General features: G+C 62.2%; 62 protein-coding genes (2 of these 62 running past the window's edge). 9 read left to right on the top strand and 53 right to left on the bottom strand.

Annotated features, from left to right (window positions below):
• Positions 1-205: the 5' portion of a hypothetical protein gene (locus tag PLO63_08925; GenBank protein HOI74256.1), read on the bottom strand. 95 nt of this gene lie to the left of the window's left edge; 205 of the gene's 300 nt are visible here — the first part of the coding sequence; its start codon is at positions 203-205; its stop codon lies off the left edge, out of view.
• Positions 206-236: 31 nt separating this feature from the next.
• Positions 237-1,124: a phosphodiester glycosidase family protein gene (locus PLO63_08920; GenBank protein HOI74255.1), complete on the bottom strand. Its 888-nt coding sequence runs from the start codon at positions 1,122-1,124 to the stop codon at positions 237-239.
• Positions 1,125-1,470: 346 nt separating this feature from the next.
• Here PLO63_08920 and PLO63_08915 point away from each other — a divergent pair, with 346 nt between their 5' ends.
• Positions 1,471-2,355 (top strand): patatin-like phospholipase family protein, encoded by an 885-nt coding sequence (locus PLO63_08915; protein ID HOI74254.1) that lies wholly within the window; start codon positions 1,471-1,473, stop codon positions 2,353-2,355.
• A 62-nt stretch (positions 2,356-2,417) separates the two neighbouring features.
• Here the strand turns inward: PLO63_08915 and PLO63_08910 are convergent, their stop codons facing one another.
• Together PLO63_08910 and PLO63_08905 are read right to left on the bottom strand one after the other, a co-directional pair.
• Complete coding sequence (locus tag PLO63_08910; protein ID HOI74253.1) at positions 2,418-2,912, bottom strand: hypothetical protein; 495 nt, start codon at positions 2,910-2,912, stop codon at positions 2,418-2,420.
• 42 nt (positions 2,913-2,954) lie between these two features.
• Entirely contained in the window at positions 2,955-5,237 is a 2,283-nt protein-coding gene (locus PLO63_08905; protein ID HOI74252.1) for a hypothetical protein, read from the bottom strand.
• A 481-nt stretch (positions 5,238-5,718) separates the two neighbouring features.
• Here PLO63_08905 and PLO63_08900 point away from each other — a divergent pair, with 481 nt between their 5' ends.
• A complete protein-coding gene (locus PLO63_08900; GenBank protein ID HOI74251.1) occupies positions 5,719-6,291 on the top strand; it encodes a hypothetical protein in 573 nt (190 codons plus the stop codon).
• A gap of 29 nt (positions 6,292-6,320) precedes the next feature.
• On the opposite strand, the gene PLO63_08895 is transcribed toward PLO63_08900, so the two are convergent.
• On the bottom strand, positions 6,321-6,890 hold the full coding sequence (locus tag PLO63_08895) for a GAF domain-containing protein (GenBank protein HOI74250.1): 570 nt from the start codon (positions 6,888-6,890) through the stop codon (positions 6,321-6,323).
• 343 nt (positions 6,891-7,233) lie between these two features.
• Between PLO63_08895 and PLO63_08890 the strand changes: the two genes are divergently transcribed.
• On the top strand, positions 7,234-8,358 hold the full coding sequence (locus tag PLO63_08890; GenBank protein ID HOI74249.1) for a hypothetical protein: 1,125 nt from the start codon (positions 7,234-7,236) through the stop codon (positions 8,356-8,358).
• Positions 8,359-8,402: 44 nt separating this feature from the next.
• Here PLO63_08890 and PLO63_08885 read toward each other — a convergent pair whose 3' ends face one another.
• Both PLO63_08885 and trxA read right to left on the bottom strand, forming a co-directional pair.
• A complete protein-coding gene (locus PLO63_08885; protein HOI74248.1) occupies positions 8,403-9,398 on the bottom strand; it encodes a bile acid:sodium symporter in 996 nt (331 codons plus the stop codon).
• Positions 9,399-9,520: 122 nt separating this feature from the next.
• The gene (trxA, locus tag PLO63_08880; GenBank protein HOI74247.1) at positions 9,521-9,856 is read right to left on the bottom strand and encodes a thioredoxin; all 336 of its coding nucleotides are present in this window, start codon (positions 9,854-9,856) and stop codon (positions 9,521-9,523) included.
• 137 nt (positions 9,857-9,993) lie between these two features.
• Here trxA and PLO63_08875 point away from each other — a divergent pair, with 137 nt between their 5' ends.
• The 3 genes from PLO63_08875 (at position 9,994) to PLO63_08865 (ending at position 12,821) form a co-directional block, all read left to right on the top strand.
• Entirely contained in the window at positions 9,994-10,665 is a 672-nt protein-coding gene (locus PLO63_08875; GenBank protein HOI74246.1) for a Crp/Fnr family transcriptional regulator, read from the top strand.
• 79 nt (positions 10,666-10,744) lie between these two features.
• On the top strand, positions 10,745-11,431 hold the full coding sequence (locus tag PLO63_08870; protein HOI74245.1) for an HD domain-containing phosphohydrolase: 687 nt from the start codon (positions 10,745-10,747) through the stop codon (positions 11,429-11,431).
• Positions 11,432-11,501: 70 nt separating this feature from the next.
• Positions 11,502-12,821 carry a YihY/virulence factor BrkB family protein gene (locus PLO63_08865; GenBank protein HOI74244.1) on the top strand — a complete coding sequence of 440 codons (1,320 nt, stop codon included), beginning with the start codon at positions 11,502-11,504 and terminating at the stop codon, positions 12,819-12,821.
• 97 nt (positions 12,822-12,918) lie between these two features.
• Here PLO63_08865 and PLO63_08860 read toward each other — a convergent pair whose 3' ends face one another.
• Entirely contained in the window at positions 12,919-13,767 is an 849-nt protein-coding gene (locus tag PLO63_08860; protein ID HOI74243.1) for a DUF2279 domain-containing protein, read from the bottom strand.
• 318 nt (positions 13,768-14,085) lie between these two features.
• Here PLO63_08860 and PLO63_08855 point away from each other — a divergent pair, with 318 nt between their 5' ends.
• Positions 14,086-14,676: a hypothetical protein gene (locus PLO63_08855; protein ID HOI74242.1), complete on the top strand. Its 591-nt coding sequence runs from the start codon at positions 14,086-14,088 to the stop codon at positions 14,674-14,676.
• Positions 14,677-14,888: 212 nt separating this feature from the next.
• On the opposite strand, the gene PLO63_08850 is transcribed toward PLO63_08855, so the two are convergent.
• The 4 genes from PLO63_08850 to PLO63_08835 all read right to left on the bottom strand — a co-directional run bounded on the left by PLO63_08850 (position 14,889) and on the right by PLO63_08835 (position 17,990).
• Complete coding sequence (locus tag PLO63_08850; protein HOI74241.1) at positions 14,889-15,158, bottom strand: hypothetical protein; 270 nt, start codon at positions 15,156-15,158, stop codon at positions 14,889-14,891.
• A 118-nt stretch (positions 15,159-15,276) separates the two neighbouring features.
• The gene (locus PLO63_08845; protein ID HOI74240.1) at positions 15,277-16,098 is read right to left on the bottom strand and encodes a lytic transglycosylase domain-containing protein; all 822 of its coding nucleotides are present in this window, start codon (positions 16,096-16,098) and stop codon (positions 15,277-15,279) included.
• Positions 16,099-16,278: 180 nt separating this feature from the next.
• Positions 16,279-17,760, bottom strand: a complete 1,482-nt coding sequence (locus PLO63_08840; protein ID HOI74239.1) for an HD domain-containing response regulator — start codon at positions 17,758-17,760, stop codon at positions 16,279-16,281.
• A 14-nt stretch (positions 17,761-17,774) separates the two neighbouring features.
• Complete coding sequence (locus tag PLO63_08835; GenBank protein ID HOI74238.1) at positions 17,775-17,990, bottom strand: hypothetical protein; 216 nt, start codon at positions 17,988-17,990, stop codon at positions 17,775-17,777.
• 159 nt (positions 17,991-18,149) lie between these two features.
• Between PLO63_08835 and PLO63_08830 the strand changes: the two genes are divergently transcribed.
• Together PLO63_08830 and PLO63_08825 are read left to right on the top strand one after the other, a co-directional pair.
• Positions 18,150-18,908 carry a tetratricopeptide repeat protein gene (locus PLO63_08830; protein HOI74237.1) on the top strand — a complete coding sequence of 253 codons (759 nt, stop codon included), beginning with the start codon at positions 18,150-18,152 and terminating at the stop codon, positions 18,906-18,908.
• Positions 18,905-21,844 carry a DUF115 domain-containing protein gene (locus PLO63_08825; GenBank protein ID HOI74236.1) on the top strand — a complete coding sequence of 980 codons (2,940 nt, stop codon included), beginning with the start codon at positions 18,905-18,907 and terminating at the stop codon, positions 21,842-21,844. Before PLO63_08830 ends, PLO63_08825 begins: the two co-directional genes overlap by 4 nt.
• Positions 21,845-21,920: 76 nt before the next feature.
• Here the strand turns inward: PLO63_08825 and flaF are convergent, their stop codons facing one another.
• The 41 genes from flaF to PLO63_08620 form a co-directional block, all read right to left on the bottom strand.
• Positions 21,921-22,322 carry a flagellar biosynthesis regulator FlaF gene (gene flaF, locus PLO63_08820; GenBank protein HOI74235.1) on the bottom strand — a complete coding sequence of 134 codons (402 nt, stop codon included), beginning with the start codon at positions 22,320-22,322 and terminating at the stop codon, positions 21,921-21,923.
• Positions 22,303-22,701: a flagellar biosynthesis repressor FlbT gene (locus tag PLO63_08815; GenBank protein HOI74234.1), complete on the bottom strand. Its 399-nt coding sequence runs from the start codon at positions 22,699-22,701 to the stop codon at positions 22,303-22,305. Before PLO63_08815 ends, flaF begins: the two co-directional genes overlap by 20 nt.
• 56 nt (positions 22,702-22,757) lie before the next feature.
• Positions 22,758-23,564, bottom strand: coding sequence for a hypothetical protein (locus PLO63_08810; protein ID HOI74233.1), 807 nt, complete (start codon positions 23,562-23,564; stop codon positions 22,758-22,760).
• Between the two features lie 390 nt (positions 23,565-23,954).
• A complete protein-coding gene (locus PLO63_08805) occupies positions 23,955-24,587 on the bottom strand; it encodes a hypothetical protein (protein HOI74232.1) in 633 nt (210 codons plus the stop codon).
• 160 nt (positions 24,588-24,747) lie between these two features.
• Positions 24,748-25,554: a hypothetical protein gene (locus PLO63_08800; GenBank protein ID HOI74231.1), complete on the bottom strand. Its 807-nt coding sequence runs from the start codon at positions 25,552-25,554 to the stop codon at positions 24,748-24,750.
• A 361-nt stretch (positions 25,555-25,915) separates the two neighbouring features.
• Positions 25,916-26,818 (bottom strand): flagellar hook-associated protein FlgL, encoded by a 903-nt coding sequence (flgL, locus tag PLO63_08795; GenBank protein ID HOI74230.1) that lies wholly within the window; start codon positions 26,816-26,818, stop codon positions 25,916-25,918.
• An 11-nt stretch (positions 26,819-26,829) separates the two neighbouring features.
• Positions 26,830-28,209, bottom strand: a complete 1,380-nt coding sequence (gene flgK / locus PLO63_08790; GenBank protein ID HOI74229.1) for a flagellar hook-associated protein FlgK — start codon at positions 28,207-28,209, stop codon at positions 26,830-26,832.
• A 3-nt stretch (positions 28,210-28,212) separates the two neighbouring features.
• Positions 28,213-28,755, bottom strand: a complete 543-nt coding sequence (locus PLO63_08785; protein HOI74228.1) for a flagellar protein FlgN — start codon at positions 28,753-28,755, stop codon at positions 28,213-28,215.
• 224 nt (positions 28,756-28,979) lie between these two features.
• The gene (gene flgM, locus PLO63_08780) at positions 28,980-29,288 is read right to left on the bottom strand and encodes a flagellar biosynthesis anti-sigma factor FlgM (GenBank protein ID HOI74227.1); all 309 of its coding nucleotides are present in this window, start codon (positions 29,286-29,288) and stop codon (positions 28,980-28,982) included.
• 76 nt (positions 29,289-29,364) lie between these two features.
• Positions 29,365-29,691 (bottom strand): rod-binding protein, encoded by a 327-nt coding sequence (locus PLO63_08775; GenBank protein HOI74226.1) that lies wholly within the window; start codon positions 29,689-29,691, stop codon positions 29,365-29,367.
• Between the two features lie 21 nt (positions 29,692-29,712).
• Positions 29,713-30,897: a flagellar basal body P-ring protein FlgI gene (locus PLO63_08770; protein HOI74225.1), complete on the bottom strand. Its 1,185-nt coding sequence runs from the start codon at positions 30,895-30,897 to the stop codon at positions 29,713-29,715.
• A gap of 13 nt (positions 30,898-30,910) precedes the next feature.
• Positions 30,911-31,636 (bottom strand): flagellar basal body L-ring protein FlgH, encoded by a 726-nt coding sequence (locus PLO63_08765; GenBank protein HOI74224.1) that lies wholly within the window; start codon positions 31,634-31,636, stop codon positions 30,911-30,913.
• A gap of 10 nt (positions 31,637-31,646) precedes the next feature.
• Positions 31,647-32,375 (bottom strand): flagellar basal body P-ring formation chaperone FlgA, encoded by a 729-nt coding sequence (gene flgA, locus PLO63_08760; protein ID HOI74223.1) that lies wholly within the window; start codon positions 32,373-32,375, stop codon positions 31,647-31,649.
• An 8-nt stretch (positions 32,376-32,383) separates the two neighbouring features.
• Positions 32,384-33,166, bottom strand: a complete 783-nt coding sequence (gene flgG, locus PLO63_08755) for a flagellar basal-body rod protein FlgG (GenBank protein HOI74222.1) — start codon at positions 33,164-33,166, stop codon at positions 32,384-32,386.
• 16 nt (positions 33,167-33,182) lie between these two features.
• Entirely contained in the window at positions 33,183-33,923 is a 741-nt protein-coding gene (locus PLO63_08750; protein HOI74221.1) for a flagellar hook basal-body protein, read from the bottom strand.
• Positions 33,924-34,018: 95 nt separating this feature from the next.
• Positions 34,019-34,318, bottom strand: coding sequence for an EscU/YscU/HrcU family type III secretion system export apparatus switch protein (locus PLO63_08745; protein ID HOI74220.1), 300 nt, complete (start codon positions 34,316-34,318; stop codon positions 34,019-34,021).
• Positions 34,319-34,383: 65 nt separating this feature from the next.
• Positions 34,384-35,547, bottom strand: coding sequence for a flagellar hook-length control protein FliK (locus PLO63_08740; protein ID HOI74219.1), 1,164 nt, complete (start codon positions 35,545-35,547; stop codon positions 34,384-34,386).
• A 30-nt stretch (positions 35,548-35,577) separates the two neighbouring features.
• Positions 35,578-36,042, bottom strand: coding sequence for a hypothetical protein (locus PLO63_08735; protein HOI74218.1), 465 nt, complete (start codon positions 36,040-36,042; stop codon positions 35,578-35,580).
• A 21-nt stretch (positions 36,043-36,063) separates the two neighbouring features.
• Positions 36,064-36,360 carry a hypothetical protein gene (locus PLO63_08730; GenBank protein HOI74217.1) on the bottom strand — a complete coding sequence of 99 codons (297 nt, stop codon included), beginning with the start codon at positions 36,358-36,360 and terminating at the stop codon, positions 36,064-36,066.
• 17 nt (positions 36,361-36,377) lie between these two features.
• On the bottom strand, positions 36,378-37,142 hold the full coding sequence (locus PLO63_08725) for a hypothetical protein (GenBank protein HOI74216.1): 765 nt from the start codon (positions 37,140-37,142) through the stop codon (positions 36,378-36,380).
• Positions 37,123-37,914, bottom strand: coding sequence for a HAMP domain-containing sensor histidine kinase (locus PLO63_08720; GenBank protein HOI74215.1), 792 nt, complete (start codon positions 37,912-37,914; stop codon positions 37,123-37,125). The genes PLO63_08725 and PLO63_08720 overlap by 20 nt, the downstream gene beginning before the upstream one ends.
• Before the next feature lie 45 nt (positions 37,915-37,959).
• Positions 37,960-38,535, bottom strand: coding sequence for a flagellar basal body-associated FliL family protein (locus PLO63_08715; GenBank protein HOI74214.1), 576 nt, complete (start codon positions 38,533-38,535; stop codon positions 37,960-37,962).
• A 28-nt stretch (positions 38,536-38,563) separates the two neighbouring features.
• On the bottom strand, positions 38,564-39,802 hold the full coding sequence (locus tag PLO63_08710; GenBank protein ID HOI74213.1) for a tetratricopeptide repeat protein: 1,239 nt from the start codon (positions 39,800-39,802) through the stop codon (positions 38,564-38,566).
• 1 nt (position 39,803) lies between these two features.
• A complete protein-coding gene (locus PLO63_08705) occupies positions 39,804-40,514 on the bottom strand; it encodes a FliA/WhiG family RNA polymerase sigma factor (protein HOI74212.1) in 711 nt (236 codons plus the stop codon).
• Entirely contained in the window at positions 40,507-41,430 is a 924-nt protein-coding gene (locus PLO63_08700) for a MinD/ParA family protein (protein ID HOI74211.1), read from the bottom strand. The genes PLO63_08705 and PLO63_08700 overlap by 8 nt, the downstream gene beginning before the upstream one ends.
• 11 nt (positions 41,431-41,441) lie before the next feature.
• Positions 41,442-42,602 carry a flagellar biosynthesis protein FlhF gene (gene flhF / locus PLO63_08695; protein HOI74210.1) on the bottom strand — a complete coding sequence of 387 codons (1,161 nt, stop codon included), beginning with the start codon at positions 42,600-42,602 and terminating at the stop codon, positions 41,442-41,444.
• Positions 42,589-44,694: a flagellar biosynthesis protein FlhA gene (flhA, locus tag PLO63_08690; protein HOI74209.1), complete on the bottom strand. Its 2,106-nt coding sequence runs from the start codon at positions 44,692-44,694 to the stop codon at positions 42,589-42,591. The genes flhF and flhA overlap by 14 nt, the downstream gene beginning before the upstream one ends.
• Before the next feature lie 15 nt (positions 44,695-44,709).
• Positions 44,710-45,780 (bottom strand): flagellar biosynthesis protein FlhB, encoded by a 1,071-nt coding sequence (flhB, locus tag PLO63_08685; protein HOI74208.1) that lies wholly within the window; start codon positions 45,778-45,780, stop codon positions 44,710-44,712.
• A 52-nt stretch (positions 45,781-45,832) separates the two neighbouring features.
• A complete protein-coding gene (fliR, locus tag PLO63_08680; GenBank protein ID HOI74207.1) occupies positions 45,833-46,612 on the bottom strand; it encodes a flagellar biosynthetic protein FliR in 780 nt (259 codons plus the stop codon).
• A 30-nt stretch (positions 46,613-46,642) separates the two neighbouring features.
• Complete coding sequence (gene fliQ, locus PLO63_08675; GenBank protein ID HOI74206.1) at positions 46,643-46,912, bottom strand: flagellar biosynthesis protein FliQ; 270 nt, start codon at positions 46,910-46,912, stop codon at positions 46,643-46,645.
• 79 nt (positions 46,913-46,991) lie between these two features.
• Positions 46,992-47,771, bottom strand: a complete 780-nt coding sequence (gene fliP, locus PLO63_08670; protein ID HOI74205.1) for a flagellar type III secretion system pore protein FliP — start codon at positions 47,769-47,771, stop codon at positions 46,992-46,994.
• Entirely contained in the window at positions 47,768-48,154 is a 387-nt protein-coding gene (fliO, locus tag PLO63_08665; GenBank protein ID HOI74204.1) for a flagellar biosynthetic protein FliO, read from the bottom strand. Before fliO ends, fliP begins: the two co-directional genes overlap by 4 nt.
• Positions 48,155-48,163: 9 nt before the next feature.
• On the bottom strand, positions 48,164-48,640 hold the full coding sequence (gene fliN / locus PLO63_08660; GenBank protein ID HOI74203.1) for a flagellar motor switch protein FliN: 477 nt from the start codon (positions 48,638-48,640) through the stop codon (positions 48,164-48,166).
• Positions 48,621-49,628, bottom strand: a complete 1,008-nt coding sequence (gene fliM / locus PLO63_08655) for a flagellar motor switch protein FliM (protein HOI74202.1) — start codon at positions 49,626-49,628, stop codon at positions 48,621-48,623. Before fliM ends, fliN begins: the two co-directional genes overlap by 20 nt.
• 85 nt (positions 49,629-49,713) lie before the next feature.
• Complete coding sequence (locus PLO63_08650; protein ID HOI74201.1) at positions 49,714-50,202, bottom strand: flagellar basal body-associated FliL family protein; 489 nt, start codon at positions 50,200-50,202, stop codon at positions 49,714-49,716.
• Between the two features lie 59 nt (positions 50,203-50,261).
• Entirely contained in the window at positions 50,262-50,978 is a 717-nt protein-coding gene (locus PLO63_08645; protein ID HOI74200.1) for a flagellar motor protein MotB, read from the bottom strand.
• Positions 50,975-51,667, bottom strand: a complete 693-nt coding sequence (locus PLO63_08640) for a flagellar motor protein MotB (protein ID HOI74199.1) — start codon at positions 51,665-51,667, stop codon at positions 50,975-50,977. The genes PLO63_08645 and PLO63_08640 overlap by 4 nt, the downstream gene beginning before the upstream one ends.
• Entirely contained in the window at positions 51,660-52,427 is a 768-nt protein-coding gene (locus tag PLO63_08635; GenBank protein ID HOI74198.1) for a MotA/TolQ/ExbB proton channel family protein, read from the bottom strand. The genes PLO63_08640 and PLO63_08635 overlap by 8 nt, the downstream gene beginning before the upstream one ends.
• Positions 52,428-52,663: 236 nt before the next feature.
• The gene (locus PLO63_08630) at positions 52,664-53,881 is read right to left on the bottom strand and encodes a flagellar hook protein FlgE (GenBank protein ID HOI74197.1); all 1,218 of its coding nucleotides are present in this window, start codon (positions 53,879-53,881) and stop codon (positions 52,664-52,666) included.
• Between the two features lie 48 nt (positions 53,882-53,929).
• Positions 53,930-54,319: a flagellar hook capping FlgD N-terminal domain-containing protein gene (locus PLO63_08625; GenBank protein HOI74196.1), complete on the bottom strand. Its 390-nt coding sequence runs from the start codon at positions 54,317-54,319 to the stop codon at positions 53,930-53,932.
• 33 nt (positions 54,320-54,352) lie between these two features.
• A protein-coding gene (locus PLO63_08620) for a flagellar hook-length control protein FliK (protein ID HOI74195.1) crosses the window boundary here: on the bottom strand, positions 54,353-55,469 show its 3' portion. It continues 731 nt past the right edge of the window; only the last 1,117 of its 1,848 coding nucleotides appear in the window; the start codon falls outside the window, past its right edge; it ends in the stop codon at positions 54,353-54,355.

Raw genomic sequence — 55,469 nt, 5'->3', positions numbered from 1 at the left:
CATCACCGTCCGCCTTCATGATCGGACCGGACACAGAAACGGACTCCTCTCCGGAGAAGCAGTCCCAGAATATCTCCTTCGTGTAGACGCCGCAGCGCACACAGAAAAAGTAGGATTCCGTGCACTCGTCTCCGAAGATGCTTCCGGAGATGGAAGCGATGCAGTCTTCCCGCGAGAATACCCTGTTGCACTGAATGCAGTTCATGCCCAGCGGGACGGATCGATGCCGCCGTCCGTCAGTCGCCCTGGACCCCGATCACATTCGGGATGGGCCACTGATGCATGTTGGTGTCGTTTTGAAGAAAACCGGTTTCGTAACTGCCGGCGAGGTTGACGGATATATCCCGGGTCCGGATCGACAGGCTGGCCAGGGGTCCGCCCTCCATGTGCATCATCCGGACAACCCCCAGGCCCAGCGAGTTCACCACCTGATTGAAATCCCTCATGGTCAGCGGCGACCGGCAGAACAGGAAAAGAACGCGCCCCTCCCCGTCCATGCCCGCGGCCGATTCACTCCACTGCCTGTCCGCCCGGTTCCAGACACTCACCCCGTTCCCCTTGATCAGGCGAAGGTTCTGAACCACGGCGTCGTAGTCATCCACGCGCCCGATCGCATCGGGCGTGTCGAGATCGACCATGACGGCCCCGGGGATTCCGGCCTTCCGGGGGCCGAAGGCAAGGGCGGTCTTGTACTTCCTGTTCCAGCGCCGGTTCTGGACGCGGGACCCGTTGCGGAGATACCCCACGTTGGTTACATAGTCCTTGTAGAACATCCCGGCGTTGATTGCCGCGACCAGCTTGAAATCCCTGCACCACTCCCCCGTCGAGCGACTCCTGCCTTCATGCTCCGAGGCAAGGACCAGCTTCAGTTTCGCCCGTGCGGGATCGATGCGGACCACATGGATTTTCACGCTTCCGATGTCCGGCAGCCGGTTCACGCTGAAGATGCCGTATTCGACGCCTCTGGCCAGGATTTTCCACGATTCCCGGGACTGGCCGGCCTCCGCGGCGGGAAGCAGGACCGAGACCCCCGCCAGAACAAGGAGAATGGCGACAAAACATCCCGGCCTCACACCCGTGAAGAAAACCCGAAGGCCCAGCTTCGGAACCGCCCGATCGTCCATGACCGCCACCACAAAGAAGAATCCTCCCGCCGGGGAAGGGTGATACGGTCTCCCCGGGAGAGGCTGTTGCCGCTTCCGTTGTAACGGATATTCAATACATCACCCCCGGGGAAAGCACAAGAACCCCGCTCCGGAAGGACGTCCAACAACAGACGTCGGTCCGAACGGACGGTTGAGGCAGGCGCCGGCGGACACCCGGAATCCGCTTCTTCTCCGCTCATACGGGCGCCGGAATCGCCTGGACTTCCCCATGCTGCTGCGCTAATTTCGGGGGAAACGGCAGTCCTTCCCGGATAGATCCCGGACAACCGGAAACCGGAACCGATTCCACTGGAGTGAAGCAAAGATGAAAACCGTATCTCTCGTACTTGGAAGCGGCGGCGCCCGTGGGCTGGCGCACATCGGCGTGATTCACCGGCTCGAGGAAAACGGGTTCGTGATTCGGTCCATCGCCGGCTCCTCCATCGGCGCGCTGATCGGCGGCATCCACGCAGCGGGAAACCTGGACGAATACGAGCAATGGGTCCGCGCCGTCACGAAAGTCGACATCGTCACCATGCTGGACCTTTCATGGGGCAAGAGCGGGCTGGTCAAGGGCGACAAGATCATCAACACCCTGGTCAAGCTCGTCGGCGAGAAACGGATCGAGGAACTCCCGATCCAATATACAGCCGTGGCCACCGACGTGAGGAATCAGAGGGAAATCTGGATAAAATCGGGAAAGCTTTTCGATGCGATCCGGGCCTCCATCTCGATCCCCCTTCTCTTCACTCCCTTCCGGAAGAGAGGGATCGACCTGATCGACGGAGGGGTCCTGAACCCGGTGCCGGTCGCCCCGACAATCGGCGACGAAACGGACATCACGATTGCCGTCAACCTGGCCGGCGCCGAGGAGAGTCCGGAAAACCCGGAAAGCGCGGATCCGTCACCGGCGGTCCACCCGTCGCCGCTGCACGAGAAGATCAACCGTTTCATCAACCGCCTGCAGCGATCCGCGGCAGCCAGCGGCCGGGACTGGGGTGCGTACGATATCGCCATGCAGGCGTTTGAAGCCATGCAGAGCAGCATCGCCCGGCAGAAGCTCGCGGCCTACCCGCCGGACATCGTCATCGAGATTCCCAGAAACGCATGCCAGACGCTGGAATTCGACCGGGCGGCGGAGATGATCGAGATGGGATATCAAAAGGCGGGAGAGTGCCTGGCTCAGGCAGGACGGATCCGGCGGATGTAGCCTTCCGCGGGGCTGTGCCGGAAGTATCCCGCCACAGCCGGGACCGATCCGACGGGCCGGCTTCACTCGGTTTTGTACATCTCCCGGAAGATCTGGGACTCGATGGCCTTGAAAATCTTCTTGTACTGGTCCGATCCAAGCAGCCGCCTCAACTGCCATCCCGTGGACGTCTTCTTCTCGGTGGTGACGGTGAGCGTCACTTCCGTCTCCTTCCAGTTGACCTGACGGGTGCGGGCGAGGCTCTTGGTTCTCCATTCCCCATCGTAGACGTAGTCCGACGTCACTTCGTGCGCTTCCGCGTTGATGGTGGCTTTCCCGAGGTTCTTTTCGTTGAAGACGCGGGCCAAAGCCTGCAGCACAAATCTCTCCTTGGCCTCGAAGGTGCGGGTGACCTGTTCCGGCTGGTCGGTGGGCTCGCCTTCCTCCATGCAGGACCAGAGGAACATACTGAATAAGGTGACAAGAAGAAGGACCAGGACCTGGAAACGGGGAGGACGGAATTTCTCAGCTTCCGGGCGAAAGGGACGATGAAGAACGCGAACCAGTTGAATTTTCATAAAGGCACCATAATTTCATCGAGGCGGCACGTCAAGCACGGACTAAAGGTGTTTTTTTATGAACTCGTAGATTTCCGGTTGGCTGCAGACCTCGTAGTATTTCCGGGACGTCTTTTCGATCACGTCAACGGTTTTCGGCTTGACCCGCAAGACCTCCGCTTCCCGGATAACGAGGCGCTGGGACCCTCCGGACAGAGTGGGGAACGTTCCAGTGTGGAGGGTCACCCTGCCACTGCCGTTCATCGGATATTCCAGCCTTTTCAGGCTGATCTCCTTTGACAGTTTGATAAACCCCTCGGGGCTCAACTCGATCCCGTTGACGTTGTAACGAAGGGAAAGGTCGTCCGCCGTGGCCTTGAGTTCTTCGTCGGGGATATCCTGGAACACGAACAGGTTGAAGAGCCGGTTCTCGTCCCGGAGCTGTTTGCGCAGGGTCTTGCTGCAGCTCGACAGCCGGTCCGCCAGATTGATGGCCGGAGAAATGATGATCCTGGAATCCCCATCGAACAGGAACGAGGGAGGGCTCTGATGAAAGCAGATCCCGATCCCCAGCTCGAGGACCGGCAGCTTGTGCTTCTGGCTCGTCACATTGTACTGCTGTACGATCTGCAGCAGCCGGACGGCGAGGCCGCAGGCGCGGGCCACGCTGTACCAGCCCTCGGGGGTGTCCTCGTGTTCGAAGAGCGACATGATGATCGCGTCCCCTTCGATGAATTCCTTGGCCCCGCCATAGTCGAACAGAATTTCGGAGATCGGGTCGAAGAAATTGAGGCTGAAATAGGACGCCGGGTTCAGCCCCCGTTCGATCATCGTGTAGGTGATGTCCACGGAGCCCCGGATATCCGCCTTCATGATGACGTGGTTGACGATCGGCCTTTCCCCCATGACCCGTTCACTGGGAAGCAGAAACTCGTACAGGGACCGGTTTTCCTTTGACAGCAGGAGTTTTTTGTCTTCCCGGATGAGGTGGACCGCGTCCATGATCCCCTTCAGGAGATGGTAATTGCGGAGATCCCGGTGATAACGGGAGAAGTCTTTCAAAAACTGGATGAGGTGCTGCTTCTTTTTCCGGGTCGAGCATCCCCGTATTTCACTGACCGCCTGGTAAACGGGATCCAGAAAATCCGCTTTCCTGTTCTTGAACTGCCGTGTGATGGGCTCCCCCGCGTCCGGCTCGATGAGGAATTCCCGCAGCTGATGGACACGCAGGGGAGGACAGTAGCGGCCATAGATGCCCTTGATTTCGTAAGCCGCCACGAGCCTCTTCATCACGGGCGACTCATCGAATCGTCGGTAGAACAGGTCCAGCAGGCTCTCCTGGACATGCAACCGGGCCTTGATCCCGTCAAGAACCTCCCGGGATTCCCTGCTCCTTTTCAGACGGTCGTACCGATCCTCGCTCTCGAAGCAGTTGAACAGCAGGTCGATGTTTTCCTCTTCCATCATCCATGCATCGAAGGCATGCCTCCCCGTCAGCAGCCTTTTTTCCACCTCTTTCAGCCCCGGTTCGTTTTCACCGGCGGTTTCCTCTCCTTCGGCGATCCCGCCGGCCAGGTCCGTCTGCTCCAGCAGGCCGTAAATCATATTCTTGATATTCGGATAATTGTCGGGATCTTCGGACCGCTGGCCGATGATCACATAGGCCTCGACCAGGAAGAGATCGTCCAGCGCGTTGTCCGTGTAAAGAATCGGATTGAGGAAGAGATCGTCCGGCAGGATGCGGTCGGAATGGAAATTCGATTCACGGAGCATCCGCAGGTTCTTTGCGCTGACGTCCGCCAGGATCCGGAACAGCTCGTCGCCCGCGCGAAGAAGGGTTCGCCTTTGGTTGTACTTCAATTCATTCAGCTTCTCCTTCATTTTGAACGATTCGAAGGAGTCGCGCTCCAGGGACAGTTCGCCGCTTCGGATGATGTCTTTGAAGTTGGCCAGGAAGACCTCATACTGGTTCCTGATTTCCTGCAGGAACAACTTGGCTAGAGAAACCTGCCCCAGATAGTCGATCTGCACTTCCGAGAGCGACTTGGCCCTGTTGATCCCGTCCAGGAGGACATCCGTGCAGAGATTCCTTAACGCATTGATTTCATTCTTCAGGGTCTCTCTCTGGTAATCCTTGAAATAGGTTTCCGTATCGCTGTGCTTGATCATTAAAAGAGAAACCACCCGCTTGACGGCGTTTTGAACCTGGGGGCTGATGTGAACGTCAATATGAATGTTGTCCACTCCGCGAACGAGGCGATCCAGGGAGAAGTCGATCAGATTCTGCTTGAAGGGGAGTTGCCGGATGCTCGGAAGTTTTGAGAAACGGTGGACGATGCTCAACATATCGATATCCTTCTGCACGTATCGCTATTTGCGGTGGCGGGAATGAAGCGGGAGAACAGGATCGGAAGCTCGGCAATCGTACGCATATTTGCGTCCACCTCTCTCGAATCATGGAAATTACAGGCTTTTGGGATTGCCTGTTCGATGCTTACGGAAAAACAGAGATCCTGTCAAGCACGGCACAACGCCGGGGGATCGCCCGGGTTACATCCTGCCGAATGGCTCATGTTCGGCCGGGGGGAAATAGGGGAGGTCCGCCTCCCGCCGCCGGCCTGTCCCGACTGAGATGTTCCTCAACGACGCGGGTGCCGAAGATTCAAAATCCGGCGGTTGCAGCCGGATGCCGGAAAATAATGGTTGCTGCTTGAGGAAGTTGCTGCGAAAAGGGAGAGAACCATGACATCGGTTTTCCCGGTCTGGAGTTTTCTCTCCACGGAATCCGGAGGCACGATGCCATGATCTCCTTTGATGGGGAGGCGTTATGAACACGGCCGCCGGGGGGAGCTCCCCCGACCTGCAGACCCTGCTGGACGAAGTTCCTTCCGACAGGCTGGTCGCCTGTGTGCCGACCCACGAATCCCTCATCCTGCACGACGGAGAAAGGGAACTCGGCCGCATACCCCTCGACGGAATCACCGAGGTCTCGCTCGCCGACGATTCAAAAGTCGAAAAAAGGTATCCCCTGGGCCGGTTCCTGTTTCTGGGACCGCTGGCGCTCCTGTTTCCCCGCAAAACCGTCCGCGAGTCCTACCGGCTCACCATTCAGTGGAAGGACCCCGATGGCGGCTACCACTTCACCCATATCCGGCTTCCGTCGCGCATCCTGGCCAACCACACGCTCGGCACAATCGAGCGCGCGCGGATCCCCGACGTGAGGGAAGAGCTGGCGGAGCGGGCCGCGAAGGCCAGGGAGCGGGCCGCTCAAACCAAGGAACAGGTCCCGCGCCCCGTCGAGACATCTCCGTTTGTCACCTGCCCGCACTGCACCATGGAGTTCAGGAGAACGGATCTCCCGCCGGGCGGCAGGTGCCCGGTGTGCGGGAATCCTCTCTGAACCCTTCCGCCGAAGTCCCGGGCCGCTCCCTACCATGCCCGGTCTTCGCCGATGTGGCTGAAGTACTCCCGCCGGAACGTCTCGTAGTCTTTCTTCAGGGTCCTGTAGAGCCTGCAGTTTTCGATGGCGATCGCCCCCAGGTTGGCGACGGCCCCGATGAAATAGATGTCGTCGATGGTGAACTGCCGGGGCTCCGCCGCATATACCCGGATTACGCCGACGATCTCATCCCGCAGCATCACCGGCACGGACAGGATCGACTCGATCCCCTCCTTCCGGGCCTCCTCGGGGTACTGGATCCGGTCGTCGTCCGATGCATGGAGGACATTCACCACCTTGCCCCCCAGGGCTTCCGAGAGACTCTTGTCCGCCAGCACGGGGCCTTTCGTCCGGTAGCCCTCGCTCAGCCCGTACGACGCCACATGGCTGAGCACCCTCCTGTTCTGCGACAGGAGCATCAGCGAGCACCCCTTGGCCGCAATCGTCCTGGCGACGTTCTCCACGATGGAATGGAGGATGTCCCGGATCTGGCGGGTGGAATTCAGGACGGCCGCCGCTTCGTACAGGCTCTGGTAGTAGCTCTCGATGCGCTTTTCCATTTCAGCACCTCCTTGTCCTGGAACGTTCCTTTCACGGACTCCATGATGCACCAATGTTTGCGAGGAATCCTTCACTGGTTGCCGCTTGCGAGTCTCGTTGAGGTGATGAACGGGTCCGATCGTTGCCGGTGTATCGAGCGTTTTTCGGAAGGTTATGGAAATAAACGCGGGGACATATGCAGCCTTTGCACAATCATAATGCCATTCTCGGCATTCGTCAATGCAATGGGAAACGACCGGTGGAGGCGGCCGATGCACCGTCCCGTTCCCACGATCGGCTTTCAATTCTTCCCGATGACGGGTAAAATGCCGGCCGGGCGATTTGCCCCCGGGAGGTGAGTCCGTGCGGAAACCGTTGCTGATGCTCGCCGTTGCGGCGGTTCTATCCATGTCTTTCGCGGGGGCATCCGCACCGGCTGCCGCGTCCGATTCCAGGAAAAGCGCAAGGCAGGCATCGTCCGTCAGGAACGTCCCCCGGACCGTCGCCTTCACCCGTGTTGCAGAGCCTCGGGAGCACGCCTTCACGATGCTGGTGCCGAGGGGATGGATCGTGGAGGGAGGGATCTTCCGCGTGGACCCGAATGTAGCCGGCGGAACCGGGAATTCCATCGAGGCCAAGTGCGACATCGCGGTCAAGAGCGATGCCGGCGGCACGGTCATGCTGCGGAGGCTGCCCAAGATCCACTACGCCGACGGCCCCATGATCCCGCCGACGCACGGCCCCGGGATGAACTACAACGGGATGACCGTCGTCCGCATGCCCGGCTGGGAGGAGTACCTCCTGTACGTATTTTCACAGACCAGGCAGGGAGCAGCCGGCGTCCGGGTCGTGCAGAAGGAGCCGCTGCCGAAGCTCGCCCAGGTTGTGAGCCGCCTGTCGGAGCCGGTCGCCCGTGCGCTGATGCAGGTCGGCGTCCAGCCTCCGACCTACCAGGCGGGGTTCGTCATCGTCGAATACACGGAGAACGGCAGGGCCTACAAGGAACTGCTCTACACGGTCCTGGTCGACGCCCGCCGATCCATGGGCCTGTGGGCGAACGACTTCACAACGGCGATGCGCTCACCGGCAGCCGAGGTGGACCGCTGGAAACCCGTGCTGGACATCGTTTCCAACTCCATCCGCCTGAATCCGCAGTGGGTGGCGGGAGAGCTGAGGGGGCAGGGGGAGAGGGCGGAGATCTCCCGGAAGGTCATCGAGGACCTGAACCGGATCGACCGCGAGATCACGGCTCACCGGACCCGCACCCAGCAGTCCATCCAGAGGGACCAGTACCTGACCCTCACCGGCCAGGAGGATTACGTCAATCCCATCACCGGGAAGGTCGAACGGGACACGAGCGACTGGAGCCGCCGCTGGGTCAACGCGAACGGCGATTACATCTATTCGAACGACACGACCTACGACCCGAACCGCGATCCGGGCCTGCCCCGGCAGGATTTCCGGCTGACCCGGCCGAAGCGGCCATAAAGATGGCGGTGTTTCGACACGGCCCGCGAACCCGTCACCTCGTGTCAGGATTCTTCGGCCGCGGCGACGGGAAGAACACGCGGCTCGAAGAAACGCTTTACCCAGCCGACGGACCAGGCGGCGGACTGGACCTGAACGAGATAGGCCGCACAGATGACCAGGGCCGCCTCGGCGCCCCCTTCTCCGAAGGCGTTCATGGCCACGGCCATGGCGATGGACAGGTTCCGCATGACCGTCCCGTAAACGAGTGAAACAGCGTCTTCCCGCTTCAGAAAGGCCTTCCCCAGGAGCGCTCCCAGAATGTAATTCCCCCCGTAGAGGAGAACCACCGGAACAAGAATCTCCCCGAGCAGGAGCGGGTGGGCGGCGATCTCCCGCGCCTTCAGGGCCATGGCGACAAAGACGATCCCCAGGACCCCCAGGGTCGAAAGGGCGGGAAAGCGTGGTGCCAGGCGCTGCTCAAACTCCCGCCGGCCGAAGCGCCGGACCAGGGTGTGCTGGGTTGCGTACCCCGCCGCCATGGGCAGAAACACCGTCAGGAGGATCTGCCCGAACACGGCCACGAGGTCGACGGCAACCTTCGCCCCCATGAGGGCGTTGAGATAGAGGGGCGTCAGGAGCGAACCCAGGATCAGCCCCACAACGGTCATCTTCACCGCCGCCTCGACATTCCCCTTCGCGAAGCCCGTCCAGGCGATGGTCATCCCGCTCGTCGGCACGAGTGCCGCCAGGAGCAGGCCCAAGGCGAGGAACGGCCGGCCCGGGAAAAAGATCATCGCCAGCCCGAAGGCGGCAAAGGGAATGATCCCGAAGTTCACGGCCTGGGCCATCGCCTGGGCCCTTCCATCCCCGCCCTCCAGGATCTTCCGGAGCTTCATCGTCACCATCATGGGATAGACCATGAGGAAGGTGAGGGGCAGGATCCACCCTTTCAGGGCCCGCGCATCCGCCGCCATGCCGGCGGCGAATCCCAGCGCCATGGCCGCTGGGATCGCCACCGCCAGGTTCCGGTTCAGGGTTCCAAGGATCTTCATCATCATTCAATCCCCGTGTTGGAAGGGTTTCCCGCCCGCTTCGCGGCACCCGGAACCCGGGCGCCGCGAAGGGACCTTCAGGCATAAGGAAGCGATCGGCCCGGCGGGACCGGGACCGGGTCGCACTCTCACTGGAGACTGCGGTCCACGATGGCGGCGAGCTGCTCCCGGGGAAGCATGCCGACCCGGGTCTCCCGAATCTCACCATCCTTGATCAGAAGGAGCGTCGGGATGCTGCGCACTCCGTACAGGAGCGAAATCTTTGGATTCTCATCTACGTTGACCTTCACCACGTTCAGGCGCCCTTCGTAATCCCGGGCGATTTCCTCCAGGACAGGCCCCATCGCCCGGCAGGGGCCGCACCAGGGAGCCCAGAAGTCGACCAGCGTCGGCTGCTCCGCCTTCAGTACCTCCGCATCGAAGGACGCATCACTCACGGATTTCAAATGTTCTTTCGCGTTCATCATTCCTTCCTCCTTGCATGGAAACTTTCTTGGTTTCAGCGGGACGGCTGTGTTAATAATTTGCCGTCCGTTGATTTCGTTCCTACAGGAAGATGAGGAACGCGTCATTGATCTGGATCAACGCCGGCAAATTTTTCATGGACACCATTGCACAGATTCGTGATATCGCCCTGTTCGAGGGAATCGGCCGGGAACGGCTGAATTCCCTGGCGCAAAAGGTCGCCCGAAGGCCCTTTCGCCCGGGAGACCTGATCATCGGGGAGGAAGATCCCGCCCGGGCTTTCTTTGTGGTTCTCTCGGGGAAGGTGAAACTCTACAAGAGTTCCGCGGAGGGAAAGGAACAGACGCTCTACGTACTCGGCCCGGGGGAACCTTTCGGACTCTGCACGGCCTTCGCCGTCGAGTCCTTTCCCGCAAGCGCCATGGCTCTCGAAGAAGGGTCCCTGCTGGTCATTCCCGGTCCCGTCATCGAGGAGATCGCCGGTCGGGAACCGTCCCTTCTCCTGAACATCATCCGGGTGCTCTCCCGCCGCCTGAAGGATTCCATGGCGCTCGTGGAGTCGCTGTCGCTGATGGAAATCCCCCAGCGCCTGGCCACGTATCTGCTGAGCCTGTCCCCGGGGGCAGCCGATAAGTCCGTCACGCTGCCCGTTACCCAGCGCGAACTGGCAAAAATTCTGGGTTCCACACCGGAAGCCCTCTCGAGGGCGATCAAAAAGATGAGCACGGAAGGACTCCTACGCACGGACGGAAGGTTGATCCACATGCCGGACCGACAGGCGCTCGTGAGGCTGGCAGAGGGAAGCTGATTCACCGGTGGCAGGTTCATGCCCCGGCAGAAGAACGGGAAGACAGGGGGCTGCCTTCCCTTCGATGGAGGTAAAGCACATGATCGACGTAGAACGCATGAAGATGGAAATCGGGGAGCGGCTGGAGGAGATGCAGCAGCTTTTCTCCAAAAAGAAGTCGATACTCAGCCCGGAGAGGAGCCTCCAGCGGGCCTTCGCCCTGGCCAGGGCCATCGCTGTCAGTCACGAAGTCCGGGATACATACAAGGAAGGACACCAGTTCCGCGTGGCCGACCTCGCCCGCGCCATCGGCGAAAAGATGAATCTGGACAAGAACCGGATCACGGGCCTCAGGCTGGCGGGCCTGATTCACGACATCGGCAAGATCGATGTTCCGGGGGCGATCCTCAACAAGGAGATGAGGCTGGACGAAAACGAGTCCCGGATGATGCAGACCCATGTCGAGATCGGGCACAACATGGTGAAGGGAATCCGCTTCCCCTGGCCGGTGGCGAGAATGATCTGGGAGCACCACGAGAGAATGGACGGCTCCGGATACCCGAGAGGGCTGAAGGGGAAGCGCATCCTCCTGGAATCACGCATCCTGGGGGTTGCGGACGTGGTGGATGCAATCACGTCCCCGCGGGCCTACCGGCCGGCCCGGGAGGTTCACGTGGCCATCTATTCCATGAAGGGTGACCGGGGCAACCTCTTCGACCAGGACGTCGTGGACGCCTGCCTGCACGTGTTCGACGTGCAGGGCTACAGGATGCTGGAAATGGATTGATGCCCTCCCCGCCCGGCGGACGGCTCCCCAACGGCGACCGGGCGGGATCGCCGGAAAGGATGAAGTTTCCTTGATCAGCCGACTGATTCGATTCCTCGGGAGCGACATCTGGCGGATCCGCCTCCGGGACCTGCCCCGGGGAAAGGCTCTCCTCATCGGCAACCTGCGGATCCTGCTGGCCGCCGGAAGGGGGTTCGGAGAGCATCGCGGCCCTCTCCAGGCCAGTGCGCTGACCTTCTACACCCTTCTCTCCATCGTCCCGGTCGTGGCCCTGGCCTTCGGCATCGCCAAGGGCTTCGACTTCCAGTCCGTGCTCCAGCAGCGGCTCCTGGAGAAGTTTCCGGGACAGGAGGAGATCCTGACCAATGTCTTCTCCTTCGCAAACTCCCTCCTGGCCAGGACGAAGGGGGGGCTCGTGGCCGGCGTCGGTGTGGGGCTCCTGTTCTGGACGATCATCAAGCTCGTCGGCAACATCGAGAGGGCCTTCAACGCCATCTGGGGCGTCCGGAAAGACCGCGCCCTCTCCCGGAAGATCACGGACTACCTCTCGGTCATGTTCGTGGGCCCGGTGCTTCTGGTGGTGTCGGGCAGCGTGACGGTCTTCCTCGCCTCGCAGGCCCGGATGCTGTCGCAGAAAATCGAGGTTCTCGGCGCCCTCCAGCCGCTCGTCCTGTTCGCGCTCAAGTACGCGCCGTACGGCGTCATGTGGGGCCTGTTCACATTTCTGTACATGTTTCTGCCGAACACGAAAGTCCGCTGGCAGTCGGGACTCTTCGCGGGGATCCTGGCCGGGACGGTCTACCAGCTCGTCCAGTGGGCCTACATCACATTCCAGGTGGGCGTCGCCGAGTACAACGCCATCTACGGCAGCTTCGCCGCCCTGCCTCTTCTCCTGGCCTGGCTGCAGATCAGCTGGCTCATCGTCCTGGCCGGCGCCGAGGTCTCCCAGGCGCACCAGCATGCCGATTTCCTGGAATTCGGTCCCGATGCGGAGCGGATCAGCCCGGCATTCCGCAAGACCCTCGCCCTCTGGGTGGTGAACCGCGTCTGCCGGAACTTCTCCGAGCCGGGGGAGCCCCTCACGGCGTCGGGACTCAACGCCCTGACGGGAATCCCTCCGAAGCTCCTGGCATCGATCCTGGAGGAGCTGAAAGCCTGCGGCATCCTGGCGGATGTGTCGCTGGAGCGGCCGGGCGAACCGGGATTCCAGCCGGCCGTGGATCCGGACCTCCTGACTGTTTCGTACGTCCTGGCCGCCATGGACAGGCGGGGATCGGACGATATTCCCATCCTCCAGACGGAGGCGCTGGAAGAGCTGTCCGCCGGCCTGCGGGACTTCGAGACGGCCCTCCGGGAATCCCCGTCCAACCGGCTGCTCAAGTCCGTCTGACCGCAGATCCGTCACAGGCGTCTTCCCGGCACGGGATCCCGGTCACCCCTGTTTCCGGCCCGTCCCTGAGGCGAGGTCGGGCCAAAGCCCCCGACCCTCAATCCAGCCGGTGGTTGTAGGGCACATAGGTGTACGGCATCTGGATGTAATGGAACAGCCGTGTGTCCCAGAGCGGTTTCAGCAGCCTTCCCACGTTCAAGCCGACCCCGACGTAGACCGTCCGGGAGCGTTCGTCAACCTGCCACGGCAGCCCGTCGTACTGGTCGTACCCCCGGGCGTAATACCCCAGGTGCAGCTCCAGGTACTTGAGGGGTGTGTCCCGGAAGGTGTCAAAACCGTCCAGCTTGAAGGCCAGCAGGTACTTGTGGCGGTCGTAGTCGGTGGTTACATCGGTCTTGCGGGTGGTGGATCGGAAGGGGTCGTACTCGACGCGGAAGTCAACCCTTTTCGCCACCTCGGGAAAGCGGACCATGCCATAGCCGACGGCGGCTCCGAGAAGGCTGAAAAGGGCGTCCTGGCAGGAGAAGCCGAACTCGCTGAAGGAATCGCCCAGCTCAACGAGCATGGTGAGGCCTGCGGAGGAGAGCACCCCCAGGCGGATCGCCTGCTCCCGGTCGTAGCCCCAGCGCCGGTAGAGGGACTCGAAGAGGTGGCTCAGGGCATATCCGGAGTAGAGATGCCCCAGCTTGTCGGCTCCGCCCTCGTTGGAGGTCCGCTCGAACCAGCCCTCGTCCCGGAATCGGGGACTCCGCTGCCCGTAATCCCACACGGCGATTCCCCAGCCCATGACCGCCACGACCGCGGTCGCATTCAGGAGTAACGCCTTGGTTTCCTTGGTGAGCCCCGCATCCGGGCGCGGGACCGGCGAATCCGCCTGCGGGGATGCCCCCGCCGGAGAGGCCGCAATCAGAAATGCCGCGGCAAAGAGCATGATGGTTCGTCTCATGGATACCTCCTCCGAAACCGGCATTCTGCCGATCCTGTCGGGCGGGCATGCCCTTTATGGTGGAAAAGAATCCAGCAGACAAAAGGGACGGCGGCGAATTTCAGAACAGCAAGAGGGAGAATCGAGGTCCTGCGGAAAAACGGGAGGCTCTGTCCGGTTGCCAAGGGTTCTGGCAACATATACCCTACCAGGCCCTCCCTTTCAAGGCGGTTGTCTGTCTGTCGGATCCGGGAATCCTCCCCGGAATCCCTTTTCCCATTTCCCGGCAGATGTGATAGAGTCCGGGCCAGTCAATCCCATCCCAAGGAGGCGGACATCATGGATCGAATCGGCAAGCGGCGAAGCACGAACCGCGGCGTCATGTTTTTTTCCCTTCTGCTCGCGGCGGTCTGGATGCTGGCGGGTTGCGTTGTGGCGGAACACAAGATCTCACTGCAGCGGCACCTGTACAAACCGGAAATCCCCAAGGACATCGTTTCGTTTTACAGTGGAAAGTCCGTCGACCTGAACGACTTCGTCAACAACGACCAGAAGACGAAGAGGTATGCCTACTTCAGTACCGACACCAAGACGGCCTACGAGGTCTCCGTGCCGCTGGACTACTTTGTCATGGACTGTTTCCGGGACGCCATGTGGATGGCGGGCATGCAGGTCGCCCACCTCAGCCCGATCAGCCAGATTCCGGATCTTAAGTTGATCATCGACCGCTGGACCGAGGAAGAGTTCACCTTCAGCATCCGGATCGAGCGGGACGGGGTCCTGAAGTACAAGAACCAGTACACGATCAAGACGGCCCAGGTGAGCGATCCGAAGGATTTCGCCCAGAAGGAGAAGAACGCCTATGCCACGGTCAACCAGGCCGTCGTGGCCGTCCTGAGAGACCCCGGCGTCAAGGCCGCCTTCAAATAAGGCTTCCCATCCCTCCGGATTGCAAACATAGCGTCAAATACCCGCCGGGTTTCCGTCAACGGAACCCGGCGTTTTTCTGCTGCCTGCACAGGGGAATCCCCTGGCGATCAAGATGTAACTGCCTGGAATCATGATGAAGTTGGAATGAAAGGGAAGGACGTGCAGTGAATCGCCGGGAGAAGAGCCGGGCGGCCCCTCCCCGCGACTGATCTTCAGCCGATGGTGTGCAGCTTCAGGAGAAAATCCTTGAACCGGTCCCGGGTCGTCTCCTTGATGTCGCTGATCTGGACATCGATCGCCCGGTTGTAGAAGGAAAAGCCGCCGTCAATCTGTTCGGGGCTCTCGTCGTCGTCAAAAAACCGCTCTACGAACCGCATGGCCATCCTCCTGGCCTCGACATCACTCTTCGCCGCAACCAGATAGTGGTGGTGCTGAATCTCTTCCTCTTCCCGTTCGGTGATTTTTACCCAGTAATCCGGCATTCCCTTCCTCCTCCGTGTGCGAGAGCCCTTCTACTCTGTTTTTTCCGAAGAAGTCAAACAATTCCTCGGGATCTGCACAGGAAGACGGGCGTGGAAGAGGTTGGAGCGGCGCCTCCCGTCATGTCGACGGTTTCCGATAATCCCGCATGATTCCGGCCACGTATTCTCTGGTTTCCGACGGGAGGCGGTCGGGGCGGCGGTCCACGTTTCCCATGCCCCAGTTGTAGGCGGCCAGTGCCCGTGGAACGTCCCCGCTGTAACGATCCAGGAGGGATTTCAGGTACCGTGTACCGGCAAAGACGTTCTGCTCGGGATCATAGGCGTTCGTGACCCCCAGGTCGCGCGCGGTGGCGGGCATGAGCTGCATGAGCCCCATGGCGCCCTTGGGAGAGGTGCTCTGGGGACGGAAAGCGCTCTCCGCGCGGATTACGCACCGGACCAGGAGGGGGTCGACCCCGTAGCGATCCGCCGCCTTTTCGATGATCGAGTTCAGCTCCGGCGAGGCCGCCAGGCTGCCTTTTCTTGTGCCTCCGGCCTGGGCGGGGGTTACCGCCGGTCCCGGAACGGATTGCAGCGGCGCACCGGGAGCCGGCCGGATCTCCGCCCCCTGAATGGTCCGGGCCGCCGCCTCGAGGAGCTGCTCCAGCACTTTCCCGTCCTGCTCCCGAACCTCCCCCGCTTCGCTTCCGGACATCAACCGGAGGAGCCGGTCCGTTGAGCGGATCTGCATCCTTTCCATGAGCGTCCGGGCAAGCGCCGCGGGATCCTGCATCGCTCCCGCGCCCGAACCTGCCCCTGCGCCCAGGGCCTGTTTCAGGAGGGTCTCGAAGGCCGCTTCACCCCGGAATGCCGATCCGCCGGCTCCCGCCGCAGGGTTGCTGCCCGTCGGGAGGACCTTTCGGATCAGACCCGGCTCCTGGTTGTTCATGATTTCGACCATGGAAGACTCTCCCCAGGGGATATCGAGGATATCCATACAAATTCCATGCCGCATTCTTCAGTCCATCGCGGGACGAACGGCTTTCAACCGCCACAACCGGCGCTCCCGGGAAAGGGCGCAGAACCGCAACGGTCTTGATATCATTCTGGAATCGGGAAACGAATCAGGAAGGAGAGTCTGTCAGTAAAGGCTGAGGAACGCGTCGGCCACGTCCGGATCGAACTGGGTTCCACGGTTACGCCGAATCTCATCCAGCGCCGTGCCGACGTCCAGCGCCTTCCGGTATGGCCGGTTGTTGGTCATGGCGTCGAAGGTATCCACGACGGCGATGATCCGGGACAGGAACGGAATGTCCGTCCCGGCCAGGCCGGAGGGGTATCCCTTCCCGTCCCACCGCTCGTGGTGGTGCAGGATGATCTCGCGCTCCCGGTCGAAGAGGGCGATGGGTCTCAGGACGCTTTCCCCCAGGGCGGAATGCCGCTTGATGACTTCGTACTCTTCGTCCGTCAGCCGCCCCGGCTTCAACAGGACGGCGTCCGGAATGGCGATCTTCCCCACATCATGAAGAACGCCGGCCACCTTCAGGCACTCGCGGTCCTGCGTGTCGAGCCCCAGGACATCGGCGGTCCGGATGGACACCTTGGTCACGCGGCGGCAGTGCTCCTGCGTGTAGTTGTCCCGCATCTGGACACAGGCGACCAGGGACTGGAACGTGTCCAGAACATTAGCAAAAAGGCTCTCGTAGAGGAGCTTGTTCTCCAGGTTCAGCGAGGCCCGTTTGGTCAGGCTGACGATGTAATGGACATCCTTGCTGGTGAAGATTCCCGTGTATTTCTTTCTCCGCACCGTCAACACGCCGAAGACGGCACCCCGGATGACCAGGGGGGCGCAGAGCAGGGAAGCGTCGCCGCCCTCCCCGTTGGGGGACTGCACGACCAGGGCCCCCCGTTTGTCCACTACCTGGTAGAGGAACGGGATGGCGTTGATCACGTTTCCGCCCGGCTCGTGAGCCTGGCCCTCGGCAAAGCGGACCACCTGGGGATGGAACTGGTCGGCCTCGGCGTCAAAGATCCAGATGGTCGCCTCCACCCCGTCGACAACCCGCAGGGCCAGTTCGGCCATTTTCTCAAAGACCTGCTGGTTCTCGCCCTCGATGTTCTCGAACGAATCGTAGATATGGCTGTGAACGGACAGCTCTTTCTTCTTCTCCGTCAGCCGGGTCGTCGCAAGAGCGTTCTCATGATCTTCTTCCGGCAGCAGATACCGCTCCCGCAGGCAGACTTCGACCTTGTAGAGAAGATCCTGGATATTGAACGGTTTTCGGACGTAATCGACGGCTCCCCGCTTCATGGCCGCCACCCCGGCATCGACTTCCGGCTGTCCCGTAACCAGGATGATCGAAGAGTCGGCGCGGATCTCCTGAAGACGGTCAAGCAGCTCCATTCCGTCCATGTGGGGCATCATGACGTCCGTGATGATCAGGTCATGGTTCCCTGCCTTGAACAGGTCGAGGGCTTCCAGCCCGTCCGTCGCCTCCTCGACGCTGGTGTAACCGGTCTGGAGAAGGGCGTCGACGATCATCCGGCGGGTAAGCTCGTAGTCGTCCACCACCAGGATTCGACGGTCGAAGAGTCTTTCTTCGAGAGCAGCAGGAGCATTCATGGTCATCCGATCCTTTACGGCTGGTTCCGTTTCCCGACCAGGACGTCCATCAGCGAGTAGGAAATCTTCTCGAAGGCCTCTTCCTTGACCTCTTTTCCGTTAGACAGGTTGACGACGTCCGCGGACGGGTCGCGGGCGGGCTCATCCGACTGCCCCATGCGGATCCGCTCCCGGTACTGCTTCGTGTACGCCTTGATGACGCTGTCTATCTGATACGTTGAAATGGTCATGGGTGCCTCCTGCACCACCTGGGTTTAGATTTCTTCTGCTCATACTATCGGCACCCGGCCGCCCCGACTTGAGCCCCGAATCCACATTTCCGGATAATTTTTCTGGCACGAATCGTGAAACAATACGGGTGTCCAAAATCCATTCCGGAGAGGCATGCCATGGCGGAAGCGGTACGGCGGGAAGACGCGGTACAGATCCTGAGAAAACTGGATGAATGCCGGATCCACATGAAAAAGGGGCAAGTCAACGGATGCCTTCATCTTTTCAGGGACACCCTGGAGCGGATCCTGCGGACACCAATGATCCCGGCGGACGAAAAGATGGTCCGGGAGGCCGTGAACACCCTCCAGCACGACATCGCCGAATCCCGGGCGTTTCTGGACGAGTTCGGCCCCGTTTCATTCCGGGACAACGATATCAAGACCTCCCTCGACTTCCTCCGCCAGATGCTCCAGGTCCAGGTGGAGGAAATGTCGATCCCCCTGACGACGCGTCAAGAATCTGACGATGACGCTAAGGCGGGGAACCCGGCACCGGATGCATCGGAAGAGAAGGCCAAGGAGGCCCTCTCCCTGCTGGAAGGGGGAGATGGAAACAAGGCCTCGGAATTTATCCGGAACGACGAAGTGGCCCTGGCCATGGTCCTGCAGATCTGCAATACCGCCGGCATCGAATACCGAAAAGCCGGTCACTTCGACCGCGCCATCACCGAGTTCAGGAAGGCCCTTTTCTTCCATCCCCAGGACGAGGGGCTTTATTACAACCTCGCCCGTGCTTTCGCGGAAAAGAAAGACTGGGGTCAGGCGGAACAGACCATCCTGGAGGGGCTGAAGACGAAGCCGGATTTCCGGGAAGGAAAAGCGCTCCTGAAGTATATCCGTTTCCAGGCCTCCGCGCCCGAGGCGAGAGCCGAATGAGCGGCCACCTGGATGCCAACCTCGCGGCCCTCCGGGAGCGCTGCCCCGATTTTCTCGCCTGGTGGGAGAAGTGCCCATCCCAGCCGGGTGAGTACAACCTGCTTTCCAGCCTGTCGGGCCTGCCGGACCTCGAAATCGTACGTCCCGGGGGGCAACGGATCATCCTTTACAACCGGGAAAATCCTTTCGAGACCATCCAGAAGGAGCTGGCGGACCAGTCCTTCCCGAAGGGAAGCCTGACGTTCCTGTTCGGACTCGGGCTTGGCTACAGGGCACTCCACATCCTGAGCACCATGGAGCCCGGCCACGCGGTGTACATCGTGGAGAGGGATCCGGACATCCTCCGCCTCGCCCTGGCCCTTCACGATTACTCGGCGGAGATCCGCAGCGGAAAAATAACGTTTGTGGTTCCCGAGGAAGAAGCGCTGCGGCGATTTGCCAAAGAACAGGACAATGCCATTCTGAACGGCCGGATCCGATTGTTTCTGGAATCATTTACCCGCCTGCTGGACCCGGGAACGGCAAGGATGCATGACATCTGCCATAGCCAGTTCAACACCGTCCTGATGAACTTCCATACGGTGGTGAAGATCGGCGGCACGGTGATCCAGAACGAGGTGGAGAATCTGCCCCGGGCTCTTCTTGGCTGGAACCCGGAGGGGCTCCTGAGCGGCACCTTCCGGAACCGGCCCGCCATCATCGTGGCGACAGGCCCCTCCCTGCAGAGAAATATCTCCCTTCTCCGGGAGGCTCAGGGCAGGGCGCTGATCATCACCGTCGGCCAGAGCCTGCGGATCCTCCTGGCGTACGATATTCACCCCGACATCGTCTGTTCCATCGATTTCGGCGAACCCAACTACCGGAGCATGTCGGACGCGATCGACATGGCGAACATGCCCCTCCTGATACACCCTCAAGTCTACCCGAGAATCCCCCGGGAGTACCGGGGAGATGTCTTCGTGCCTCTGGACCGGAACAGCATCCTCTTGCCAGCCTCGGGAAAGGTCTCCCCTCCGCTCGGCAACGCCATGACCGTGGCCCAGACCGCGTTGAACCTTGCCCTGGCGGCCGGGGCGGACCCGATCATCTTCACCGGCCAGGATCTGTCCTACGGGGAATCCAGTCACATTGCAGGCGCCACGTACGGGAAACAGGTGACGGTTCAGGGATCCCGCATCATCATGAAGAGAGGACAGAACACAAGAGACCACGAAGTCTACTGGGTCCCCGGATATTTCGGCGGCCAGGTTCCCACCCATTCGGGTCTGCTGGCCTTCCTCGAGGATATCGAGAATACGATCAGGCACCACCCCGGGTGCCGGTTCATCAACGCCACGGAAGGCGGTGCCCGGATCGCCGGAACAGAGCGAATGTCCATGCGGGATGTCCTGGAAACCTGTTGCAGGCAGGAATTCCCCGTTTCCGAGTATCTGGCCGAAGCGCGACAGCCTCTGGGAGTGGATCCGCGCCGGCTCTGCCGGATGCTTGAGACGTCGCGAAATCACATGGAACGCCTGCTTAAAAACGCCAGCAGGCTGGAACAGATGTGCGGCGAAATGAAAAGCCTGTTTCCGCAAAACGGAGAACCCATGCCGCAGAAACGGAACCAGCTTGATGCTCTGAACAGGAAGGCCTTGAAATCCTTTTCCTCCCTGCTGAATTCCCTCGAGGAAGACCGGATCAGCCGATTGGCGACGGTGAGGGTGAAGTACCTCCTGATCCAAATGGAGGAACAACTGGCAAGGCCTGAAGAAAACCACGATGCCGCTCGCCGAACGATCCGCTATTGCGAAGCACTGTGCGAGGGATTGAAAGAGGCATGCCCTCCCATTCTGGAGAAGATTCGTAACGTCCATCCCCTGATCGATGAATACGCAACTCTTTCCGAGAGCATCGAGGCGGCTCCGCCCGGAACGGAAACCATTGCAAAGTTACGCCTTCGCCTGGGGAATTGCCTCCGGAGGATGGGACATCCCGGAATGGCCACCGAAGAGTTCGAGCGAGCCACTGTTTCGGATGCATGCAGGGACACCGCCCTCGAAGAGCTGTTCGCCCTGCACCTGGACGGGAACCGGTTCGAGACCGCCGGGCATTGCCTGCAGCGGCTCTCCGCCGGACATTTGAAGCGAAATGCATTCCAGGACCTCCTGGTGGACAAACGGGAACGGGAGCGTGAACGACTTCTCGAGCGCGCCCGCCTCTGCCTGGACCGGGGCGACTTTGTCGGTTGCCTGTTGGCCTGCCGAACCATTCATGACAATGCCCCGGACGTCCGACAGATGATCGATCACGCCCTCAAAATACGGGAAAAGAAAGTCCACGAAGCGGGGACTCAGGTCCAGAGGGAATGGGAAAACGCAAGGCTTCGAGATGAACGGGAGCAACGTCTCGGGCTCGCCCGGCTGAAAATGAAGGAGAAGGATTATGCCGCGGCGCTTGACCTCTTCCATGACCTGACCCGGTCGGATCCCCGGGACGAGGAAGCAGGGCTGGGGTGCGTCCGGGCCTGCAAGTCCCTGGAGGACTGGCAGAGGGCGGAAGCGGAGCTGCAGCGTCTGATGGAACACCATCCGGAAAAAAGTATTTATTATCGTGAACTGGGTAATGTTCTGCTGCACCGGGGCAAATCGGAAGGAGCAATAAAATACTTCAACAAGGCGGTGGAACTCGACCAGGGTGGGGATGAACTCTGTCTGAAGATCGCAGCGACGCTCTCCGGAGCGGGCAAAGCAGCCGAAGCGCTTCCGTTTTTTGAGAGACACATGAAGGACAATCCGAACGATTACAGGGCTCTTGTCCTGTGGGGGGACGGCTTTCTCCGCCTGGGGATCCTCCAGGCAGCCATGCTGAGTTGGGAGACGGCCCTCCGCATCCGGCCCGGATACGGACCGGCAGTGGAGAGGCTGAACCGCCTCCAGCCGGCGGCCAATTCCTGACCCCGGCTTCCCTTGTCTTCCCGACCTGCCGTTGCTGCAATCCGGGCCGTTTGAAACCTCCCGGATCTTTCTTTTCTTACTCGCCCGCTTCTTCGGTATCCTCTACGGTGGATCCCCTGAGCCCGGCGGCCAGATTCAGGTTGATCCGGATCAGAATGTCGAGCTTTTCCGGCTTGGGAAACGCCAGGACATCGAAGCACCGCTTGTCGATGAATCGGCTCAAGGTCAGGATGTCCTCCCGCAGTTTGACAGGCAGAGGATTTGCCGGATCGACCATCTCTCCCTGGAAGACGCTCCAGATCCGCTGGTTGTACCGGATGGCCTCACCCAGCATCCCATTGCTTCCGCCCTCATTCCACTTATCCTGGCATTCGCGGAACTTCAGGGCGGCCTTGGTCAGTACGTGCGCCTCGATTTCGCGGCCCGTCATGCCCGCCTTTTGTGTCTGCTGGTAGGCCTTAAGTGGATTCTCGTACATGGTTCACCAACCTCTCCTCATATTCGATCAACTCCCGGGCCGCTTTTAGAGCCTGGTAATACTGCCCTCCCAGGATGTGTTCGCTGACTGTGTCAATCAGACCCGTCGTGCTGGGAGCCGCTTTCAACACTTCATTGACGAGTTCCCAATAGGTCCGATGATACTCTTTCATGTCTCCACCCCCCACATACATCAGCTGTACGGCGAAAAAGATCCGCTTGCAGGGGGTATCCGCCTCCTCAACGGAGAGAATGTTCTTTCCCCGAAGGATTGGAACGTTGTTCTCGATAATCAGTTCCGTCCTGGAACCTCCATTCCGGACGACGGCTCCCCCGAGGATGAACCGCTCGTGGGGCTTCAGCTCGATTTTCAGGCCCATAACACCCCCTGTGGATGACCGGGGCGGCGGTGTCATCACCGCCGCCCCGGCACCGGTTAGAACAGCTGCAGGACGGACTGGGCTGCCTGGGAGGCAAGGCTCAGGGACGTGGTGCCGAGAGACTGACGGGTCTGGAGCATCAGCATGTTGGCCCCTTCCTCGTTCGTGTCCGCCGCCGTCAGATTGTCCGCGCCGATCGTCAGCGCGTTGATCATGTTGGAGGTGAAGTCCTGCCGCGCCGTGATGACGCTCAGGTTCGCCGACATGGTCTGGGACTTGGTCCTGAGGGTGGACAGGGCCGTGTCGAGCAGAGCAATGGCGCTGCCGATGGACCCCGAACTGGCGAAGTCAGCCGCCACGATGCCCAAGCCGGCCGCTTTCGCGTTGAAACCGGACACGCTCATCGTGTTGGTGCCGTCCTCGTTGAAGGTCACTGTCAGCGTGTCGCTGTCCAGGAGATTCATCCCGCCGTAGCTTGCATCAGCGGCCAGGTTGGTGATCTGCGTTGCCATAGCGTCGTACTGGGTTTCCAGGCTCGCCGCTTCCGTCGTGTCGGCGGAATAGGCGTCCTTGGCGAGACCCTTCATGGTATCGATGAGATCGATGATCCCCTCGATGCCGGCGTCGGCCGCCTTGATGGTCTGGATGGCTTCCCCCATGGCATCCTTCAGGGCCGAGAGGTCGCTGGCCCGGCTCGTGTGGGACGTTGCCGTGAAGTAGCTGAGGGCGTTGTCCAGGGCGCTGTTCACCTTCTTGCCCGTGGCGAGGCGCTCCGACGTCTGGTTGAGCAGGCTGTTGGTTGCCTGAAGGCTCAACAGGGTGTTTCTCATTCCTGTGGTTAACTGAATTCCATTCGTCGACATGTTTCTTTTCCTCCTGTTCTTGGATTGATGCCGGCATTCTTGCCGGTTGGTTTCAGGGTTAATAGTAAAACTAGATGTCCGCAGCCGAGACAGTCGGGAACGGTTCCTCGGCACCCCCTTTCCCCTCCCGCCGTCTCATCCGACCTGGGTCTTTGACACGCCCGCATCTATTGCGAGCACCAGATCCAGACCTTCCGCACCCCCCGACCATCCCCGGAGGGTGCTTGCAGACGTTTAAGCAAACCCCATGCCAGCCGGGCGCACCCATAACCTTTCGGATTCTTTGATATTAAGCAAAAATGAACCAAGGCGGGATGGAAAAGAGAAAAAAATGCCTCCCGAGGAATATCGAGAGGGAAGAAAATTCCCGGAGTACTGGAGCGAGAGGAATCAGGCGTAGAGGTCCGTCAGGGCGTACGGCTCGAGAAATGACCAGAACTCGCTTCGTTTCCGTTGAACGGCATTGGACAGTTGATCGATCCGGTCTGCGGTATCGCGGATTTTCTGATCCGGGGCGTTTTCAGCAAGGACGGGAAACTGCCAGGCATCGCCGCTGTTTCCCGTGGATGAAGCCTCGTCTGTGGAGACGGTTCGGATCCGCCCCTGTTCGTCAAAGGCAAGGTCCCATATTTTCTGGGTCGTCGGCAGAGATACGGAAACGGATTTCTCTTCCTTCTCGGCCTCTTCCCGGATTACCGCGGGCCGGAGCTGCTCGATCTGCCTGCGCAGGGCATCGTACCGCTGCAACTTTTCAGCACGTTCCTGGCTCCCGGGAGGATAGGGGGGATAGGTCTTGAAAATCCCATGGAGGGAGTCCTTCATCTGGTCGAGCTTCGAGGAAGCCTCCTGGAAGATCGCATCGATTGCCTCGGCCTGGCGGAGGAGAAGATGCGGCTGCCCGCCTTCCGCAGCTGCTTGAGTGGAACCCCTCGACTTCGTCTCGCCGGATGGCGAGGAAACCGAGGCCTCCTTCGTTGCCTGGTCGACGGCACTGCCGTATCGGTCAAGGGTTGAAATGTGCATCGTTCCGCCTCCCCTGCAAACGGGAGATCGACCGGGAGGCGGTTGCCTCCCGGTCGCTACGTGGTGGCTGGATCCGGGGAAAGCCTGCTTTTTTCAGTGGAGGTAGGGTACGTCCCCTTCCTGCATTCCCCGCTCCGTTATATCGTCGACACCCTGTCTCTTAAAACAGGGCCAGCACCGACTGGGCTGCCTGGGAGGCAAGGCTCAGCGATGTGGTGCCAAGGGACTGACGGGTCTGGAGCATCAGCATGTTGGCCCCTTCCTCGTTCGTGTCCGCCGCCGTCAGATTGTCCGCGCCGATCGTCAGCGCGTTGATCATGTTGGAGGTGAAGTCCTGCCGCGCCGTGATGACGCTCAGGTTCGCCGACATGGTCTGGGACTTGGTCCTGAGGGTGGACAGGGCCGTGTCGAGCAGAGCAATGGCGCTGCCGATGGACCCCGAACTGGCGAAGTCAGCCGCCACGATGCCCAAGCCGGCCGCTTTCGCGTTGAAACCGGACACGCTCATCGTGTTGGTGCCGTCCTCGTTGAAGGTCACTGTCAGCGTGTCGCTGTCCAGGAGATTCATCCCGCCGTAGCTTGCATCAGCGGCCAGGTTGGTGATCTGCGTTGCCATAGCGTCGTACTGGGTTTCCAGGCTCGCCGCTTCCGTCGTGTCGGCGGAATAGGCGTCCTTGGCGAGACCCTTCATGGTATCGATGAGATCGATGATCCCCTCGATGCCGGCGTCGGCCGCCTTGATGGTCTGGATGGCTTCCCCCATGGCATCCTTCAGGGCCGAGAGGTCGCTGGCCCGGCTCGTGTGGGACGTTGCCGTGAAGTAGCTGAGGGCGTTGTCCAGGGCGCTGTTCACCTTCTTGCCCGTGGCGAGGCGCTCCGACGTCTGGTTGAGCAGGTTGTTGGTTGACTGAAGGCTCAACAGGGTGTTTCTCATTCCCGCGGAAAGCTGAATTGCGTTGGAAGACATTGTATTTCTCCTTTTCTGGGTTTTTGGACCGGCGTTCTGGCCGGTTTTTCAAATTTTTTTTGAATGGATGATTGATCGTCCCGGGCCCTTCAGGACCCGCTCCCGCCGCTGCTATCGAATGATCCGGATTCTCTGTGCCTCCACCCCCTCTCCCTTTCCCCTCCGGTTTTCCGTGTCCATGTTTTGTTGACTCACTGTTCCTTTTGATCTTCTTATCGACACGCGGGACGCGAAACTTGAGAAAAAATTTCAGCAGAAAATACTCCGCGGAAACGGGCACCTCACCCGCTTCGGCGGGAAGGGAACATGACGATGCGGTTCTGTGGGGATAGAAAAACGTGAAGGGATGTGACGGGAGGGATTATTTCATGAAATCCAGGATGGAGAGATTCCCCACCCGGGACGCCAATTTGTAAGACGCCTCGAGGGCCAGCTCCTGCTGGCTGAATTGGACGGCCAGCGCCGCCGTGTCGGCGGTTTCAGTCTTGTCCACCAGGTCGGCCAGCTTCGCGTCGAGGTTCGTCAGGTATGCCCTTGCCGACTCCAGCCGGTCCTGCCGGATGCCGTTGATGGACTGAGCCTCGAGGACCCGGGTCGAAAGCGTCTCGAGGTCGTCCGCTGCCTGGCCGATGGCTGCGGAATCGCCGCTTGCGAGGGCGGTCGAGAGATCCTCCAGGATCCGAAAGACGCTCGTGCCGTTTTCGTAGAATACATCGTCCCCCGTGGTGCTGTACTCCAGGGTCGCCTGCCTGCCGACGGCAACGGTGAGGCCGTCGCCGCTCCCTTCATAGGTATAGGTCCTGTTGCCGAAGGCGTCCGTCGCTATGGAAAAGGCAGCTTCATCGGCATTTGTCCCGGCGAAGAGATAGCGGTCCCCGCATGTTTCGTTTGCCAGGCTCAACAGCTCCGTCCGGACCGCCTCAATGGTATCGATGGCGGCCTGCCTTTCCCCTGTGCCGGACGAGACGTTTCCCGCCGCGAGGTCTGCGACCTGTTCGACAAGCGCCTCCACGCGCCCCAGGGCCAGGTCGGTCGTCTGGAGCCACAGGTCCGTCGAGGAGATCTGGTCCTGGTACTGGGCGATCTCGCTCCGGGCGGAGCTCCATTCGATCAGGCTCTGTGCGCCCGCAGGATCGTCGGAAGGGTGGTTGATCCGCTTTCCCGTCCCCAGCTGTTCGACGAGGTCCCCCGTCCCCTTCTGGGCCGTCTTCATGTTGGCCAGCATCGTCTGGTACCGGATTCCGTCGGTTATGCGCAGCGACATGAGACCTCCTCCTATTGCACCAGGCCCATCAGGGTATCGAGCATCTCCTGGGCCGTGCCGCACAGCTGCCCGGCGGCGGAGTAGCCCAGCTGGTACTGGATCAGGTAAATCATTTCCTCGTCCAGCGATACGCCGGACACGTTCGCCCGCTGGCTTTCGAGCTGGGTCATGACGGCGGCCGACTGCTCTGCCTTCTGTCCAGCGAGCGAGATATCCTTCGCTACCGTCGATACGGAGGAGGCCCAGTATTCGGAGGTTGTCACCTGCTGGGTGCCGCTCGTGACGATACCCTGGTTCTGGAGGGCCGTGATGGCGCTTGCCACCGCCCCGTCCCCCGCGACCGTCTGGGAGGCCACAATGGTCGTGGGGTCGCTGAGAATGCCGCTCGCCACCGACATGGTGAAGGCCGCCGAGGATCCGACGGGGGTGCTGGCAAAGAAGAGCCGTCCCGTGACGGCCGCGCCGGTCTGGTCCACACCGCTGCCGTGGAGCGTGTTTACCTCGGTGATGACGGCGGCGGCCAGGGTATCCAGGCTGTTCATATACCCAGGCAGCGTTTCGTCTCGAAGCTCAAGAAGTGCCCCCAGCTTGCCGCCCGTGATCAGGCTGTCCAACGGCGTGGTGTTGCCTTTGAAGGTCACGTCCCCGGTGGCGCCGACTTCGAGTTCCCGGGACGAAATGCCGCTCACCAGCATCTGACCGTTTGCCAGAAAGACGCTGACGGAACCGGATTCATCCGCGACGGTCTGGACCGGGATCAATTCCGACAGGGACCGGATCGCGGCGTCCCGCTTGTCGATCAACTCGTTCACCCCGGCGCCGCTGTTGGATGCGGAGACAATGCTCCGGTTCAGCTCGGCGATGTCGGCCGCCAGGGAATTGATTGAGTTCACCGTCCCGGCAATGCTTTCATTCACGCCCGCCAGGATGGTCTGGAGGGACTGGTACTTGTCCCGGATGTTCGAGGCCAGGTTGTCCGACGCCGCAACCACGGCATTCTGCTCCACGAGCCCCGTCGGGTTCTGAGCCAGGTCGGACCAGGAATCCCAGAAGGCCTCCAGGTCCTTCGTGAGTCCCGCGGTGTCCGTCTCGTCGTAGAGGACCTCCACTTGACCGAGGATCCCGCTCCGGGTGTCCCAGTATCCGCTGTTCGAAGTCTCGTCGATGATCCGGTTCCCGATGTATTGGTCGTAGACCCGGGTCACGCTGGTGAGATCGACCCCGGTCCCTGCCTGAAAGGACGAAAGCTGGGTGCGCGCCGAGATGGTCGCCCGCTGGACGGTATAGTCAGCGTTGTTGACGTTCGCGATGTTGGAGCCGGTAACGGAGATGGCCCCCTGGTAGGTCATCAGGGCATCCCGGGAAATGTTCAGCAGGGAACTGATTGCCATCGATCAACCCTCCGTGCGGAAGAACCGCCCTTTGATCCCCGCCTGGGGGATGTCCCCAGAATTTGCATAACAGGGAGCGGTAGTGGCCGCGCCGAGAAGAAATGTGAGCCAGCTTTTTACGTGCTGGCGCGAGTTTTCGATGAGTCCGCGGTTGCGATCATTGAGCGTCCGGATTGCTTCTGCCAGTTTCCGGAGCGCCTGCCCAAGGGTGGTCAGCTCCCGCCGGGCCAGTGGCGGCGCCAGGGAGGCCAGCATCCGGACGGACATCTGATCCGACGGAATGCCAGAAAGATCGGACAATTCCGTCAGGAGGGGCGAGCGGAGGGAGCGGGTCGCCTCCAGGTCCAGGAGAGCCTGTTCCTTGTCGCTGTTGCTCTGCGCCAGGACCTGGGGGGATCCGCCGCAGAGGATCTCCCTTTCCCGGAGCAGGCAGGCATGCAGGGCCTCGATCCTTCGCAGCTCGTCCCGCAGATTGGCGATCAGCAGGGGGAGAACCTCCAGGAAACGCTTCCGCTGCCCGGCATCGTCAAGGGAAAGACCGTTCATTGCTCCATCGACCCCCTCTGTTCGTCTTCTTGTTTCTCCCGGCGGTCATCCGGATCGCCGGGGTCTATTCAGCCTATAGCAAGGGGCGTACCAGGAAGATCGAAAGGGGCGGCCGGAATGGAAAGCTCGATCCAATCGGCACCCGGAAAGGTAGGCGCCTCCCAAGACCATGTAACTTGTGACCTCGGGAGGCGTTGGGGGGTTGTTTCAGGGAAAAATTTTCCTCAGCGGATCAGGTCCGTCAGGGTATCGCCAACGATTTTGGAGGCGATGTCCTCCGCTGAGACATGATACGTACCATTTTGTATCCGGGATTTCAGTTCGTTCACCCGGTCCTCGCGAATCTCCGGCGCCTCGGTGACCGCCTTCTGCAACTGCTGAACCTCTCTGGCCTTTCCGGAAAGATCGATTCGCTCCTGGGGAACCGCCACTCCGCCCTCGGCCGGCTTCTCCGCGTTGGGCCGGGCGGTTTCGCCACGCGCATAGGAAGAAATGCCCTGCGTGGTCTGCATGTTCGTGTCGCTGATCTTCATGGGATGCCCCTGATCTTCATTTTGTCTATCTTATCGGCAGAAGGGCGCCGCAACTTTAGGAAAAAAATTCCCCCCCTCAGGGAGAGAATCTTCCCTTGAGCTGCCGGTAGAGGAGATCCTGGATTCCAAGTCCGCTTCCCCGGCGGGAGAGTTCCTCGGCCACCTTCTGGTCCATCATCATATCATAGGTGTCTTTTCCCGGGAACCTGCTGAGTGGACTCAGCGCGGGAACGGTGTTGCGCATGGTTTTGAGCATCTGGTACGCCATGACGGCCTCAAAATCCGCACAGGCCTTGCGCAGCTTCTTGTCGCGCGCGGCCGCCGCCGCATCCGTCGCCGCGGTGCCGGATTTCGCCGCCGCATTTCCGGCGGGCCGGATGGGTACACCCGCTGTCTTGTCCATGGTCCCGTTTCCTTCTATCAATCAGATGAGCTTCAACTCCGCCTGGAGCGCCCCGGCCGCCTTGATGGCCTGGAGAATGGTGATCAGGTCCCGCGGCGTGACGCCGATGGCGTTGAGGGCCTGGACCATCTCCTGGATGGTGACGGCCTTCGGCAGCAGCATCAGCTGGTTCTTCTCCTCGGTCACGCCGATCGTTGTGTCCTTCGCCACGACGGTCTGCCCGCCCGGTGCAACGATTGTCCCGTCCCTCGGGTTCACGATCGGCCGGGTTCCCTGCCCGGGCTGCGGCGCGAACGGGAGCGGCTGCGAGATGACCGGGGTTTCCTTGATCTGGATACTCAGGTTGCCGTGGGCCACCGCCACCGTGGAGATCCGCACGTTTTCACCCATGACGACGGTACCGGTCTTCTCGTTCAGGACCACTACCGCCGGCATATCGACGTTCACCTCGATGTTCTCGATGGCCGTGGCCAGCGCCACGACGTTGCCGCTGAACGACGCCGGAACGCTGATCACGACGGTGGAGGCATCCTTGAGCCTCGCGTCGATCCCTCCGACGGCCTTGTTCAGGGCCGCCGCGACACGGCTGACCGTCGTGAAATCGGGCTGGTACAGGTTCACGGTCATCATTTTCGAGTGCGCGAAATCGAAGCGGACCTCTTTCTCCACAGAAGCGCCGTTCGTGATGATTCCCACGTTCGTCTGGTTCTTCACGGCGGAGGCGCCCGCCCCCGACGCGCTGAATCCGCCGATGGCCACAGCCCCCTGGGCCACGCCGTACACCTCGCCGTCGGCCCCCTTCAGGGGGGTCATCAGCAGGGTCCCGCCCTGCAGGCTGGTGGCGTCGCCCATCGAGGAGACCGTCACGTCCATCCGGCTTCCCACCTTGGCGAACCGGGGCAGATTGGCCGTCACCATGACGGCGGCGACATTCTTGGCCTTCAGGGTGGACGACTTGTCCCGCATGGCCAGCCCCTGGCGGCTCAGCAGGTTGGCGATGGTGTCGCGGGTGAAGCCGTTCTTCACGTCGTCTCCCGTTCCCATGAGGCCGACCACCAGCCCGTACCCAAAGAGCTGGTTCTCCCTCACACCGCCGATCGCCGCGATGTCCTTGAGGCGGGCGGCCGATGCCGCCGCCGGTGCAACAAGAAGCACCAGCAGGACGAGAGCCCCGACCCATTTCCATGTTCTCCTACGATCCAGCATCGTCTTTCTCCTGTCAGAAGGGCCAGACGTAATCCAGGGCCCGGCTCAGCCAGCCGGGACGCATCTTCTCGTCCACGACGCCGCGTCCCGTGTAGACGATCTTCGCATCGGCGATGTATCTTGAGGAGATGGTGTTGTCCGACGTGATGTCCTCGGGCCGGATGATACCGCTCAGCACCAGGTACTGGTCCTCCGCGTTGACCGTCAGCATCCTTCTCCCTTCAATGTAAAGGTTGCCGTTTTCGAAGACCTTGATGACGCGGGCCGTAATCCGCGCCTGGAGGGTCCCCCCGCGGCTCGTGTCCCCGGTTCCCTTCATCGTGTTGGAGCTCGTTCCGCCGACGGAGATGGCTTCCCCCATGTTCGCATTCCGCTGGAGAATGGAGGACTCGATCCCCAGGAGGGCGCTGACGCCCATCTCCGTCTTGCCGTCCCGGGAGGTGTTGATCGTCCCCTTGTTGACACCGGCGGCGGATTCTTCCACGATGATGGTCACGATGTCATTCACGTAACCGGCCTTTTTGTCCGTGAAAAGCATGTTGTAGCTGTTGGCACCGGGCCAGATCGACCCGGGCTCGGCCGGCACCGGGGGCGGCGTCGCCCTGTGAACCGGCGTCGGAATGGGTTCCGACAGGATCGCGTCCGGCTTGGTGATGAGCGAACAGCCCGTCAGCGTCATGCCGAACAGAACGCAGGCCAGCAGGCATCCCGTCGTCCGGCGTCCCGGAAGAAACCGCATGGCGAACCTCCTAAAATACGAGTTGAACCGTTGCATCCCCGACCACCCGGGCATGAAGGATCTTCCGGGAGGAGGTATTCCTCACCCGGACCATGCTCCCGTCCTGTCCGTCCTCCTCGCTCACGCCGAGGGTGGCGATGGAGAGCGGACCGCTTTCATAGATGATCCGCACGGGTGCTCCCTTCCGGACGACGGGAAACTCGCGAAGCATCGAGTGGGTCAGTTCCGTGTTCGGAGCCACATTGACCCGGAGCATCTTGCCGACGACACTCTCGGTGTCCGTTACCGCCTGGGCCGGGATGCGCCGGACCCATCGCTTCACCACCTGGATGTCCCCGCCGTCGAGCCGGGTGTTGCGGCCGAGCGAACGGGTGCTCAGGACGACGTCCCGCTGGACCTCGACCAGGACCGAGACCCTCTGCTCCGCCAGGAAAACACCGTTGTCATAGATCCGGACGGCATACTGCCCATGGCCGAGGAAGGGATTTCCCCGTACGGGAATGACTTCCCGGGAAATTTTTTCCCCCTTTGCCTCCATCTCCTGGACGGGACTGGTAAAGATGATGCGAACCGTCCCCCGGGGCCAGGCACTCTGGCTTGCCGCGGCCCGCTGGACGTCGTCCTGGATCTGTGCCGCCCCGATCTTGACCGTCTTTCCGGCCGCCAGAAGAGGAGACGAGCACAGAAGAACAGCAATCGCCGCGACGAAGACCATGGAAAATCGCATTGCACGGTTCATGGAACACCCTACTGCTTGATGTTGTTGGCCACCTGCAGCATGTCGTCCGCCGTCTGGATGGCCTTGGAGTTGATTTCATAGGCCCGCTGGCCGGCGATCATCTTTACCATCTCGTCGATGACGTTGACGTTCGACTGTTCCAGGTACGTCTGCGTAATCGTTCCGCACCCCTCTTCGCCGGGATTGCTGACAATGGCATCGCCCGAGCTGTTGGAGGTGGTGAAGAGGTTGCGGCCCATGCTGGTGAGGCCCGCGGGATTGATGAAGCGCGCCAGGGTGATCCGTCCGCCCGTCGTCGAGGCCCCGGTGCTGTCGGAATAGGACCACGTCCCGCCACTGTCGATGGTGAAGCTGACGGCGGTCGACGGCACCTGTACGTTGGGCACCAGCCTCAATCCCTCGGGATTGCAGAGGTATCCATCTTTGTCGAGCTTGAAGTTCCCGGCCCGCGTGTAGACCGTGGTGCCGTTGTTGTCCAGCTGGTAAAAGCCGCTCCCCTCGATGGCCCAGTCGAAGGAATTGCCCGTCTGCTGGTAGTCGCCCTGGCTGAAGTTCTTGGCCACCGAGACGGCCTTGACGCCCAGTCCGACCTGGATGCCCGCAGGCAGCTGGACCCCCGTCGAGGTCTCCGATCCCGACTGGGAAGACACCTGGTACATCAGGTCCTGGAAGTCGACGCGGGATTTCTTGAACCCGGTCGTGTTCACATTGGCCAGGTTGTTGGCGATTACATCCTGCTCCAGCTGCTGGGCGTGCATGCCGGTAGCCGCGATCCATAGCGAGCGAATCATCTGCTCCTCCTTATTTTCAGACCACTTTCCCGATCTGGTTCGTGGCCTGCTTGTCCTGGTCGGCCATCGTCCGGATGACCTTCTGGTAGGTTTCGAACGTGCGCTGCAGTTCGATCATGTTCACCATTTCCTTGATGGCATTCACGTTGGACATTTCCAGCGATTGCCCCGCGACCCGGGGATCCGCCATCACCTGCATGCCCGCGTTTCCCGGATCGACGTACTGGCTGTCTCCCTGTTTCTTCAGGTTCTGGGGGCGATCGAAGGTCACCACCCGGAGCTGGCCCACATTCGTGGCCACTGCCCCGTCACCGGAGGTCTCGGTGACGGTTATCGTCCCGTCCTGACCAATCTGGATATCGTGGCCGTCGATCGTAATGGGACCCGAAGTCCCAAGGACGCGCTCTCCCGTCGACGTGACCAGCTCGTTGTTCCGGTTGATGTGGAAGCTTCCGCCCCGGATGTAGGCCGTTCCCTGCCGGGTCTCCACCGCCAGGAATCCGTCACCCTCGATGGCGATGTCGAGCGCCCCGCCGGTCCTCATCAGCGTCCCCGGCGAGAAATCCGTCCGACCGTACGGCTTGTATTCCAGTCCCGGGTCCTGCGACCCGGAGACCGGGTCGGACTGGAGCTCGTAGCTCAGGTGGATCGCCTTGAATCCCGGCGTGTTGGCGTGGGCGATGTTCTGGGTTACCGTATCGAGCTGCCGGATGCTGCGGACAGCCGCCGCGGCGATGTCGCGGACATCGAGTGCCATGGTTCATGTTCCTCGTTGATTGATGCCGATTTATGAAGCAAGGAGCATGCCTGGAGGGAGGAACAACGGAGGGTGAAATGGAAAGACGGGCTCCCCTACAACCCGGCGCGGCGTCGCTCGTCCAGGGAGTATACGAAGGCCAGGATCTCCGCGACGGCCCGATACAGCTCGACGGGGATTTCCTCATCAACGTCGAGGCGATACAGGAACTGGACAAGGGCGGAATTTTCCTGAACCGGGACTCCGTGGAGGCGGGCCGTCTCGATGATCCGCTCCGCCACCTCGCCGCGACCCTTGGCGGTCACCCGCGGGGCCGAGCCCGGCTTGCCGTCGTACTTCAGGGCCGCCGCCAGGGGGGACTTTTCTTTTTTATCTCCGGGGCGTTCCGCGTTCATGGGTTCCCTTCGCGGCGGCCGTCTCCTCCCGTTTGCGGGTCCGGTTCGCCGCCATGCATGGGCCGTCAGGCGTACAGATTGACGGCGTCTCTCTGAAAGATGGGCAGGGACTGCTTTCTGTCCAGGATGGTCCGGGCAATGTCGTGGTCCGTCAGGCAGACGATCCCCGCGTCGGGGAATCCCGACGCCGCCAGGCGCTCACGGAGGTCGTCCAGTCCGGACTGGAGATACTCCCGGACCTCTTCCGTGCCGCAGCGCAGGGTTCCGCTCATCCTCCCCGCGGCCAGCCGGGCATCCACCAGGATGTCCCCGAGGGTTTCCATGTTGAGGCAGAGGACCATCCGGAAGGCCTCTTTGTCTTCCCCCCCGCCCCCCTCCTGTCCGCCCTCGGGATAGAGGAAGAGGTCCTGGACCCGGATCCCGCCGGGAAACGCCGCGGGGACCTGAAGCACAAACGGTCCGCCCTCCCGGCGCGACAAAATATTGACATCCCGGTGAACATCGAGGGTCTCCAGGGCCGACCGGGCGGTGGATGCCGCCTGCTCCAGGCTTTTCCGACCGGGAGCGCCGGCATCCATGGCCGCCATCTCCCGCTCGGCCGCCTCGGCCAGGCGCACCAGTGATTCCCGGAGCGTTCCCGGGGCTGCTTTTTCCGGAACATTTCCTCCGTCGGGGAGACGGACCACGGGATTCCCGTCACCGTCCGCCGGCGCTGGGAGCCCTGCCTGGGCCTCGCCGGCACCCGCGGACGACTGCTTCCCGGAGCCGGGGGAAATAAGCGAGGAAAGGAGACCCTGCAGGCTGCTCCGTGCCGCCGCCAGCTGCGGGGGCATATCTCCTGGAAGGGTGTCTGCCAGGGACTCGACCAGGGTGGACAGCTGCCGGAACATGTCCCCCAGGAGACCGGGCCGGCTGCGAAAGATACCGAGAGACTCCGGGAGGGATTCCTGTCCGGCCGGAGCATCGCCCGCCAGAACCTGGAGCACGATCTGCGGGGAGTTCTGGGTGACCCGGGCGGCAAACCGTGCGCCTTCGCCCAGGGTCTGCTTCGTCTCCGCCAGGACCCGGTTGCCCCCGATGTCCAGAAGCAGCAGGCCCCTCTCGCGGACTTCGAGAACCAGCGCCTCCACCCGCTCGCCGACCGAGAGCAGGGAAAGGCCGGCCGGCCGGGTTCGATTTACCGGAGATACGGGAGTTACCGAAGGATCGTTGAGGGATATGAGTTTCATGGGGATCGGTCCGCCACGCCCCGGCCAGGCTTACCTCTTCCCGGTCAGATTCAGGATGAGGTGGACTTCCCCGTCCGGGATGCCGGTGTGACGGGCGATCTCGCGCTCCGAGAGTCCTCGGGCGGCCAGGGCCAGGATCTGTGCGGCCCTCGGATCCCCCGCCGGCGGAGCGGCGGTGTCCGGTTCCTGTCGTTCCGACGCCTCCGGGTAGAGGGCGAGAAGCTCCCGGATCCGCTTTTCCCGCTCGTCCAGGGCCCGGGCCAGCTCCTTGAGCGTCGTCTTGCTTTCCTGGACGGCCGCCAGAAATTGATCGGTTGCGTTGCGGGAGTCCTCGACGAGCTGCCGGAGGGCCTGCACCTCTTTCTCATCGGGACGGGCCTGCTTCCGGCCCACGACCCGGCGGATCTGCCAGAAGAGGAAGAGAACGAGGAGAGCCAGGGCCAGATCCATGCCCAGCTGCAGCAGCAGGAAATCCCTTGTCGTCATTGCCAGCATATTGTCCCCCCGTATCCTCCGTCAGGCAAGCACGTCCAGGCGGCTTCCCTGGATCCGCTCGTCCTCCGGAACATGGCCGTCGTCCACCACCGTTTCGATGGCCCGTCCTTTTCGAGCCGATTCCGGGGACGCATCTTCTTCGTCCCGCCCGCTGACCATCGTCTCCTCCCGCTCTTCGTTCTCCGGGGCGGGAAAGGCCTTTCTTTTCTCCCGCTTCCCCCAGGAGGCGGAGTGCCGCTGCCGGTCAGGCACCTGGGACTGGACCTGGGCGACCGCCTCGGCTCCGGGAATCGGAAGAATCGGTCTTCGAATATCCATCGCTCATGTCCATGCAATCAGCCGGCGGGAAATGAAATTCCGATTTCCCCGCCGCTCTGTGCGGAAACGGCTGCCCCGTAATGCCTCAAGAGAAGCAGGGACAGGCAGAGTGCTCCATGGGCGGGGTCCTGAAGCCGGGAGATCCGGTTCTCCTCCAGGACTCCCCGGACGTCTTCCCGCTCCTCGTCCGTGAAGGGCGCTCCGGTGTGGCGGATTCCAAGCAGAACCCGATCGTTCTCCTTCCCGACCGTCACGTGAAGCTCTTGTTCTCCCTGCGATCCAAGGCGGGACGCCGCATGGCGGAACACGGCCCAGAGGGCCATGGCGAAATGGGCCTGGACACCCCGCACCGGAGGAACCCCTTCGGACAGGTCCAGCACCTTTTTGACCCGGTGCTTGAAATCCAGGTAATGATCCGCGAAACGAACCTCCCGGCGCACCAGGGCCGCCAGATCGAACCGCTCCTCCTTCTTGTGGGAGAGGATCCCGAAACGGGAGGCCACATCCTGGAAGACGTCGGCAAACCGCTCCGATTCGGTGTTGAGCAGCCGGACGTCGGACTGTATCTTCAACCAGTCCTCCGCCAGCGTTCCCGGCAGATGAACCCCGGCTTTTCCCATGGCCGCCTGCAGGTTTTCCAGGCGCCGTTCGAGGATCTTCGCCCGCCCCATGATCCCGTTGAGCGGATTGGCAAAATTGTGAAGAAGCCCCGGCACAAAGGCGAACAGCATCGTATCCGCGAAGGACCCTTCCAGGGCACGCTCAAGCTCTTGCATCTCCATCGCCATCCCTCTTTCTGGACACTTCCGGTCCATCCAGCAAACCGCTTCCGGAAGGAACCAGGTCCGCCGGCAGTTCCACGTGGACAACGGTCCCCCGTAACGGCCCCCCTTCCGCCCAGATCTTTCCTCCGTGAAGCTCACAGGCCAGACGGCAGAAGGCCAGCCCGATCCCGGGCTCGCTCCTCCCGGTCCCGGATTCGTTCACAGGACCGCCGGACGTCTCACCCGGAAGGCAACGAACCAGGGCCGCCTTGAGAGCCCCGGGCATCCCCGCCCCGTCGTCAATCACGGAAATGCGGATCCGGCCCGTCGAGGCGGTCCATACGCGGACACCGATACGACCGCCCCGCTCGACCTGGGCGACGGCGTTCAGCATCAGGTTGGAAAGAACCCTCTCCAACAGGGGCTCGTCTGCGACCAGCGTCGACGGGGCCTCATCGAGGTCGAACTCGAGGCGGATGTCCCTGTTCCGGCACAGGGCCACCCACATTCTTTCCAGCCGGCGGAAGAAGGAGCCGACGCGGACGACGGACAACTCGAGGGGGGGCCCGCTCTCCCCCAGGCGCGAGATTCGCAGGTACCCCTGGATCATGCGCTGGAGATCCCGGCATCCCTCGAGGGCGCTCCGGAGGAGATCCTCTTCCCGGGCGCGCAGGCGGCATCGGGAAAGCAGATCCAGGTTCGCCACGACCATCATCAACGGACTTTTCATATCATGAACGATCATGCGCTGCCAATCGGCGGTATGGGATGTTTCCTTCCTGGATTCCATCGTCCGCTTTCCCCGCTCCCTCTTCCGCCGCCGGCCGCTTCCCGCTCACCACACATTGAGATCCGAAAACCAGACGGTTTTGACGGCATCGCGTTTCAGGACTTGGTTGATGCCGGCGGTGATCTCCTTCCGGAGGTCTTCCCTTTCCTTGGGCGCTCTCAGCACTTCCGCCGTTTTCGCAGACAGGATCGCATGGATCGCCTTCCGGACGTCCGGTCCGTTCATCTCGGGAAGGACCTTCCGGTCCGCCGGATCCAGCGCAAGGTTGACCACCGCCAGCTTCGGCGCTCCCAAGGCATCCTTCACGTCGACGTAGAACTCCTCGACCAGGGACGCCGCCGCGGACGCCCCGGCGGGCATCCTGACCGCACTGGAAACCGTCGTTCCGGGCTGCCTTCCCCGGTCCAGCGGGTTCCAGACGAAAAGGACGGCCGCCGCCAGGATCCCGAGAAGACCGGTGCCGAGACCTCCCGCGATCACCCACCGGTTTCTGTACCAGGGCCGTTTCGCCGGCTCCGGTTTCGGGTCCCCTCCGGAATCCGGAGGCGGCGGGGTCTCCAGAGCAAAATCGCTGTCCAGGGGAATGTCCAGAATGTCCAGTTTGGCCTTTTGCTGTGCCATGGCGGCTCCTTCCTCGGCCCGCGCTTCCTTATCCGCCAGCCCGGTCGGCCGGGGCGTCGATCACCCGCTCCGGCGGCTCCCCGGCATGTCCCTGTTCGAGACAGTCCAGCAGGTCTTTCGCTTCCATGAAATCCGGATACAGTTCGAGGGCTTTCAGAACATGCACCCTCGCCTCGCCCTCGCGTCCGTCCTCCATCAGGACCCTGGCCAAGTTGTAATGGAGATGGTCGTCCTCGGGATCCAGACAGAGCGCCTTTCGATACAGGTCGATGGCCTCCCGGAAACGGCCCTGCTTCCGGAAGGCAATGCCCAGGCGATTGTACAGGTGGACGTCCGACGGGTCCTCCTGCAGGAGGGAACGAAAGATGCCTTCGGCCTCGCTGTTCAGGTTCCGGGCCAGCAGGGTCTCGCCGATCTCCCTGCGGACGGACGGATCCGCCGGCGCCACCCGGACGGCCTGCGCAAAGGCTTTCCTGGCCTCCTCGACGGCGTCGTTCTCCAGGAGGGCCTTGCCGAGATTCAGCTGCCGGTTCGCATTCTTCGGACTGATGGCCGTTGCCTTCCGCATGACGGCGATCTCCTGCTCCCGGTCCCCCCTGCGGGCGAATACGTCCGCCAGGCTGTCATAGGCCCGGGTGAATCGGGGCTCGCACAGGATCGCCTTCCGGAAGGCCTTCTCCGCGTCCTCCAGCATGCCGCGGCAGACGTACATCTCCCCCAGCGTCTGAAAAACCCGGGGATTGTCCGGCTGCATGGCCATGGCCGTCTTCAGCTCTCCCAGGGCGCGGTTGAATTCCCCTTCCCCGATTAGAGCCTGGGCAAGCTGGAGGTGCCCATCCAGCGGGGACGGATTCGTCCGCCTCCCCAGCACCGCGTTGATTTTCTCCTCCAGCGTCTGGACGGCGAACGGCTTGATGATGTAGGCGTCCACATCCGTCTCCGCGGCCTCCGCCACGATCTCTTCCGCCAGATCTCCCGTCACCATGATGAACGGCAGGCTTCGGAACCGCTCGTCTTTCCGGACGCGCCGGAGGAGGTCGATTCCGCTGAGCCCCGGCATGAACAGGTCCACGATCGCGACGTCCACGGGCTCGGACTGGAGGCGCTGCCAGGCCTCGACACCGTCCTTGCCCTCCAGCACGCTGGTGTGTCCGAGGGAAAGAAGCATCTTCCGGATGCTTTTCCGGGCGTCATACTGGTCGTCCACCACCAGGAAGGTCAGGCCCCGGTCCGGGGCGTCGGTCATGGCCGTTCCCTGCGAACCCATGTCAGCGCACCTCCCCCAGCAGTCCCCGCAGCCGGAGCACCGCCTGGGTATGGATCTGGCAGATCCTTGACTCCGTCAGATTCAGGACCCGTCCGATCTCCTTGAGGTTCAGTTCCTCGTAATAGTACAGGGCCAGGACCGTACGCTCCTTCTCGGGGAGCCGGTCGATGGCCTTCTTGATCCCCTCCTTGAGCTCCTCGCTCTCCAGGAGGGAGAGCGGATCGCCGTGGTCGATTTCCTCCTGCAGCCTGCCGCATCCGTACCGTTCAATGAAATCGGGGGGAAGGTCCTCGGTGCTGATCACCTTGACCAGCTTCGCATCATCGAGGAGCTCGAAGTATTCCTCCAGGGGGATGCCCAGGTGATCCGCCATCTCCTCCTCGCCGGGGGGGCGGCCAAGCTGTCTCTGAAGCGCTGCAAAGGCCTTCTCGATTTTTGTATCCTTGCTTCGAACGGACCGGGGGACACGGTCGGCGGCCCGCATCTCGTCCAGCACGGCCCCACGGATCCGGATCTTCGCGTACGTCTCGAACCGGACGTTTTTTGTCTCGTCGAACTTCTCCAGCGCGGCCATCAGGCCGATCACGCCGGCCTGAATCAGGGCCTCCCGATCCGCCGGCGCCATGACCACACGGGCGGTCAGCCGGCTGACGACCTGCTTCACCATGGGCGCATACTGCAGAATCTGTCCTTCTCTCCCGTTCCTATTCACGGCTGGATCGAATGGTCCTGTTGCTGAAAAACCGAATGCTTCCCCCCTCCGCCCCTCCGGGCGCCTCTCCGCACAGCCTCGAGGCAATGTCCTGGAGGCACCGGCTTGCCGGGGACGAAGGGTAGATCTCCGCCAGGGCCTTCTGCTTTTTCACGGCCTCGGGCAGCCTCGGGTCGTGGAGGATGAATCCCAGGTAGTCCAGGGCGACGGTCAGGAAATGGTCCGTCGCATGCCGCAGCCGCTCGTACGCCTCGCGGGCCTCCGTCGGGTGGTTGACCATGTTGACGACGAGACGGAACTTCTTCCGGTCGTATCCCTGGTAGAGCACCTTCATGAGGGCGTAGGCATCCGTCAGCGCCGTCGGCTCTGCGGAGGTGACAATGATGATCTCGTGGGCGGAGGAATTGAAATAGGTGACGTTTCCCGAAATGCCGGCCGCCGTGTCGATCAGAAGGAATTCCGGCTTGTTCTTCAGCGAATTGACCGCATCCAGGAGAGTCAGCTTCTGCCCTCTCGAAAGATCCGTCATCTCCGCAATGCCGGAGGAGGCGGGAAGGACCTTCATCCCGCCGGGCCCTGTCACCAGCGTCTCCGCCAGGGTCTTTTCCCCCTTCAGGACGTGGTACAGGTTGTACCGGGGCGTAAGCCCCAGGAGCAGGTCGATGTTGGCAAGCCCCATGTCCGCGTCCAGGACGATGGTCTTCCGGTTGCGCTGGGAGAGGATGTAGGCGATGTTGGCGGCGATGTTGGTTTTTCCGACGCCTCCCTTGCCGCTCGTGAAAGCCAGGACGCGGACGGGCCTGTCCCGCACCTCCGTATCCTCGCCCTCGCCGTGGGACTTTCCCCCGCCGGGGACCTTCACGCCTCCGCGCTCCCGCCGCTCCATGGCCTGTCTGAGTGTTGCCGCCTGGTCCAAACCATCCCCCGTCAATGAATCGAATGCCCGAGAATCAGCGATGCCAGCGATCCCGGGGTTACTTCCTTGATATCCTGCGGCACGTTCTGTCCACAGGTCACATACCGGACGGGCCGTCCCGCCTGCTCCAGGATGTCGTAGACCACGCCAAAGCGCTGACATTCATCGAGCTTGGTCAGGATGAGCGAATCGTAGTCCAGGAGACGGAAACGGTCCGCCGTTACCTGGAGGCCCTCCCTGTTCATCGCCGGCGTCAACAGCAGGCTCACTTCCAGGTCGGGCGACCCGCCGAACTGACGCTTCAATTCGTTCAGGTATTCCGTGTCTTCGGGATTTCTCCCCGGCGTGTCCACGAGGATGACGTCGCGGTCATCGAAACTCCGGAGGGACTCCCGGAATCCTTCCCCATCCCCGGCCACCCGCAGGGGAAGCTTCATGATGTCCGCATAGGTCTGGAGCTGGTCCACCGAGGCGATTCGGTAGGTGTCCAGCGTGATCAGCCCGACCTTCTGCTTCTGTTCCAGGGCAAATCGGGCGGCCAGCTTCGCCAGGGTCGTGGTCTTTCCGACACCGGTCGGCCCGACAAGAGCTTTCACCCGCTTCTCCAGGCCGGGGTTCTCCTCCCGGGCAATGGAGCGCAGAATCGCTTCCCGTGCACGGCGGACGGATGCCTCGTAGGTCTCCTCCCCGCTGCCGCCTTCCTGGCGGACCCCGTCGACGATCTTGAGGGCACGCGGCCGGGAGACCCCGTTGGCCAGCAGGCGGTGGTACAGGCGCCCGTAGGGAGACGGATCGCCGCCGCCGTGCCGGAACCCGAGCATGTCGAAGAGCGTGAAGAGGGCTTCCTTGACTTCCGACAACTCCTCCCGGAGCTGCTGATCCGGCCGGTCGTTCCCAAGCAGTCCCTTCAACTCCCGGAGTTCTCCCGTGATGGAGCGTGCCCAGTCGGGCATTGCCTCTCCCGCCGGAGGGGCCGGCGGAGGCGGGGGCTGGCGTTGGGCGACGGGAAGAGGCTCTTCACCGTGTTTCCGATCCAGCGCGGCCACCACCTCCAGAAGGGGCGGATTCGAATCCCTCAGGGTTTTCGTGGACAGGATGATCGCCTCCGGCCCGAGGTCTTTCTTGACCCGGCGCATCGCTTCCTGGAGGCTGGAAACCTCATACCGTTTCATTTGCATGGCTCAACTCCAAAAGACCGAGTGAGGTCAGTTTTGCATCCCGGGTGATCTCGTTGTGTGCCAGGACGACCAGGTTGGGCACGAACCGCTCCATGATCCGCCGCAGGTGGATGCGGACGGTGGGCGAGCACAGGACAATCGGCTGCAGTCCGCGGGACGTGAAGAGCGGGACAAACCGCTTCATGTTCGTGACGATCTTCCGGACCATCTGGGGATCCGGCGAGGCGAACGATTCAAACTCCGTGTGCTGGAGGGTCTGCTGAATGCCCTCCTCGATCTCCGGGGAAATCATGATCACGTGGAGCCCGCCCCGCTCGTCCGCGTGGAGGCGCGTGATCACCCTCGACAGGGCCTGCCGAACATAACCGGTCAGGACGTCGACGTTTTTCGTAAGGGGAACGTAATCCGCCAGCGTCTCCAGGATCGTCTGCAGATCGCGGATCGGAATGCGCTCGCCCAGGAGCCGCTGCAGTACTTTCTGGAGGGTCCCCACGGGGATGACCTTCGGGACCAGGTCTTCCACGAGCCGCGGAGCCGAGGCCGCCAGGCTGTCCAGGAGCACCTGGATTTCCTGGCGCCCCAGGAGCGAGTCCACGTTGGACTTGATCAGCTCCGTCAGGTGCGTGGTGATGACCGTCGCCGGATCGACCACGACGACTCCCTGGGCCTGCAGGGTCTCCCGTTCCCGGTCCGGAACCCAGACCGCCGGGAGACCGAAGGCGGGTTCCTTCGTTTCGATTCCCTTGACGCGGACCTTCATGCCTTCCTGGACGATGGCGAGCTGGTGCCCCGCCAGGATCTCCCCGCGGGCCACCTCGACCCCCTTCACCAGGAACGCGTATTCATAGGGCTTGAGCTGCAGGTTGTCGCGGATATGGATGGACGGAACGACAAATCCCATGTCCTGGGCGATCTGCTTGCGGAACATCCGGATCCGGCGCAGCAGCTCCCCTCCCTGGGAGGCGTCGACGAAGGGGATCAGGCCGTAGCCCACCTCCAGTCCGAGGGCGTCCAGCGGATCCAGGAGGGGTGCTGCCTCCGCCTGGGGAGGCGCCGGGGCCTCTTCCTTTTCTTTTTCTTCCTCCCGGACCCGGATGCGGGCAAGCTGCCAGGCGGCCACCCCGACCAGCACGGCGATGGTCAGAAACGCCTGCTTCGGCATTCCCGGGATGAGGGCGAAAATCAGGAGCACGACCGCCGCCGCGGCGACCGCCTTTGGCTGGGCGAAGAGCTGCAGCCTCATTTCCTGGCCCAGCTCCGTGGTTCCGGCCGTCCGGGTCACCAGCATGCCCGCCGCGGTGGACACGATGAGGGCGGGCACCTGTGTCACCAGCCCGTCTCCGATGCTGAGCAGCGTGTAGGTCCGGGCCGCATCGGCGATGGGCATGCCCTGCTGGAGCGCGCCGATGATGAGCCCGCCGACGATGTTCACCAGGACGATGATGATGCCGGCGACGGCATCGCCGCGGACGAACTTGCTGGCGCCGTCCATGGCCCCGTAGAAGTTCGACTCGCTCTCCAGATCCCGGCGGCGCCTGCGGGCCTCGTTGTCGTTGATCAGGCCCGTGTTCAGATCGGCATCGATGCTCATCTGCTTGCCGGGCATGGAATCCAGGGTAAAGCGGGCGGCCACCTCGGCGATGCGCGTGGCGCCCTTGGTGATGACCACGAAGTTGATCAGCACGAGGACGGAGAAGACGATCATGCCGACCACGTAGTTCCCCCCCACGACGAAGGTCCCGAAGGCCTTGATGACCTGGCCGGCGGCATCGGTCCCCTCGCTGCCGTGGAGCAGGATGAGCCTCGTGGAGGCGACGTTCAGGGAAAGGCGCAGGAGGGTCACCACCAGGAGGACGGAGGGGAACACGGAAAAGTCCAGGGGACGCAGGACGTACAGGGACATAAGGAGAATAATGAGGGAAATGGCGATGTTCATGGACAGCAGGACGTCCAGGAGCAGGGTCGGAAGGGGAACCATCATGACGAGCAGGATACCCACGACCCCGAAAGCCAGGACGGCGCTGGAGCTCTTCATGAGCCCGGTCATCGGAACGCCTGAATCGGCTGCAGCGGCTCTTGCTTCCATGAATCCGTTTTCCTTTTATCGTGCGTTCTCGCGGAGCATGTAGACGAAAGCGAGGATCTCGGCGACGGCTTTGTACAGGTTTTCAGGGATGGCCCCGCTTACGTCAACCATCTTATACAATACTTGTGCCACCGGCTTGTTTTCGATCACCGGCACGCCGCTGCGCTCGGCAACCTCCCGGATGGTCGCCGCCACAAAGCCCCGTCCCTTGGCGACGACCGTCGGTGCGGCCATGCGCTCCGGGTCATACTGGATGGCCACCGCCAGGTGGGTTGGGTTCGTGATGACCACGTCCGCCTTTGGGACGGCGGCCATCATCCGCTTGCGGGCCATCTCCTGCTGGATCCTCCGGATCCGGCTCTTGATCAGGGGATCTCCTTCCGTTTCCTTGGTTTCATCCTTCAGCTCCTGCCGGGACATGCGGAGGTTCCGCTCGTGCTCCCACCGCTGGTAGCCGTAATCGAGGACCGCCAGGAACGCCAGGATGACGCAGGTGGTGCCGAGAATCCGGAAGGACATCCGCCCGATGAAGCGGACGATATCGGGCGCGCTCTGATCCATCAGGGGAATGATCTGGGTCAGCTCCGACCGCACGGACAGGTACGCCACGAAACCGACAATGGCCAACTTCATGACGCTTTTCACCAGCTCCATGAGCGACTGGAGGGAAAACAGGCGCTTGAACCCTTCCAGGGGGTTGATCTTGGACAGTTTGGGCGTCACGCTCTCCGCGGTGACCTGGAAACCCACCTGGAAGGCGTTGGCGGCGAGACCCGCCAGGACGACCGTCAGGAACAGGGGCGCCAGGAGGATCAGCACCTCCAGGACGGTCTGGGTGAAGAGGGCCGGCACCGTGTCCGTGTTGAGCGTAACGGCGATGCTGCGGCGGAAGGCGGAGCGCATCATGTTCATCAGGCGCTCCATCGTCCCGGAGGCCTGGAAATACAGGCAAATCAGGCAGGCCGACAGGACCGCCGCGGAGACCACCTCCCGGCTGCGGGCAACCTGTCCCTTCTTGCGGGCCTCTTCCCGCTTTCGCGGGGTTGCGCGCTCGGTCCTCTCCTGGTCGTCCTTTCTCTCCGGCACGGCCGGTGCCTCCTATCGATTGGTTGACGGTAGCGTCAACGAATCAGCGAATTTACATCAGGCGTAGAACCGCCCCCAGCTCCCCCGGAATTCGGGAGAAGAGCCGCCCCACGAGAGCGACGAACAGCGGAACGGAGAGACCGAAGAAAAGGAATCCCACGGCGATCTGCAGGGGAAACCCCACGATGAAGACATTGATCTGCGGGACCGTCCGGGCCACGATGCCGAGGGCCACATTGGTGAAAATCAGGGCCGCCATGATGGGGGCGCCGATTTTCAGGGCGATGACGAATACCCCGCTGGTCCACCCGAAAATCGTCTGCACGAGGGGACCCGTTACGTGAAGCCCCCCCAGGGGAATGACCCGGAAGCTTTCGTTGACGGCCTGAAGGAGCGCATGGTGGCCGTCCAGCACCAGGAAGACCACCAGGGCCATCATGTACTGGATCTCGGCGATGACGGAGACCTGGCGGCTCTCCACGGGATCGAGCACATTGGCAATGAAGAATCCCATCTGGAGGCCCGCCACCTCCCCGGCATACTGGATCCCGGCAAAAACGCAGCGGACGGCGAATCCCAGGATGACGCCGATGAGCACCTCGCCCGCCATGGACACGATCAGGGAGACGACGTTCCCCGTCAGGACCTGCGCGTTTGCCGTCTCCACGAAGGGAAAGATCAGAAAGGAGATGACCAGGGAGAGGCCGGCCCTCACCCGGAGCAGGACCGGACGGTCGCCGAAGATGGGCAGGAGCGCGATCATGGCGCTCAGGCGCAGGAAGACGAAGAGAAAGGTCCCGACCTGCTCGGGTGTGACCATCGGGATGTTCATGGCGGATGCCCCCGGCCCTGCCGCTCTCCTCTACCGGATGAACAGCGGGATTCCCTTGAAGATCTTCTCCGTGAAGGTGATCAGGCTGCCGAGCATCCAGGGGAGGGCCACCACCATGGCGACCAGGCTGGCGACGATCTTGGGCACGAACGACAGGGTCATCTCCTGGATCTGGGTCAGCGCCTGGAACAGGCTGATGGCGACACCCACCACCAGGCTGACCAGGAGGACCGGCGCCGCCACCATCAGCGTCACCTTCACGGTCTCCGCCATGATCCCCACGACAAAATCGATCGTCATGATTCCTTCACTCTCCTTCCCGGCCTCCCCGGGGAGGCGGCTCTCGTCGTTGATCGGACCGGTGACCGAAAGAAATGCTTCACCGGAAACTCTGCACCAGGGATCCCACAACCAGGTACCACCCGTCCACCAGCACGAAGAGGAGCAGCTTGAAAGGCAGGCTCATCATGATGGGCGGCAGCATCATCATGCCCATGGACAGGAGGATGCTGGCGATCACCATGTCGATGACGAAAAACGGCAGGTAGATCATGAAACCGATCTGGAAGGCCGTCTTCAACTCGCTGATGATGAATGCCGGGATCAGGGTCGTCAGGGAGACCTCCTGCGGATTGGCGGGACGCTTTTCCCTGGAAATGGACACAAACAGCGCCAGGTCTTTCTCCCGGGTCTGTTTCAGCATGAAGTCCTTCACCGGTGCGACCGCCTTCTCCATGGCCTGCTCCCCGGAGATGGCTTCCTGGTAGTACGGCTGCAGGGCCTCCGCGTTGACCTTCTGCCAGACCGGGGCCATGATGAAAAATGTCAGGAACAGGGCGAGACCGATCAGGACCTGGTTCGGGGGCATCTGCTGCGTTCCCAGGGCATTCCGCAGGAGCGAAAGGACGACGATGATGCGCGTGAAGGACGTGAGCATCAGGAGGATCGCCGGCGCCAGCGACAGGACCGTCAGCAGGAGAAGAAGCTGCAGGGCCGTCGCCGTCTTTCCGGGAGTATCCGCGGTCCCGCCGATCTGGAGGCTGACATTCGGAAGCGAGAGCGTCTGGGCCTCCCCCGGCGTCGCCGCGAGCAGGATGGCCGCCGGAATCGCAAGCAGGACCAGGAGGATCAAGGCCTTCTGGATGCGCCGCCCCCTCATGGCTTGCCGCCTTTCTTGGGCGATGTGAACGATTTCAGGAGCTTGCGGTACCGATCCAGGGACATCGGAAGGGGCGACACCGGGGCTCCCCCCGGGGGCTGAAGCCTCTCGACAATGGAAGGATCGTCCAGGTCGGTAATCGTGGAGATCTGGGAGCCCGTGACGCCCAGCGCCACAACCTTGCCCATGATGTCCACCACCAGGATGCTGCTCTTCGGTCCCAGGGAGCGGGTCGCCAGGATCCGGATCAACTGCCCTTCCGGGTCCACGCCTGCGGGCGCCATGAACCGTTTGAGAAAATAGACGGATCCGATCAGGAGGCCCAGTACGACCGCCAGGGCGAAGAGCATTTTCAGGAGTGCCGAAAAGAAACTGAAGTCCACGGTCATCCCTCAGCGCAGGTTGTTGATCCGGTCCACCGGAGAGACGATGTCCGTCAGCCGGATCCCGAATTTTTCATTCACCACGACCACTTCCCCCCGGGCGATGAGGCGCTGGTTCACGTAGACGTCCATCGGTTCCCCGGCGAGCTTGGCCAACTCGATCACCGAGCCCTGGCCCAGCTGGAGCAGGTCGCTGATGAGCATGCGGTTCCTCCCCAGCTCGACGTTCAGCGTCAGCGGAATGTCGAGGATGAAATCCAGGTCGAGGGACTTTTTCGGGTCCATCGCCGGCTGGGCGGTGGGCTGGATCTCCTGGAAGTTGACCGCGCTGACCTCCGCCGGCGGCTTCTTGGTCTGCGAGAGGGCCATCTCTTCCTGGACGTCGTCCCAGGTGAGATCTTCCTCCGGCTTCGCCGCTTCTCCGCCGCCGCCTTCCTCCCCCAGATCGATTCCCTTCAGGAGATCGTCAATTTCCTTCTGCTCCATCTTCCTGTCCCCCTTTCGCCAGGATCACCTCGGAAATCCTGACGGCTTGATTGCCCTTGTATATTCCGGGGTAACCCCGGTATTTGAGGATGCCCTCCACGAACACCATCATGGCGTCGGAGGCATACTGGTCCAGGGGAATGACGTCCCCCGGCTTCATGTTCACGACGTCCCGGGCGGAGATCTCCGTGCTTCCCAGCTCCACGGCGATTTCCGCCTGGGACTTGGCGATGTTTTTCCGGAGCCGATCGACCCAGCCCTTGTCCACCTCGAGCTGTTCACTCTGGAAGCCCGCCTGCAGCCTCTCCCTCACGGGTTCGAGGGTTGAGTACGGAATGCAGAGGGTCATGATTCCCGAGGAGTATTCCACTTCGATCTCGAACTGGATCACCACGACCACGTCGGTCGGGGCGACGATCTGGACAAACTGCGGATTGATCTCCGAGCGCTGATAAACGATCTTGACGTCCAGGAGGGCCCGCCAGGCCTTCTCCAGGTCCTCCAGGGCGTTGATGACGACCTTGCGGATGACGCTGCTCTCGATGGCGGTGAATTCGCGGCCCTCGATCTTGAAGAAATCCTTCCCGGATCCGCCAAAGATGATGTCCACCAGCATGAAGATGACCTTGGCCTCCACCACGCACAGGGCGTTCCCCCGCAGGGGATCCATCCGGAACAGGTGCAGGCTGGTGGGAACGGGCAGGGTCTTGAGGAACTCGCCGAACTTGATCATGTCCACGGAGACGGCGCTCACGCTGGCGACGCGCCGGAGCAGCGACGACATGGTCGCCCGGAACATCCGGGCGAACTTCTCGTTGATCATCTCCAGGGTCGGCATCCGGCCGCGGATGATCCGGTCCTGGCTGGTCAGATCGTAGGGAATCGCGTCGTTGGGATCGAAGGAGACCTGGACATCCGTCTCGATTTCCCCGCCGGAGATGCCCCTCAGGAGGGCGTCCACCTCTTCCTGGGTCAGGATATGCGACATGGCTCACTCTGCCTTGACATGCACTGCATGATCGGTCCCGGGCTTCATCCCGGGCTTTCCCGGCCGGGCTGGCCGTTCCGCTTGCCTACTGAATCACGAACTCGGTAAAATAGACCTTGGACACCTTCCCCGTGGTCAGGAAGGTATTCAGCCGCATGGCGATCTCCTCCCGCAGGCGCTGCTTGCCTGCCATGTCCATCAGTTCCTTGACGGACTTGGCCGACAGGAGGTCCAGCACGTTGTCCCGGAGCTTGGGCTTCATCTGGTCCAACTCGGCTACCCCCTTGGGATCCGAGATCTCCAGCTGGATGGCCAGCTTCAGATACCGCTCCCCGTTGTTGTCCATGAGGTTGACGATGAATGGATCCATCGCCCACATCACGGCAACGGCGGGCTTCGGCGCCGCCTCCTTCTTCGCGGTCTGCTGGGTGTAGAACCAGAAGCCTCCGCCCCCGGCGGCACCCAGTACAACCAGCACCAGGAGACCGATGACGATCGCCTTGACGGGAAAGGATTTCTTCTGTTCCCCGTCTTTCTTCTCTTCCTTCTCTTCCTGTTTCTTTTCCGCTGCCATGAGTCCTCCAGACGCGCTCTTTATTATTCCTTTTCCTGCCCCGCCTCGTGAAAGCCCGTCTATCCGGGAAAAGCGACGGCCAGCCGGATTGCCCCGGCGGCCGGGTCCGGTCGCCGGTCCGTCTCCCCGCCGGGCGTCCCGGCCCAGGCGATGGAGATCCGCTCCATCGGGATTCCTCCCGCTTCATACAGGTAGCGGGCCACCGCATCGGACCGGAGAATCGACTGTCTGCGGCGTTCCCCGCCGGATTGCCCCGGCCCGCGAATCTCCCCCCCGGCCGTCACGACCACCCTCGCGCCGCCGCTCCGCGACACGGCCGCCAGCCGGTCGAGGACCGCCTTCAGGGCCGGCCCCGGCTTCAGGGATTCCCCCTCGAGCAGGCCGGGTGAGGGCAGGTGCACGGTGAATCCCCCGGCTGCGGCATCGAGCCGTGCCCCCGGGAGCGCCGCCAGGGCCGACGCGACCACGGCCTGCCGCTCCCGCACGATGTCGCCGGGACGGGTGGCCCCTTTCCGGGATTTTTGTGCCTCGATCTCGCGGTCCACATAGGGCCGGACGAACCATTCCAGGGCGTTTCCGCCCATCCGCTCCGCCCCGAGGGCCGTCACGGCCGACGCGGCCGCCTGCGACGCCTTCTGGGGCTGCAGCGTCGAGAACGCCAGGAGCAGGATAAAAAACGTCAGAAGCAGCGTCATGAGATCGTTGAACGTCAGCATCCAGCTGGCCTGCTTCCCGGAGTCATCCCGCTCCGGCTGCCTTCGCCCCGTCCCCGTCATCTCTCCGCCTCCGGCAGGACAAGGGCAACGACCATCTCTTCCCGGGAATCCGCGGAAGATCCCGCGGCGGTCCTCGCCGCCCGGCTCCCCCGGATGGACAGGGGAACGCGGACTCCGTCCTTCTCCAGATACTCGGCCAGGCTTGCGGCCCGCAGGGCGGGCGTCGCCCAGGAAGTGGAGGCGTCGCCGGTTCCGGATGCGGAGCCGAATGCCTCGATGCGGACGGCCAGGTTTCCCTTCGCCGCGGCCTTCCCGACCTCCCGGAGGAAGGGATGCACCGGTTCCCGGATTGTCTCCCGCCCCTCCGTGAAGAGGACATCCATGTCCAGGACCATTCTCCATCCCGAGCGGGTCCTTTCCAGGACGGCGCTGCGGCTGAGGTTTGCGTTTTCCAGGGCGCCCCGCAGGACGCCCCCCGTCTCCGCAAGGAGCTTCGCCTCGGCGGCGCGCTGCTCTCCCGTGATCGTCGGGGCTGCCGGGATTCCGGGTCTGTCCGTCCCGGCGGTGAGGTCGACCTTTCCCCCCAGGGCGGCCCGGATCTGCACCGCCGACCGCCCGGAGATCTGGGAATAGGAGACCAGCATGACGAAGAAGACCACCAGGATCATGGCCAGGGACGCATAGGAGGCCTGCCAGACCGCCACCGGTGATTCCGCGGGATTCGACTGCCTCTGTCCGTTCCTACTCATCGTAGCGGGATCTCCGTTCCCGGGGGGCGATGAAGGCATGCAGCTTCTGTTCGACAATCCGCGGATTGTCCCCCGACTGGATGGCGTGAACGCCTTGTATGATCAGCTGCTTCACCAGCATCTCCTCGCCGCTTCTCGTCCGGAGCTTTCCCGCGATGGGCAGGAAGACCAGGTTGGCGAGGATGAGGCCGTAAAACGTCGTTACGAGCGCAATCGCCATGGACGGGCCGATGGCGGAGGGATCGTTCATCTTCATGAGCATCTGCACCAGCCCGATGAGCGTCCCCATCATGCCCATGGCCGGTGCGAACTGGCCCATGCTGGTCATGATCTCCGCCCCCTTCCGGTGCCGCTCCGCCAGCCAGTCCAGCTCCGTCTCCAGGATGCCGGAGACCTTCTCCGGTTCGAGGCCGTCCACCATCAGGCGGACCGCCTTCGTCAGGAAAGGGTCCCGCTGGCGGGTAACCACGCTCTCCAGGGACAGGAGTCCGTCCCGCCTGGCGGTGCGCGACATCTCCACGATCAGCCGGATCATCTCCGGCGGCCGGGCGTTCCGCCGGAAAAAGGCGTTCTTCATGACCCGGAAAACCCCGAGCATGTCCGACATCCGGTAGTGGATCAGCGCGGCGCCGAAGGTGCCGCCGAGAACGATCATGGCGGAGGGACCGTCAAGAAACCACGTAACCCCGCCGCCGGCGGCCATCGCCAGGATGACCAGGCCGAACGCGCCGATAATGCCGATGATGGTTGCAAAATCCACAGGCTGCCTACCCGAAGTCCACGATTGATGCCGCACCCGGCGTCATATGCAGGACTTTAAGCAAGCCATGTACCAATGGCGGGAAACCGTGGCGGAATCCGGCGGGAAGTCGATGGAATCGAGAAAAGGATGGATCGGGGAATGACGGTGGCGGCGGCTGCGGCCGGCAGACCGTCAAGGTCTTGACATCGATTCTCCCCGGGACCGGCGGTTCCCGGCCCCGGGGAGAATGGTTCTTACTGCTTGATGTTCATGAGGACCGTCAGGAGGTCGTTGGCGGTGGTGACGACCTTGGCGCAGGCCTGGTAGGCCCGCTGGGCCGTGATCATGTTGATGAACTCGGCGGCCACGTCGGTGTTGGACACCTCCAGGGAGCTCGCCTGGATGTTCCCGAGGCTCCCGGCCCCGGGATTGTTGATCAGCGGCGCCCCGGACTTGTCGGTCTCCACGAAGTAGGTGCCGACCTTGCTCAGGCCGCCGTAGTTCGCGAAGTCCGCCAGCATGACCCGGGCCAGCTTCTGGGTCTGGCCGTTGCTGAAGGCCCCTGTGATCACGCCGTCCGCCCCGATGGAGATGCTGTTGAGGGAGCCCGCCGGGTACCCGTTGGCCTTGACGCTCGAGACGGCCGAGTCGCTGGCGTACCCGGTGAGCTTTGCGACGCCCGCCGTCGTCACGTCCCAGCTGATGACCCCGCCGGTGCCGATGTTCGCGCCGGCAAAGGTGAAGTCGACGTTCGCAGCGGGCGTCTGCACGACGCCGCTCGCATTGAAGGTGACCAGCGTCGCGATGGCGGCGGCGTTGGTGATGTTTCCGTTCACGTCCTCCAGGGTGCCGGCAATGCTCCACTCCCGGGGGTTGGCCGTCTTCGTGTAGTTGATGGACATGGTGTATTCCGCACCGTCGTTGCCGTAGACCGTCTGGCTGACGCTGAAGACGTCGCCCGTCGCCGCCTGGGCATTGAGGTTGGCGCCGACCTGGACGGACGTGGTCGTCACCGGCTGCGACTGGATGCCCTCGAGGTTGATGTCCCCCAGGTTGTAGATCTCCGCCCCGCTGGTGAACATGTTGCCCTGGACCCGGTAGCTGTTGGAATTCACCAGGTAGCCGTCCTCGTCGATGGTGAAGGCGCCGTTCCGGGTATAATACGTCAGGCCGCTGTCGGTATCCCGGGTGATGAAGAGCCCCTCGCCGTCGATCGCCATATCGGTGACGCTGGAGGTGTTCTGGAAGGACCCCTGGCTGAAATCAGTGGAGATCGCCGACACGCTCACCCCCTGGCCGACCTGCATGTTGCCGGAGCCGCCCGAGAGGGTCTGGCTCAGCATGCTGGAAAACTGGGTGCCGCTTGACTTGTATCCAACGGTGCTGGAATTGGCCAGGTTGTTGCCGATGACGTCCAGCTGCTTGTCCACGGCCGTCATCCCGGTGGCCCCGATCCATAATGAACTCGACATGATAAAACCTCCTTCAGGTATTCTATAGGGTTGAAAATTGTCCTTCTTCTACGAGACGGAGGTCACGTCGCTGAAGGCCACTTCTTCTCCATTGTCCAGGGTCAGGGAAACGGAGCCGTCCTGGAAACTCACCGCCGTCACCGTCCCCGACAGGCTGTCCGTCACAACGGTCTTTCCGATGAGATTGACCGCCTGCAGGCTGTTGGTGTCCATGGCCAGGCTCTCGATGCCTTTGTTCAGGTTGGTGAGCTGCTCCAGGCTGGAAAACTGGGCGAGCTGCGACGCGAATTCCGTTCCGTCCGCCGGGTTCATGGGATCCTGGTACTTCAGCTGGGCTACCAGCATCTGGAGGAACGCCTCCTTCCCCAGGCTCGACGTCGACGTGGTCGACGTGGTCGATGCGCTGGTTCCGGTTCCGTTAACGCCCGTTACGCTCATGGTGTCTCCCTCTCGTGTATGGTTTGTATCCGTTCAGGCAAAGATGCTGATGCCGTCCGTGGCGATCTTCCGTGAAGCCGTCCCGGCGGCCTGAGGAGCCGCGGCTCCGGATTCTCCGTGCTGCCGGCCGGTCCCTGACCCATGGCCGCCCGACTCATTCGTGTTCCGGCCGTCGTAGAGCCCGCCGTATCCCCCGGAAGACCCGCCGTTCGACTGGAGGTCCCGACCCGAGGTCTGCAGGGAAAGCGACTCCACCCGGAGTCCCTGGTCGGAGAGCGCCGCCTTGAGATCCGAGGCGTGTCCCCGCAGGGTGTGAAGCGACTCCTCCCGCTGGACCGACATCATGATCTCCACGGCTTCCCTCCGGACCCTCACGTCCATGTCCAGAGTCCCGAGGTGGTCCGGCGAGAGAATGATACGAACCCGTCCCCCGTCGGTTCCATGTTTCTCGGCAGCCGCCGCCCAGGCTTCGTGGGCCTGTCTCGGGACAGCCGCGGACGGATCGCGAAGGGCCTCCGAAAAGGATCCCGCGGAGGAGGACGGAGGCTTCGCGGCCGCCAGGGCTCCCTGCGCTTCCCCGGAGTTACCGGTGACTGCCTTCTCGACGCCCGATGGTGAAACCTGCTCCGCCGTTTCCCGGAACACCGGGGACGGGGAGTCCGGGGTGGACTGTTTCGCCTGGGAGGCGTCCATCAGCCTGCTTTTCTGTCCTTTTGCAGCCGCCTGGGCAGAGTCTGATTCCGTCCGGCGCACATCGAAGGGGCCGGAGGAAGAGATGCCCTTCGTCCGGACTCCGTCTTTCACAACGCCGGTGCTTGCAGCCGCCTGGGATCCGACCGGACCGGCCGTACGCCGGCCTGCCGGGGCGGCAGCGGATTCAGCGCTCTCCAGCCCGTCTCCCGCCACGCGGGAGGGGGAGCCGGCCGGCTGTCCTTCATTCATCTTTGCATCGTTCCGCGCGGGCCGATTCATTTCCTTCGTCCCGGCGACCGCATCTGCGTCCGCGGGGGCCATGCCCTTTTCAACCGCGGCGGAGCGGAACATCTCCGTTGCCTCCTCGCCTTCAACCGGGCCGGTCGCCCGGGCGGCGTGGTGCTTCGGAACAGAAGGATTTTCAACTTTTCCGGGTCCCGCGGCCGGAACGTTCTCT

This window comes from Syntrophales bacterium (assembly GCA_035363115.1).
Taxonomy (GTDB): Bacteria; Desulfobacterota; Syntrophia; order Syntrophales; family PHBD01; genus PHBD01.
Note: the sequence above shows the minus strand (reverse complement) of the source record. Positions and strands in the feature narration are given on the sequence as shown.

Coding starts and splice junctions, on each gene's coding strand:
- PLO63_08920 (HOI74255.1), bottom strand. CDS start 1,124: ATGGACGATCGGGCGGTTCCGAAGCTGGGCCTTCGGGTTTTCTTCACG.
- PLO63_08915 (HOI74254.1), top strand. CDS start 1,471: ATGAAAACCGTATCTCTCGTACTTGGAAGCGGCGGCGCCCGTGGGCTG.
- PLO63_08910 (HOI74253.1), bottom strand. CDS start 2,912: ATGAAAATTCAACTGGTTCGCGTTCTTCATCGTCCCTTTCGCCCGGAA.
- PLO63_08905 (HOI74252.1), bottom strand. CDS start 5,237: ATGTTGAGCATCGTCCACCGTTTCTCAAAACTTCCGAGCATCCGGCAA.
- PLO63_08900 (HOI74251.1), top strand. CDS start 5,719: ATGAACACGGCCGCCGGGGGGAGCTCCCCCGACCTGCAGACCCTGCTG.
- PLO63_08895 (HOI74250.1), bottom strand. CDS start 6,890: ATGGAAAAGCGCATCGAGAGCTACTACCAGAGCCTGTACGAAGCGGCG.
- PLO63_08885 (HOI74248.1), bottom strand. CDS start 9,398: ATGATGATGAAGATCCTTGGAACCCTGAACCGGAACCTGGCGGTGGCG.
- trxA (HOI74247.1), bottom strand. CDS start 9,856: ATGAACGCGAAAGAACATTTGAAATCCGTGAGTGATGCGTCCTTCGAT.
- PLO63_08875 (HOI74246.1), top strand. CDS start 9,994: ATGGACACCATTGCACAGATTCGTGATATCGCCCTGTTCGAGGGAATC.
- PLO63_08870 (HOI74245.1), top strand. CDS start 10,745: ATGATCGACGTAGAACGCATGAAGATGGAAATCGGGGAGCGGCTGGAG.
- PLO63_08860 (HOI74243.1), bottom strand. CDS start 13,767: ATGAGACGAACCATCATGCTCTTTGCCGCGGCATTTCTGATTGCGGCC.
- PLO63_08855 (HOI74242.1), top strand. CDS start 14,086: ATGGATCGAATCGGCAAGCGGCGAAGCACGAACCGCGGCGTCATGTTT.
- PLO63_08850 (HOI74241.1), bottom strand. CDS start 15,158: ATGCCGGATTACTGGGTAAAAATCACCGAACGGGAAGAGGAAGAGATT.
- PLO63_08845 (HOI74240.1), bottom strand. CDS start 16,098: ATGGTCGAAATCATGAACAACCAGGAGCCGGGTCTGATCCGAAAGGTC.
- PLO63_08840 (HOI74239.1), bottom strand. CDS start 17,760: ATGAATGCTCCTGCTGCTCTCGAAGAAAGACTCTTCGACCGTCGAATC.
- PLO63_08835 (HOI74238.1), bottom strand. CDS start 17,990: ATGACCATTTCAACGTATCAGATAGACAGCGTCATCAAGGCGTACACG.
- PLO63_08830 (HOI74237.1), top strand. CDS start 18,150: ATGGCGGAAGCGGTACGGCGGGAAGACGCGGTACAGATCCTGAGAAAA.
- PLO63_08825 (HOI74236.1), top strand. CDS start 18,905: ATGAGCGGCCACCTGGATGCCAACCTCGCGGCCCTCCGGGAGCGCTGC.
- flaF (HOI74235.1), bottom strand. CDS start 22,322: ATGTACGAGAATCCACTTAAGGCCTACCAGCAGACACAAAAGGCGGGC.
- PLO63_08815 (HOI74234.1), bottom strand. CDS start 22,701: ATGGGCCTGAAAATCGAGCTGAAGCCCCACGAGCGGTTCATCCTCGGG.
- PLO63_08810 (HOI74233.1), bottom strand. CDS start 23,564: ATGTCGACGAATGGAATTCAGTTAACCACAGGAATGAGAAACACCCTG.
- PLO63_08805 (HOI74232.1), bottom strand. CDS start 24,587: ATGCACATTTCAACCCTTGACCGATACGGCAGTGCCGTCGACCAGGCA.
- PLO63_08800 (HOI74231.1), bottom strand. CDS start 25,554: ATGTCTTCCAACGCAATTCAGCTTTCCGCGGGAATGAGAAACACCCTG.
- flgL (HOI74230.1), bottom strand. CDS start 26,818: ATGTCGCTGCGCATAACCGACGGAATCCGGTACCAGACGATGCTGGCC.
- flgK (HOI74229.1), bottom strand. CDS start 28,209: ATGGCAATCAGTTCCCTGCTGAACATTTCCCGGGATGCCCTGATGACC.
- PLO63_08785 (HOI74228.1), bottom strand. CDS start 28,755: ATGAACGGTCTTTCCCTTGACGATGCCGGGCAGCGGAAGCGTTTCCTG.
- flgM (HOI74227.1), bottom strand. CDS start 29,288: ATGAAGATCAGCGACACGAACATGCAGACCACGCAGGGCATTTCTTCC.
- PLO63_08775 (HOI74226.1), bottom strand. CDS start 29,691: ATGGACAAGACAGCGGGTGTACCCATCCGGCCCGCCGGAAATGCGGCG.
- PLO63_08770 (HOI74225.1), bottom strand. CDS start 30,897: ATGCTGGATCGTAGGAGAACATGGAAATGGGTCGGGGCTCTCGTCCTG.
- PLO63_08765 (HOI74224.1), bottom strand. CDS start 31,636: ATGCGGTTTCTTCCGGGACGCCGGACGACGGGATGCCTGCTGGCCTGC.
- flgA (HOI74223.1), bottom strand. CDS start 32,375: ATGAACCGTGCAATGCGATTTTCCATGGTCTTCGTCGCGGCGATTGCT.
- flgG (HOI74222.1), bottom strand. CDS start 33,166: ATGATTCGCTCGCTATGGATCGCGGCTACCGGCATGCACGCCCAGCAG.
- PLO63_08750 (HOI74221.1), bottom strand. CDS start 33,923: ATGGCACTCGATGTCCGCGACATCGCCGCGGCGGCTGTCCGCAGCATC.
- PLO63_08745 (HOI74220.1), bottom strand. CDS start 34,318: ATGAACGCGGAACGCCCCGGAGATAAAAAAGAAAAGTCCCCCCTGGCG.
- PLO63_08740 (HOI74219.1), bottom strand. CDS start 35,547: ATGAAACTCATATCCCTCAACGATCCTTCGGTAACTCCCGTATCTCCG.
- PLO63_08735 (HOI74218.1), bottom strand. CDS start 36,042: ATGCTGGCAATGACGACAAGGGATTTCCTGCTGCTGCAGCTGGGCATG.
- PLO63_08730 (HOI74217.1), bottom strand. CDS start 36,360: ATGGATATTCGAAGACCGATTCTTCCGATTCCCGGAGCCGAGGCGGTC.
- PLO63_08725 (HOI74216.1), bottom strand. CDS start 37,142: ATGGAGATGCAAGAGCTTGAGCGTGCCCTGGAAGGGTCCTTCGCGGAT.
- PLO63_08720 (HOI74215.1), bottom strand. CDS start 37,914: ATGGAATCCAGGAAGGAAACATCCCATACCGCCGATTGGCAGCGCATG.
- PLO63_08715 (HOI74214.1), bottom strand. CDS start 38,535: ATGGCACAGCAAAAGGCCAAACTGGACATTCTGGACATTCCCCTGGAC.
- PLO63_08710 (HOI74213.1), bottom strand. CDS start 39,802: ATGGGTTCGCAGGGAACGGCCATGACCGACGCCCCGGACCGGGGCCTG.
- flhF (HOI74210.1), bottom strand. CDS start 42,602: ATGAAACGGTATGAGGTTTCCAGCCTCCAGGAAGCGATGCGCCGGGTC.
- flhA (HOI74209.1), bottom strand. CDS start 44,694: ATGGAAGCAAGAGCCGCTGCAGCCGATTCAGGCGTTCCGATGACCGGG.
- fliR (HOI74207.1), bottom strand. CDS start 46,612: ATGAACATCCCGATGGTCACACCCGAGCAGGTCGGGACCTTTCTCTTC.
- fliQ (HOI74206.1), bottom strand. CDS start 46,912: ATGACGATCGATTTTGTCGTGGGGATCATGGCGGAGACCGTGAAGGTG.
- fliP (HOI74205.1), bottom strand. CDS start 47,771: ATGAGGGGGCGGCGCATCCAGAAGGCCTTGATCCTCCTGGTCCTGCTT.
- fliN (HOI74203.1), bottom strand. CDS start 48,640: ATGGAGCAGAAGGAAATTGACGATCTCCTGAAGGGAATCGATCTGGGG.
- fliM (HOI74202.1), bottom strand. CDS start 49,628: ATGTCGCATATCCTGACCCAGGAAGAGGTGGACGCCCTCCTGAGGGGC.
- PLO63_08650 (HOI74201.1), bottom strand. CDS start 50,202: ATGGCAGCGGAAAAGAAACAGGAAGAGAAGGAAGAGAAGAAAGACGGG.
- PLO63_08645 (HOI74200.1), bottom strand. CDS start 50,978: ATGACGGGGACGGGGCGAAGGCAGCCGGAGCGGGATGACTCCGGGAAG.
- PLO63_08640 (HOI74199.1), bottom strand. CDS start 51,667: ATGAGTAGGAACGGACAGAGGCAGTCGAATCCCGCGGAATCACCGGTG.
- PLO63_08630 (HOI74197.1), bottom strand. CDS start 53,881: ATGTCGAGTTCATTATGGATCGGGGCCACCGGGATGACGGCCGTGGAC.
- PLO63_08625 (HOI74196.1), bottom strand. CDS start 54,319: ATGAGCGTAACGGGCGTTAACGGAACCGGAACCAGCGCATCGACCACG.